Source organism: Microbacterium sp. 2216-1 (genome assembly GCF_046507855.1).
Classification (GTDB): Bacteria; Actinomycetota; Actinomycetes; order Actinomycetales; family Microbacteriaceae; genus Microbacterium; species Microbacterium esteraromaticum_C.
Map to the genome: position 1 here is coordinate 113,646 of NZ_JBKFTM010000005.1, position 55,655 is coordinate 169,300.

At 69.1% G+C, this 55,655-nt stretch carries 55 protein-coding genes and 1 riboswitch (1 of these 56 only partly in view); of the genes, 25 read left to right on the forward strand and 30 right to left on the reverse strand.

From position 1 onward, the window contains the following. From ACLD0U_RS13445 to ACLD0U_RS13465, 5 genes are all read left to right on the forward strand, one after another. Complete coding sequence (locus tag ACLD0U_RS13445; protein ID WP_242519354.1) at positions 1-981, forward strand: ribokinase; 981 nt, start codon at positions 1-3, stop codon at positions 979-981. 10 nt (positions 982-991) lie between these two features. Next, positions 992-1,402 (forward strand): D-ribose pyranase, encoded by a 411-nt coding sequence (gene rbsD, locus ACLD0U_RS13450; RefSeq protein WP_179409819.1) that lies wholly within the window; start codon positions 992-994, stop codon positions 1,400-1,402. Then, the gene (locus ACLD0U_RS13455; RefSeq protein ID WP_206821558.1) at positions 1,399-2,175 is read left to right on the forward strand and encodes a GntR family transcriptional regulator; all 777 of its coding nucleotides are present in this window, start codon (positions 1,399-1,401) and stop codon (positions 2,173-2,175) included. Before rbsD ends, ACLD0U_RS13455 begins: the two co-directional genes overlap by 4 nt. Positions 2,176-2,197: 22 nt before the next feature. Continuing rightward, positions 2,198-3,250 (forward strand): PLP-dependent cysteine synthase family protein, encoded by a 1,053-nt coding sequence (locus ACLD0U_RS13460; protein ID WP_410340914.1) that lies wholly within the window; start codon positions 2,198-2,200, stop codon positions 3,248-3,250. 149 nt (positions 3,251-3,399) lie between these two features. Further along, positions 3,400-3,909: a glycine cleavage system protein R gene (locus tag ACLD0U_RS13465; protein WP_179409816.1), complete on the forward strand. Its 510-nt coding sequence runs from the start codon at positions 3,400-3,402 to the stop codon at positions 3,907-3,909. 23 nt (positions 3,910-3,932) lie between these two features. Here ACLD0U_RS13465 and ACLD0U_RS13470 read toward each other — a convergent pair whose 3' ends face one another. Continuing rightward, positions 3,933-4,631 (reverse strand): FadR/GntR family transcriptional regulator, encoded by a 699-nt coding sequence (locus ACLD0U_RS13470; protein WP_179409815.1) that lies wholly within the window; start codon positions 4,629-4,631, stop codon positions 3,933-3,935. A 166-nt stretch (positions 4,632-4,797) separates the two neighbouring features. Between ACLD0U_RS13470 and ACLD0U_RS13475 the strand changes: the two genes are divergently transcribed. From ACLD0U_RS13475 to ACLD0U_RS13495, 5 genes are read left to right on the forward strand one after another with little or no spacing between them, the layout of a single operon-like run. Continuing rightward, positions 4,798-6,033, forward strand: a complete 1,236-nt coding sequence (locus tag ACLD0U_RS13475; RefSeq protein ID WP_410340915.1) for an aminotransferase class V-fold PLP-dependent enzyme — start codon at positions 4,798-4,800, stop codon at positions 6,031-6,033. Positions 6,034-6,077: 44 nt separating this feature from the next. Then, a complete protein-coding gene (locus ACLD0U_RS13480; protein WP_410340916.1) occupies positions 6,078-7,385 on the forward strand; it encodes an ABC transporter substrate-binding protein in 1,308 nt (435 codons plus the stop codon). A gap of 5 nt (positions 7,386-7,390) precedes the next feature. Continuing rightward, complete coding sequence (locus ACLD0U_RS13485; protein ID WP_206551350.1) at positions 7,391-8,356, forward strand: carbohydrate ABC transporter permease; 966 nt, start codon at positions 7,391-7,393, stop codon at positions 8,354-8,356. Then, positions 8,353-9,258, forward strand: coding sequence for a carbohydrate ABC transporter permease (locus tag ACLD0U_RS13490; RefSeq protein WP_224818046.1), 906 nt, complete (start codon positions 8,353-8,355; stop codon positions 9,256-9,258). Before ACLD0U_RS13485 ends, ACLD0U_RS13490 begins: the two co-directional genes overlap by 4 nt. A gap of 22 nt (positions 9,259-9,280) precedes the next feature. Next, entirely contained in the window at positions 9,281-10,669 is a 1,389-nt protein-coding gene (locus ACLD0U_RS13495) for an FAD-binding oxidoreductase (protein WP_222446806.1), read from the forward strand. Positions 10,670-10,852: 183 nt separating this feature from the next. Here the strand turns inward: ACLD0U_RS13495 and ACLD0U_RS13500 are convergent, their stop codons facing one another. Beyond that, the gene (locus ACLD0U_RS13500; protein WP_410340917.1) at positions 10,853-11,866 is read right to left on the reverse strand and encodes an aldo/keto reductase family protein; all 1,014 of its coding nucleotides are present in this window, start codon (positions 11,864-11,866) and stop codon (positions 10,853-10,855) included. A 53-nt stretch (positions 11,867-11,919) separates the two neighbouring features. Between ACLD0U_RS13500 and ACLD0U_RS13505 the strand changes: the two genes are divergently transcribed. The 6 genes from ACLD0U_RS13505 to ACLD0U_RS13530 all read left to right on the forward strand — a co-directional run bounded on the left by ACLD0U_RS13505 (position 11,920) and on the right by ACLD0U_RS13530 (position 17,130). Continuing rightward, entirely contained in the window at positions 11,920-12,591 is a 672-nt protein-coding gene (locus ACLD0U_RS13505; protein ID WP_206551076.1) for a response regulator transcription factor, read from the forward strand. Next, positions 12,588-13,583, forward strand: a complete 996-nt coding sequence (locus tag ACLD0U_RS13510; RefSeq protein WP_410340918.1) for a sensor histidine kinase — start codon at positions 12,588-12,590, stop codon at positions 13,581-13,583. The genes ACLD0U_RS13505 and ACLD0U_RS13510 overlap by 4 nt, the downstream gene beginning before the upstream one ends. Positions 13,584-13,708: 125 nt before the next feature. Continuing rightward, positions 13,709-14,314, forward strand: a complete 606-nt coding sequence (locus tag ACLD0U_RS13515; RefSeq protein ID WP_410340919.1) for a hypothetical protein — start codon at positions 13,709-13,711, stop codon at positions 14,312-14,314. Positions 14,315-14,371: 57 nt separating this feature from the next. Then, positions 14,372-15,781 carry a ferric reductase-like transmembrane domain-containing protein gene (locus tag ACLD0U_RS13520; protein WP_410340920.1) on the forward strand — a complete coding sequence of 470 codons (1,410 nt, stop codon included), beginning with the start codon at positions 14,372-14,374 and terminating at the stop codon, positions 15,779-15,781. Positions 15,782-15,796: 15 nt separating this feature from the next. Continuing rightward, complete coding sequence (locus tag ACLD0U_RS13525; protein WP_410340921.1) at positions 15,797-16,324, forward strand: FMN-binding protein; 528 nt, start codon at positions 15,797-15,799, stop codon at positions 16,322-16,324. Continuing rightward, on the forward strand, positions 16,321-17,130 hold the full coding sequence (locus ACLD0U_RS13530; RefSeq protein WP_410340922.1) for an FAD:protein FMN transferase: 810 nt from the start codon (positions 16,321-16,323) through the stop codon (positions 17,128-17,130). Before ACLD0U_RS13525 ends, ACLD0U_RS13530 begins: the two co-directional genes overlap by 4 nt. 32 nt (positions 17,131-17,162) lie before the next feature. On the opposite strand, the gene ACLD0U_RS13535 is transcribed toward ACLD0U_RS13530, so the two are convergent. From ACLD0U_RS13535 to ACLD0U_RS13545, 3 genes are all read right to left on the reverse strand, one after another. Then, positions 17,163-17,645, reverse strand: a complete 483-nt coding sequence (locus ACLD0U_RS13535; RefSeq protein WP_410340923.1) for a hypothetical protein — start codon at positions 17,643-17,645, stop codon at positions 17,163-17,165. A 12-nt stretch (positions 17,646-17,657) separates the two neighbouring features. Further along, complete coding sequence (locus ACLD0U_RS13540; RefSeq protein ID WP_410340924.1) at positions 17,658-19,316, reverse strand: DUF4407 domain-containing protein; 1,659 nt, start codon at positions 19,314-19,316, stop codon at positions 17,658-17,660. Positions 19,317-19,406: 90 nt separating this feature from the next. Further along, entirely contained in the window at positions 19,407-19,727 is a 321-nt protein-coding gene (locus ACLD0U_RS13545; RefSeq protein WP_410340925.1) for a hypothetical protein, read from the reverse strand. 19 nt (positions 19,728-19,746) lie between these two features. Here ACLD0U_RS13545 and ACLD0U_RS13550 point away from each other — a divergent pair, with 19 nt between their 5' ends. After that, complete coding sequence (locus ACLD0U_RS13550) at positions 19,747-21,195, forward strand: PLP-dependent aminotransferase family protein (RefSeq protein WP_410340926.1); 1,449 nt, start codon at positions 19,747-19,749, stop codon at positions 21,193-21,195. 15 nt (positions 21,196-21,210) lie between these two features. Here ACLD0U_RS13550 and ACLD0U_RS13555 read toward each other — a convergent pair whose 3' ends face one another. Then, a complete protein-coding gene (locus tag ACLD0U_RS13555; RefSeq protein ID WP_410340927.1) occupies positions 21,211-21,816 on the reverse strand; it encodes an NAD(P)H-dependent oxidoreductase in 606 nt (201 codons plus the stop codon). A gap of 64 nt (positions 21,817-21,880) precedes the next feature. Between ACLD0U_RS13555 and ACLD0U_RS13560 the strand changes: the two genes are divergently transcribed. Continuing rightward, positions 21,881-22,447 carry a TetR/AcrR family transcriptional regulator gene (locus tag ACLD0U_RS13560; protein WP_179409799.1) on the forward strand — a complete coding sequence of 189 codons (567 nt, stop codon included), beginning with the start codon at positions 21,881-21,883 and terminating at the stop codon, positions 22,445-22,447. Here the strand turns inward: ACLD0U_RS13560 and ACLD0U_RS13565 are convergent. Beyond that, the gene (locus tag ACLD0U_RS13565) at positions 22,436-22,924 is read right to left on the reverse strand and encodes a SixA phosphatase family protein (RefSeq protein ID WP_410340928.1); all 489 of its coding nucleotides are present in this window, start codon (positions 22,922-22,924) and stop codon (positions 22,436-22,438) included. The two genes, ACLD0U_RS13560 and ACLD0U_RS13565, sit on opposite strands and share 12 nt — an antisense overlap. An 80-nt stretch (positions 22,925-23,004) precedes the next feature. Then, positions 23,005-24,273, reverse strand: coding sequence for a 23S rRNA (adenine(2503)-C(2))-methyltransferase RlmN (rlmN, locus tag ACLD0U_RS13570; protein ID WP_218847908.1), 1,269 nt, complete (start codon positions 24,271-24,273; stop codon positions 23,005-23,007). A gap of 62 nt (positions 24,274-24,335) precedes the next feature. On the opposite strand from rlmN, the gene ACLD0U_RS13575 reads away from it, so the two are divergent. Then, on the forward strand, positions 24,336-24,998 hold the full coding sequence (locus tag ACLD0U_RS13575) for a bifunctional 4-hydroxy-2-oxoglutarate aldolase/2-dehydro-3-deoxy-phosphogluconate aldolase (protein WP_410340929.1): 663 nt from the start codon (positions 24,336-24,338) through the stop codon (positions 24,996-24,998). A 232-nt stretch (positions 24,999-25,230) separates the two neighbouring features. Here ACLD0U_RS13575 and ACLD0U_RS13580 read toward each other — a convergent pair whose 3' ends face one another. Beyond that, positions 25,231-26,061, reverse strand: a complete 831-nt coding sequence (locus ACLD0U_RS13580; RefSeq protein ID WP_410340930.1) for an SDR family oxidoreductase — start codon at positions 26,059-26,061, stop codon at positions 25,231-25,233. 32 nt (positions 26,062-26,093) lie between these two features. Continuing rightward, a complete protein-coding gene (locus ACLD0U_RS13585) occupies positions 26,094-26,855 on the reverse strand; it encodes an SDR family NAD(P)-dependent oxidoreductase (RefSeq protein ID WP_410340931.1) in 762 nt (253 codons plus the stop codon). A gap of 124 nt (positions 26,856-26,979) precedes the next feature. Between ACLD0U_RS13585 and ACLD0U_RS13590 the strand changes: the two genes are divergently transcribed. Both ACLD0U_RS13590 and ACLD0U_RS13595 read left to right on the forward strand, forming a co-directional pair. Further along, positions 26,980-27,342 (forward strand): DUF488 domain-containing protein, encoded by a 363-nt coding sequence (locus ACLD0U_RS13590; RefSeq protein WP_410340932.1) that lies wholly within the window; start codon positions 26,980-26,982, stop codon positions 27,340-27,342. 140 nt (positions 27,343-27,482) lie between these two features. After that, positions 27,483-28,220, forward strand: a complete 738-nt coding sequence (locus tag ACLD0U_RS13595) for a phosphotransferase (RefSeq protein WP_410340933.1) — start codon at positions 27,483-27,485, stop codon at positions 28,218-28,220. A gap of 42 nt (positions 28,221-28,262) precedes the next feature. Here the strand turns inward: ACLD0U_RS13595 and ACLD0U_RS13600 are convergent, their stop codons facing one another. The 3 genes from ACLD0U_RS13600 to ACLD0U_RS13610 all read right to left on the reverse strand — a co-directional run bounded on the left by ACLD0U_RS13600 (position 28,263) and on the right by ACLD0U_RS13610 (position 31,175). Next, positions 28,263-29,051, reverse strand: coding sequence for an energy-coupling factor transporter transmembrane component T family protein (locus tag ACLD0U_RS13600; RefSeq protein WP_410340934.1), 789 nt, complete (start codon positions 29,049-29,051; stop codon positions 28,263-28,265). Continuing rightward, the gene (locus ACLD0U_RS13605) at positions 29,048-30,520 is read right to left on the reverse strand and encodes an ABC transporter ATP-binding protein (RefSeq protein WP_410340935.1); all 1,473 of its coding nucleotides are present in this window, start codon (positions 30,518-30,520) and stop codon (positions 29,048-29,050) included. Before ACLD0U_RS13605 ends, ACLD0U_RS13600 begins: the two co-directional genes overlap by 4 nt. 16 nt (positions 30,521-30,536) lie before the next feature. Next, on the reverse strand, positions 30,537-31,175 hold the full coding sequence (locus ACLD0U_RS13610) for an ECF transporter S component (RefSeq protein WP_206821536.1): 639 nt from the start codon (positions 31,173-31,175) through the stop codon (positions 30,537-30,539). After that, positions 31,168-31,277, reverse strand: a riboswitch (TPP riboswitch). Its footprint overlaps the gene before it by 8 nt. 49 nt (positions 31,278-31,326) lie before the next feature. Here ACLD0U_RS13610 and ACLD0U_RS13615 point away from each other — a divergent pair. Continuing rightward, positions 31,327-33,099, forward strand: coding sequence for a D-alanyl-D-alanine carboxypeptidase family protein (locus tag ACLD0U_RS13615; protein WP_410340936.1), 1,773 nt, complete (start codon positions 31,327-31,329; stop codon positions 33,097-33,099). 94 nt (positions 33,100-33,193) lie between these two features. On the opposite strand, the gene ACLD0U_RS13620 is transcribed toward ACLD0U_RS13615, so the two are convergent. Both ACLD0U_RS13620 and ACLD0U_RS13625 read right to left on the reverse strand, forming a co-directional pair. Beyond that, entirely contained in the window at positions 33,194-35,329 is a 2,136-nt protein-coding gene (locus ACLD0U_RS13620) for an ABC transporter ATP-binding protein (RefSeq protein ID WP_224818065.1), read from the reverse strand. Next, entirely contained in the window at positions 35,326-37,053 is a 1,728-nt protein-coding gene (locus ACLD0U_RS13625; protein WP_206821534.1) for an ABC transporter transmembrane domain-containing protein, read from the reverse strand. Before ACLD0U_RS13625 ends, ACLD0U_RS13620 begins: the two co-directional genes overlap by 4 nt. Before the next feature lie 136 nt (positions 37,054-37,189). Between ACLD0U_RS13625 and ACLD0U_RS13630 the strand changes: the two genes are divergently transcribed. Further along, positions 37,190-38,407 carry a glycosyltransferase family 4 protein gene (locus tag ACLD0U_RS13630; RefSeq protein ID WP_410340937.1) on the forward strand — a complete coding sequence of 406 codons (1,218 nt, stop codon included), beginning with the start codon at positions 37,190-37,192 and terminating at the stop codon, positions 38,405-38,407. Between the two features lie 118 nt (positions 38,408-38,525). Here ACLD0U_RS13630 and ACLD0U_RS13635 read toward each other — a convergent pair whose 3' ends face one another. Further along, on the reverse strand, positions 38,526-39,584 hold the full coding sequence (locus ACLD0U_RS13635; protein WP_206551056.1) for an enoyl-CoA hydratase/isomerase family protein: 1,059 nt from the start codon (positions 39,582-39,584) through the stop codon (positions 38,526-38,528). A gap of 136 nt (positions 39,585-39,720) precedes the next feature. Here ACLD0U_RS13635 and ACLD0U_RS13640 point away from each other — a divergent pair, with 136 nt between their 5' ends. Beyond that, positions 39,721-41,988, forward strand: coding sequence for an ATP-binding cassette domain-containing protein (locus tag ACLD0U_RS13640; RefSeq protein ID WP_410340938.1), 2,268 nt, complete (start codon positions 39,721-39,723; stop codon positions 41,986-41,988). Between the two features lie 19 nt (positions 41,989-42,007). Here ACLD0U_RS13640 and ACLD0U_RS13645 read toward each other — a convergent pair whose 3' ends face one another. From ACLD0U_RS13645 to ACLD0U_RS13690, 10 genes are all read right to left on the reverse strand, one after another. Further along, positions 42,008-42,454: a hypothetical protein gene (locus tag ACLD0U_RS13645; protein WP_179409788.1), complete on the reverse strand. Its 447-nt coding sequence runs from the start codon at positions 42,452-42,454 to the stop codon at positions 42,008-42,010. A 224-nt stretch (positions 42,455-42,678) separates the two neighbouring features. Then, positions 42,679-43,995, reverse strand: coding sequence for a glutamate-1-semialdehyde 2,1-aminomutase (locus ACLD0U_RS13650; protein WP_410340939.1), 1,317 nt, complete (start codon positions 43,993-43,995; stop codon positions 42,679-42,681). 60 nt (positions 43,996-44,055) lie between these two features. Further along, entirely contained in the window at positions 44,056-45,042 is a 987-nt protein-coding gene (gene hemB, locus ACLD0U_RS13655; protein WP_410340940.1) for a porphobilinogen synthase, read from the reverse strand. Then, positions 45,039-45,836 (reverse strand): uroporphyrinogen-III synthase, encoded by a 798-nt coding sequence (locus tag ACLD0U_RS13660; protein ID WP_179409785.1) that lies wholly within the window; start codon positions 45,834-45,836, stop codon positions 45,039-45,041. Before ACLD0U_RS13660 ends, hemB begins: the two co-directional genes overlap by 4 nt. A gap of 5 nt (positions 45,837-45,841) precedes the next feature. After that, positions 45,842-46,834, reverse strand: a complete 993-nt coding sequence (gene hemC / locus ACLD0U_RS13665; protein WP_410340941.1) for a hydroxymethylbilane synthase — start codon at positions 46,832-46,834, stop codon at positions 45,842-45,844. Further along, entirely contained in the window at positions 46,831-47,508 is a 678-nt protein-coding gene (hemQ, locus tag ACLD0U_RS13670) for a hydrogen peroxide-dependent heme synthase (protein WP_206551051.1), read from the reverse strand. The genes hemC and hemQ overlap by 4 nt, the downstream gene beginning before the upstream one ends. A gap of 58 nt (positions 47,509-47,566) precedes the next feature. After that, positions 47,567-47,854, reverse strand: coding sequence for a hypothetical protein (locus tag ACLD0U_RS13675; RefSeq protein ID WP_179409782.1), 288 nt, complete (start codon positions 47,852-47,854; stop codon positions 47,567-47,569). Beyond that, positions 47,841-48,248: a phage holin family protein gene (locus ACLD0U_RS13680; protein ID WP_206821528.1), complete on the reverse strand. Its 408-nt coding sequence runs from the start codon at positions 48,246-48,248 to the stop codon at positions 47,841-47,843. Before ACLD0U_RS13680 ends, ACLD0U_RS13675 begins: the two co-directional genes overlap by 14 nt. Before the next feature lies 1 nt (position 48,249). Then, positions 48,250-48,627, reverse strand: a complete 378-nt coding sequence (locus ACLD0U_RS13685) for a hypothetical protein (protein WP_179409780.1) — start codon at positions 48,625-48,627, stop codon at positions 48,250-48,252. A 152-nt stretch (positions 48,628-48,779) separates the two neighbouring features. Beyond that, entirely contained in the window at positions 48,780-50,309 is a 1,530-nt protein-coding gene (locus ACLD0U_RS13690) for a protoporphyrinogen/coproporphyrinogen oxidase (RefSeq protein ID WP_410340942.1), read from the reverse strand. Positions 50,310-50,441: 132 nt separating this feature from the next. Here ACLD0U_RS13690 and ACLD0U_RS13695 point away from each other — a divergent pair, with 132 nt between their 5' ends. Next, positions 50,442-51,584 (forward strand): ROK family protein, encoded by a 1,143-nt coding sequence (locus ACLD0U_RS13695; protein WP_206551048.1) that lies wholly within the window; start codon positions 50,442-50,444, stop codon positions 51,582-51,584. Here ACLD0U_RS13695 and ACLD0U_RS13700 read toward each other — a convergent pair. The 4 genes from ACLD0U_RS13700 to ACLD0U_RS13715 all read right to left on the reverse strand — a co-directional run. Continuing rightward, the gene (locus ACLD0U_RS13700) at positions 51,570-53,264 is read right to left on the reverse strand and encodes a DUF4091 domain-containing protein (RefSeq protein ID WP_410340943.1); all 1,695 of its coding nucleotides are present in this window, start codon (positions 53,262-53,264) and stop codon (positions 51,570-51,572) included. The genes ACLD0U_RS13695 and ACLD0U_RS13700 overlap by 15 nt on opposite strands. 66 nt (positions 53,265-53,330) lie before the next feature. After that, the gene (locus tag ACLD0U_RS13705; protein ID WP_206551046.1) at positions 53,331-54,233 is read right to left on the reverse strand and encodes a carbohydrate ABC transporter permease; all 903 of its coding nucleotides are present in this window, start codon (positions 54,231-54,233) and stop codon (positions 53,331-53,333) included. Next, complete coding sequence (locus tag ACLD0U_RS13710) at positions 54,223-55,146, reverse strand: carbohydrate ABC transporter permease (protein ID WP_410340944.1); 924 nt, start codon at positions 55,144-55,146, stop codon at positions 54,223-54,225. The genes ACLD0U_RS13705 and ACLD0U_RS13710 overlap by 11 nt, the downstream gene beginning before the upstream one ends. Before the next feature lie 35 nt (positions 55,147-55,181). Continuing rightward, on the reverse strand, positions 55,182-55,655 hold the 3' portion of the coding sequence (locus ACLD0U_RS13715; protein ID WP_410340945.1) for an ABC transporter substrate-binding protein. Its footprint extends 780 nt past the window's final position; the window shows 474 of its 1,254 coding nt (coding positions 781-1,254); the start codon falls outside the window, past its right edge; the stop codon is at positions 55,182-55,184.

The window sequence follows — 55,655 nt, forward strand, 5'->3', positions numbered from 1 at the left end:
ATGACAGCGTTCGTCGAAGTCAAAGCCGATCGGGAGAACATGACAAGCGACCAGTCCAGCCGCACCGGTGTGGTGATCGTCGGCAGCGTCACCGCCGATGTGACCACCTTCTCCCAGCGGCTCCCCGCCCGCGGCGAGACCATCCTCGGCGACGAGTTCACCCTGCTGCTGGGCGGCAAGGGCGCGAACCAGGCCGTCGCGGCCGGTCTCGCAGGCGCCCGCACCAGCTTCGTCGGCTGCGTGGGCGATGACCTGTTTCACGATCTCGTCGTCGACGGCCTCAGCAGCGCGGGTGTCGATCTGACCCACCTGCGCACGGTGCCCGGCCCCACCGGGATCGCCCACATCCGCGTCGACGCCTCGGCGCAGAACGACATCGTCATGGTGCCGCTGGCCAACGCCCACCTCAACGCCGAGCAGATCGACGCGGCCCTCGCCGCGCTCGCGCCGACAACGTCGGTGCTGCTGACGCAGCTCGAGACCCCAGCATCCCTAACCCTGCACATCGCCTCGCGTGCCCGCGAGCACGGCATGACCGTCGTGCTCGACCCGGCTCCGGCAGCGCCACTGGATGCCGCGGTCTGGGCGCACATCGACATCGTCACCCCGAACGAGACCGAGGCGACACTGATGAGTGGCATCGAGGTCGTCGACCGCGACTCGGCCGAACGTGCGGGCCGCTGGTTCCGTGAGCAGGGCGCCGGCGCCGCGGTGATCACGATGGCCGAGAAGGGGTCGTGCGTCGTGACCGCCGAGGGCACCACGTTCATCGACCCGATCCCCGTCGAAGCCGTCGACACGACTGCCGCGGGCGACGCCTACGCCGGCTACCTGGGCGCGGCACTCGCCGAGGGCTGGACGCTGGCCGAAGCGACCGAGCTGGCCAGCGCGGCGGGCGCGATCGCCGTCACCCGCCAGGGCGCCTCACCGAGCCTGCCCCGTCGTGCCGAAGTGGATGCCCTGCGCGCGTCGCAGAGCTGAGGAGGAGCCCATGCGCAAGACCGACACCACCATCAACCCGGCGCTCTCACGCGTGATCAGCGAGACGGGTCACACCGACCTGATCGTCGTGACCGACGCCGGACTGCCGATCCCGCCCGGTGCCGAGCGCATCGATCTGGCATACCGCCCCGGCGCACCGGCGTTCCTCGATGTGCTCGACACCGTGCTCGCCGAGATGGTCGTGGAGGGTGCGACCGTGTCGGCAGAGGTCGCCGAGATCAGCCCGCACGTGCTCGACGCACTGCGTGAGCGCCTGCCGGGCATCGCGATCGAGCTGGTGCCGCACATCGAGTTCAAGAAGCGGACCGCGGATGCCCGCGCCTTCGTGCGCTCCGGCGAGTTCACACCGTACGCCAACGTGATCCTGCACGCGGGCGTCGCGTACGGAGCACCGTCATGACCGAGAGCAACGACGGGATCGACCGTCGCTCCGCCGCTCCGATGTACGACCAGCTGCGGCGGCTGATCGTCGAGCACATCGAGAACGACCGCCTGCAGCCCGGCGACCCGTTGCCGGGCGAGCACCGACTGTGCGACCAGTACGGCGTCTCGCGCACGGTGGTGCGGCAGGCACTGGGTCAGCTGGAGCACGAGGGCCTGATCGAACGGGTCAAGGGCAAGGGCACCTTCGTGGCCAGGCCGCGCACGGCCGAATCGCTCGTGCACACGCTGGTCGGACTCTACGAGGAGGTCGAGCGCCGCGGCGGGCACGTGCACAGCGACATCCTGCGCCATGAGCGGATCACCGCCGATGCCGACGTCGCGCGGGCGCTCGAGCTGGACGAGGGCGCCCCGGTGGTCGTGCTCGAACGTCTGCGTCACGTCGACGGCGACGCCTGGTCGCTGTCGACGACGTGGATGCCCGAGGACGTCGGCACGCACTCGTTCGACGTCGATCTGCGGGAGGCCTCGCTCTACCGACTGCTCGCAGAGCAGGGCATCGTCGCCACGCACGGCGTCCGCTCGGCTGAGGCGACGGTGGCCACGCACGAGCAGGCCCAACTGCTGGGGTTGACCGCGGGCGCGGCCCTGCTGCGGCTGCGCAGCGTGAGCCGCGATGAGAGCGGGCGGCCGATCGAGTTCTTCGTGGCCTACCACCGCGGCGACCGCTCCCGTTTCGAGTTCCAGCTCGATGCCGACAGCTCGCGGGGCGAGCTCATCCGCATCCCGTGACCGCGACGGCTACCCTCGAATCATGAGTGAGTGGGTCAGTTCCGCCATCCGGGTGCTCGAGGCGGATGCCAACCGCTCGGCCGATACGCATCTGCACCTGTTCCCCCTCCCGGCGGAGTGGGGCATCGACCTGTACCTGAAAGACGAGTCGGTGCATCCGACCGGGTCGCTCAAGCACCGCCTGGCACGATCGCTGATCCTGTACGGGCTGGTCAACGGCCTGATCGACGAGAACACGACGCTGGTCGAGTCGTCCAGCGGGTCGACGGCGGTATCAGAGGCGTACTTCGCCCGGATACTGGGCCTGAAGTTCATCACGGTCATCCCGCGCTCGACGAGCCAGGAGAAGATCGACCTCATCGAGTTCTACGGCGGGCACTGCCACCTGGTCGATCGGGCCGAGGACATCTCCCCCGAGGCGCGGCGGCTGGCGGCCGGATGCTACGGGCACTACCTCGACCAGTTCACGTTCGCCGAGCGGGCCACCGACTGGCGGGGCAACAACAACATCGCCGAGAGCGTGTTCAGCCAGTTGGCTCAGGAGCGGCATCCGATCCCCCGCTGGATCGTCGTCGGTGCCGGCACCGGCGGCACCAGCGCCACGTTCGGACGCTACGTGCGCTACCGGCGCCACGCCACGCAGGTCGCGGTCGTCGACCCCGAGGGGTCGGCGTTCTACGCCGCCTGGAAGGGCGACACCGAGGCGACCGGGCAGCCGAGCCGTATCGAGGGCATCGGGCGTCCGCGCGTCGAGCCCTCGTTCGTCCCGAGCGTCATCGACGAGATGATCGCGGTGCCGGATGCGGCCTCGGTCGCCGCCATCCGCCTGCTGCGTGAGCGCACGCTGCACCTGGCGGGCGGCTCGACGGGCACCAACCTGTACGGCGCTTTCGAACTCATCGGGCGCATGCGCGATGCGGGCGAGACCGGCAGTGTCGTCACACTGATCTGCGACAGCGGCATCCGCTACACGCAGACGTACTACTCCGACGAATGGGTCACGTCGCAGGGCCTCGATCTGGCCCCGCACCGGCAGCGGATGATCGATTTCCTCGCCGGAGGCGCCTGGGGGTAAGCGCGCGTCGAGTCGTTGGGCGCGCGGTTGCGTTCACAACTCCGGAGATTCTCGCCGAATCCGGTCATCTGAGCCGTTTTGCCACCAGACCGATGGAGTTCTCCGGAGTTGTGAACCGACAGCGACCAGCACCGGGCTACCCTGGGGCCATGACTACGCTCATCCTCACCGTCGCGGGAGCGGATCGCCCCGGACTCGTCTCTGCCGTCGCCGATGTCGTCGATGCCCACGGCGGCAACTGGGAGAACAGCAGCCTCGCCGAGCTTGCCGGAATGTTCGCGGGCGTGATCCAGGTCTCGGTCGCTGCGGACCGCGTCGATGACCTGCGCGCAGCCCTCGACGCGCTGGATGGCCTGCTGACGGTGACGGTACACGCCGGGGCGGGCAGCGGGGCCGATGCCTCGCCGCAACGGGTCTCGCTGACCGTTCTGGGCAACGACCGCCCCGGAATCGTGCGCGAGGTCTCAGGCGCGCTGGGGTCACACGCCCTCAGTATCGAGAGCATGACCACCGAGACGCGCGACGCGGCGATGGCCGGCGGCCGACTGTTCGAGTCGTCCGTGACCGCTGTCGTCCCGGCCTCGGCCGACATGGATGCCCTGCGCGCGGCGCTCGAGCGGATCGCCAGCGAGATCCAGGTCGACATCACCGTCGACTGAGCGGCACCCCGTCGAAGCGGGCGTCAGTCCCGCACCGGCTCCGCTTCTCCGGCGGAGTGCGTCCGCACCCACGCGGCCGTGTCGGCGACGTGCGCAGACGCCGCCGCGGACGCGGCGACCGGGTCGGCCGCGGCGAGGCCACGCAGAATGGCGCGGTGCCCGATGTCGGAGTTGCGCTTCAGCTCGGCGGCATCCGCCGGGTCGGAGAGGCGGTACGCGCGCGACCGGGAGCGCAGAACGTCGAGCAAGCTGGTGAGTGCATCCTGTCCGGCGACCTCGGCGATGGCCATGTGGAACTCGTGATCTAGGCGCGAGTGCGCCTGGAAGTCGTCGTTGGACTCGATCTCGGTGAGCAGCGCATCGAGGCGGGCGATCTCGTCCTGATCGATGCGCGCGGCGGCGAGCGCGGCGACGTGCGGTTCGAGAGCACGGCGCAGCTCGGTGAGTTCGAGCACGCCCTCCATGGGCAGCAGCCCGACGGTCAGTGACAGGCTGCTGATCAGGTCGGCGGCGCGCAGCTCGCCGACGTAGCTGCCCGATCCGTGCCTGGTCTCGAGAACGCCCAGCGCCGCCAGCATCCGAATCGCCTCGCGCAGCGAGCCTCTCGACACACCGAGTTGCTCGCACAGCTCGCCTTCGCTGGGCAGGCGGTCGCCGGGGCGCAAGGCGCCATCGGCGATCAGCGATCGCAACCCGTGCAGGGCGGTGTCGAGTGCACTCATCGGTTCTCCCCGTGTCTCCGTCGTGCTTGCAGCGAGTCTGTCGGAAGGACACCTCGGAGACTATTTGTAGAACAACTTAGTCACTAAAAGCGGATTTCACTCGACATATCCCCGGAGCCGTGGCATGGTTGTGCAACAAGTTCTCCCCCCACCGTTGCGAGGATGCATGACCACGGGCACCACCCCACCGCCGATCCGGCTGAAGTCCTTCGAGCGCGCACGCGACGCGTGGCCGCTCGATCCGAACATCATCCACCTCAACCACGGGTCGTTCGGAGCCGTGCCCACCAGCGTCGTGGCGCATCAGGACGCCCTGCGCCGCCGCGCCGACCTCAGCCCGGTCGAGTGGTTCCCGCGTATCGCCGAGCGCGTGCGCGAAGCCCGTGAGCGCACCGCCCCGTTCGTCGGAGCGCGGGCCGAAGACACCGCATTCGTGCCGAACGCCTCGGCCGCCGCGACCGTGGTGTTCAACGCACTCGTACTGTCTGCCGGCGACGAGATCCTCGTCACCGACCACGGCTACGGCGCCGTGACCATGGGCGCACAGCGCCTGGCCCGACGCTTCGGAGCAACCGTGCGCGTGGTGCACCTGCCGTTGCTCGCCGATGACGACGAGGTGGTGCAGCGCTTCGCCGACGCGATCAGCGCGCGCACCCGGCTGATCGTCATCGACCAGATCACCTCCGCCACGGCGCGCCGATTCCCCACCGCGCGGATCGCCGCCCTCGCCGCCGAGCATGGCGTACGCACGCTCGTCGACGGCGCGCACGCCCCCGGCCTCATTCCCGACGCCGCCGTCGCCGGCGGCGGTGACTGGTGGTTCGGCAACATGCACAAGTGGCCGTGCGCCCCGCGCGGCTCCGCCCTGCTGGTGACCACGGCCGAAGACCGCCAAGACCTCTGGCCGCTGATCGACTCCTGGGGCGCACCCGACCCCTACCCGGTCCGATTCGACACCCAGGGCACGGTCGACGCCACCACCTACCTGAGCACACCGGCATCCATCGACTTCGTCGAGAGCGAGATCGGCTGGGACGCCGCTCGCGAGGCGATCGCCGCGATGGCCGACCATGGGGCGCGCGTCATCGCCGATGCCCTGCAGCCCTACACCGAGGCCGAGGCGCTCGCGCCGCTGCCGACACCCGTGCCGTCGATGCGCCTGATCCGCCTGCCCGACGCCCTCGGCCGCAATCGCGAGCAGGCCGACGACCTGCGGATGCAACTGATCGACGCCGTCGGCGTCGAGACGGCGTTCACCAGCTTCGAGGGCGTCGGCTACTTCCGACTCTCGGCCCACCTGTACACCGAAGCATCCGACTTCGAGGCCTTCGTGGACCGCTGCATTCCCGAGATCCTTCAGCGCGCCGGCATCCGCACCCCCGCGCCCGCACACGTCATCTGACTCCCACCCGAGAACACCCAACCCTGAAAGAGAAGAGGCACCTCATGAAGCACAAGCTTCTGACAGCCGCGAGCATCGGCACCGTCGCCGCGCTCGCCCTGACCGGCTGCTCGGCCAGCAGCGACGGCGGCTCGGCCGACGGCGACGTCACCCTGCAGATGGTCGAGAGCCTGACCAACCCCGCACGCACCGACCTGCTGCGCGGACTGCTCGACGAGTTCGAGGCCGAGAACCCCGGTATCACCGTCAAGCTGGTCTCGCCGCCCACCGAGCAGGCCGACCAGAAGATCCAGCAGATGCTGCAGTCCGGCAAGGGCGTCGACGTGCTCGAGGTACGCGACCTCACCGTCGGCCCCTTCTCGAACAACGGCTGGCTCTACGACATGAAGAGCGACCTGGCCGACTGGGACGGCTGGAACGAGCTCACCGAGAACGCCCAGGCCGCCGCCGACACCGACGGCAAGAGCTACTTCGTGCCCTACGGCTTCTACGGCCTGTCGCTGTTCTACCGCACCGATCTGGTGGCGGATGCCGGATTCGACGGCCCGCCGCAGAGCTGGGAGGACCTGCTCGAGCAGGCATCGGCCATCCAGGACCCGTCCAGCAACGTCTACGGCTACGCCTTCCGCGGCGGCCCCAACGCGAACAGCAACGTCGTCGCGGCCATCGAGGCGTACGTCATCGACGACCTGAACGTCGAGGACGCCTTCCTGCTCAACGACGGCACCACGATGTTCGCCGCCCCCGAGGCGCAGGACGCCGTGGACACCTACTTCGAGCTGTTCACCCAGGCATCGCCGCCGTCGGCCGTCTCGTGGGGCTACCCCGAGATGGTGGCCGGCTTCACCAACGGCACCACCGCGTTCCTGCTGCAGGACCCCGAGGTCATCGCCACCGTGCAGGAATCGTCGCTGAGCGAGGACCAGTGGGACACCGCTCCCCTGCTCGTCGGCCCGACCGGCAAGGCCGCGCAGCCGCTTGCCACCGCCGGATGGGGCGTGACCGAGGCCAGCGAGCACAAGGAAGAGGCGGTCAAGCTCGTCGAGTTCCTGTCGTCGTCGGGCCCGGCCACCACCTTCGCGCAGAAGAACAGCCTGGTGCCGATCATCGCCGGCGCCGCAGAGGATGACTTCTACAAGACCGGCCCGTGGACCAGCTACGTCACGATGACCGAGAACCCCGACACCTACATCAACGTCGTGCAGCCGCGCGGCGTGAGCTGGTGGACCGAATGGATCCAGAAGTCCGACCAGGACGTGCAGAAGGTGCTGCTGGGCGACATGTCCACGCAGGAGCTGCTGGCGTCGTGGGACGAGTACTGGACGGAGAAGTACGCCACGGAGAAGGGTTGACCCCGTTGGCTGCTCGCACTGTGAAGGGAGGCCCCGTCGGCGCAGCCGGCGGGGCCTCCCCCGCCCGCACGCCGGCATCCGACTCCCGGCACCGCGTCTTCCGAGCGAAGCACGCGCTCACCCTGCTCGCCTTCATGGCGCCCGCGATCGTCTTCGTCGTCTGGTTCACCTACGTACCGATGCTGCAGGGCGCCCGCATGGCCTTCCACGACTGGAACCTCTGGGACCTCACGTCGACGCCGTTCGTCGGCTTCGACAACTTCGTCACCGTGTTCACCGATCCGGTGTTCCCCACCGTCGCCTGGAACTCGGTGCTCTGGGTGGTCGGGTCGCTCGTCCCCCAGCTGGTGATCGGCTTTCTCATCGCACTCGCGCTGCGCAAGCGGTTCCGGTTCCGCGGTGTCTACCAGGCACTGGTGTTCTTCCCCTGGGCAGTCTCGGGCTTCCTGATCGGCATGCTGTTCCGCTGGATGTTCAACGCCGAGTTCGGCGTGATCAACGACCTGCTCATGAAGGCCGGTCTGATCGCACAGCCGCTGCCGTGGCTTGCCGACCCGAAGCTGGCGATGTTCGCCGTGATCGCCGCGAACATCTGGTACGGCGTGACCTTCTTCGCGATCATGATCCTCGCGGCACTGCAGTCGGTGCCCGACGAGATGCTTGAGGCTGCGAGCATCGACGGCGCCGGCAAGGTGCGCCAGCTGTTCTCGATCATCATCCCGTACATCTCGATGACGCTGCTGCTGACCGTGCTGCTGCGCATCATCTGGATCTTCAACTTCCCCGACATCATCTGGGCGATGACCGGCGGCGGCCCCGCCAACCAGACCGACATCGTCACCACGTGGATGATCGACTTCACCCAGCAGGGCAACTACGGCATCGCCAGCGCCATCGGTCTGATCGTCGTGGCCTTCCTGCTGGTGTTCTGCGGGTTCTACCTGATGGCGATGAGGAGGATGCAACGATGAGCGCGACCATGGCCATCACGACCGCCGAGGCGACCAAGCGCTCCGGCCGCGCGCCGCAGGCACCGCGCCCGCGCCGCCGGCTCACCGTCGGCGGGGTCGTGCGCTTCACCGGGTTGGCGATCTGGCTGATCATCACCCTGTTCCCGCTGTACTGGATCGCACTGACGTCGTTCAAGTCACCGGGAACGATCAACGCGTTCCCCATCGAGTACTGGCCGAGCGAGCCGTCGCTGCAGAACTACTCGAGCCTGTTCGAGAAGAGCAGCTTCGGGGTGTTCCTGATGAACTCCGCCATCGTGGCGCTGGCAGCCGGAGCCGTGGCGACCCTGATCGCCCTGCTGAGCGCCTATGTGCTCGCACGATTCGAGTTCCGCGGCAAGGGCCCGGTGCTGGTGGCGTTCCTGCTGACGCAGATGATCCCCGCGTTCATCGCGCTCGGGCCGCTGTACTCGATGATGACCGACCTGGGGCTGGTCGACACCCGCCCCGGGCTCGTGCTGGTGTACGTCGCGGTGTGCATCCCGTTCTCGACGGTGATGCTGCGGGGCTTCTTCGAGAACGTCCCGGCCGCGCTCGAAGAAGCCGCGATGATCGACGGATGCTCGCGCCTGACCGCGCTGTTCCGTGTGCTCGTCCCGGTGATGACGCCCGGCATCATCGCCGCGTTCATCTTCAACTTCGTGAACTGCTGGAACGAGCTCTTCCTGTCGGTGGTGCTGATCAACTCCGAGGAGAAGCGGACGGTGCCGTCGGCGCTGAACGGCTTCATCTCGACGTTCAACATCGACTGGGGTTCGATGTCGGCCGCCGCGGTGCTGACGATCCTGCCGACGATGGTGCTGTTCGCTCTCGCCAGTCGCTGGATCGTGGCGGGACTCACCTCGGGTGCCGTCAAGGAGTGACCTGCGGCGATAGCCTCGGATGATGGACACCGATCGTCGCGCGAGCGTTCTCGCCGCGCTCACGGCAGCGCTCCCCGAGGGAGCGCTCATCACCCACGAGGACTCCCTGCAGGCCTACCGCCGCGACCGTGCGGACGACCCGCGAGCTGGCATGCCGCTCGCGGTCGTCCGCGCCGAGTCGACCGAGGATGTGCAGGCCGCGGTGCGCATCGCGGCCCGCGAGAATCTCGCCGTCATCCCACGCGGCGCGGGCTCGGGCCTGTCGGGCGGCACGTCGGCCGTCGACGGCGCGATCGTCATCTCGCTGGAGCGGATGCGGGCGATCACCATCGACCCGGCCGTGCAGATGGCGGTCGTGCAGCCGGGGGCGTTCAACGCCGAGGTCAAGTCCGCAGCATCCGAGCACGGCCTCTGGTACCCGCCCGACCCGTCGTCGCAGGACTTCTGCTCGATCGGCGGCAACGTCGCCACCAATGCCGGCGGGCTGTGCTGCGTGAAGTACGGCGTCACCAGCGACTACGTGCTGGGCTTGACGGTGGTGCTCGCCGATGGACGTGCGGTGAAGCTCGGCGGCCCGCGTCTGAAGGATGTGGCGGGGCTGTCGTTGACGAAGCTGTTCGTCGGCAGCGAGGGGACTCTCGGAATCGTCACCGAGGTGGTGCTGCGACTGGTGCCCGCGCAGAGCACACCGACCACGCTGGTGGCGATGTTCCCCACTCTCTCGGGCGCTGTGCAGGCCGTGGTCGACATCAAGGCCACGATGCGCCCGTCGATGCTGGAGTTCATGGACCAGGTGGCCATCAACGCCGTCGAGGACATGACGCGCATGGAGCTCGATCGCACGTCGGCGGCGATGCTGCTGGTGCAGTCCGACGAGTCAGGCGCGGTGGCAGCGGCCCAGGCCGAGGCGATCGAGCAGCTGTGCACGGCGGCCGGCGCCACCGAGGTGTACGCGACCGATGATGCCGACGAGAGCGAGGCGCTGATCGCCGCCCGCCGGATGGCCGTGCCTGCGGTGGAGCGTCGCGGAGCGCTGCTGCTGGAAGACGTCGGCGTGCCCCTGCCGCGACTGGCCGACCTGGTCGAGGGCGTGCAGGTGATCGCCGAGCGCAACGGCATCGAGATCTCGATCATCGCGCACGCCGGCGACGGCAATACGCACCCGCTGCTGGTGTTCGACCGCGAGGACGCCGATCAGAGCGCCCGTGCCGATCGCGCCTTCGGCGAGGTGATGGATCTGGCGCTCGCGCTGGACGGCACGATCACCGGTGAGCACGGAGTGGGCCGGCTCAAGCAGCCCTGGCTGGCCGCGTACCTCGGCGACGACGTGTTCGAACTGAACCAGCGCATCAAACAGGCGCTTGACCCGCAGAACATCCTCAACCCCGGCGTGATGTTCGACGCCCCGTAGCGCGCCCTCCCCTCGCGCGCCCCTTTCCGCCCGCGCGCCCCCTCACGAGGGGTCAATAATCGTCGTGTGCAGCCCTCTGAACCCGACAGATTTTGACCCCTCGTGGGCGCGGCGTGCGGGGAATGGGTGCGCGGGGGCGGGGAAAGGGATGCGGAGAGGGGCAGGCGGGGCGCGGCGGATGCCTCAGACGAGGCGCTGCGCGGGAGAGACGCCGTATGTGTGCTCCGGGTCGTCGTTGACGACGCCGGCGAGCGCGGAATCGATCGCGGCCATCGTGTCGGCATCCAACCGCACTCCGGACGCCTTCACCGTGTCGGCAAGCTGCTCGGGACGCGACGCGCCCACGAGCGCGGCGGCGACGTTCGGGTTCTGCAGCACCCAGGCGATCGCGAGCTGCGGCATCGTCAGACCCGCCTCGGCCGCGATCGGCTTCAGCCGCTGCACCGCTTCGAGGATCTCGTCGCGCAGGAAGCTCTGGATGAAGTGCGCCCCCGAGTGCGGATCGGTCGCCCGCGATCCCTCGGGCACCGGCTGACCGGGCAGGTACTTGCCGCTCAGCACGCCCTGGGCCATCGGCGACCAGACGATCTGCGAGATGCCGAGCTCTTCCGAGGTCGGCACGACCTTGCCCTCGATCACGCGGTGCAGCATCGAGTACTGCGGCTGGTTCGAGATCAACTGGAACCCCAGCTGCTTCGACAGGGCGTGGCCTGCGCGCAACTGCTCGGCGGTCCACTCGGAGACGCCGATGTACAGCGCTTTGCCCTGGCGCACGACGTCGGCGAAGGCCTGCATCGTCTCTTCCAGCGGAGTCTCGTGATCGTAGCGGTGCGCCTGGTACAGGTCGACGTAGTCGGTGCCGAGGCGCGTGAGCGATCCGTCGATCGACTCGAAGATGTGCTTGCGGCTGAGTCCGGTGTCGTTCGGTCCCTTCGGCCCGGTGGGGAAGTACACCTTGGTGAAGATCTCGAGGCTCGCGCGCCGCTGACCTTCCAGAGCCTTGCCGAGCACGACCTCGGCGGCCGTGTTGGCATAGGTGTCTGCCGTGTCGAAGGTGGTGATGGCGGCATCCAACGCCGCGTGCACGGTCGCGACGGCGGCGTCGTCGCCGACCTGCGATGCGTGCGTCACCCAGTTGCCGTACGTGATCTCCGAGACCTTGAGTCCGCTGTTGCCCAGATAGCGATAGTTGACCATGTGCCCACGCTAGTGGCGTTCCGCACCGCGTGGGGCGGTGCGACACTGGGAGCATGTCCGCCCCCGCCGATGCGCTCCCCCGACTGCTGTACGTCGAGGATGAGGTCGAGACCGCCGCGATGGTCGCCGAGGTGCTCTCCGACGAGTACGCGGTCGATCATGCGGGTACCGGTGAGGCGGGCCTCGAGCTGGCGCTCGGTCGACGCTACGACGTGATGGTGGTCGATCGGCGTCTGCCGGGCATGAGCGGCACCGATCTGCTCACCGCGGTGCGCACGGCGCACATCACCACTCCGGCGATCATGCTCACCGCGCTCGGCACGGTCGACGACCGGGTGAGCGGCCTCGACGCGGGCGCCGATGACTACCTGCTCAAACCCTTCGACTTCGATGAGCTGCGCGCCCGCCTGCGCGCTTTACGCCGAGGCCGAGGACCTGGGATGCGGCGCGAGATGGGCGATTGGCTGTTCTCGGCATCGGCGCTTGCGCTGTACGCGCCCGACGGTGGGCGCATTCCGCTGACACAGGCCGAGGGCGATCTGCTCGAACTGCTGACCTCCAGCCCGGAGCACGTCTTCTCGCGCGACGAGATCGTCGCCAGCGCTTTTCCCGGAGGGTCGGCCAGCAGTGTCGACGCGCTGGTGCACTACGTGCGGCGCAAGTCGACACCGGAACTGATCGAGACGGTACGCGCCCGCGGGTACCGCAGCGGGATGCCACGATGAGCCGCCGAGCAGATCATGCCGTCGCCGCCGATCGCGCCCGCGTGCAGCGCTCCGCGGTGCGCTCCGGTCTCTGGGTGGGCCTCGCCTCGGCGGCGGTGGTCACTGCGGTAACCGCGACGATCATCGCGACGCTTGTCACCGCCAGTCGCCCCGACGGTCGTCCGCCGCGCGACGACGATCCCGGCGGTGGACGCCCGCGCATCCTCGATCTCGACGATGTGCTGCCGGTCGTGATCGTGATGGGCGTCATCGGCGTTCTGCTGCTGGCGGTCATCGCCTGGTACGCGTCGCGTCGGGCATCCGAGCCGCTGGCCGAGGCGCTGGGCGTGCAGCGCGCGTTCGTCGCCGACGCCAGCCACGAACTGCGCACTCCGCTGACGACGCTGAACAGCCGCATCCAGCTCGCCGAGCACCGGCTGCGCGGGGGTGAGGATGTCGGCCCCGTCCTGCGCGATATGCGCCGGGATGCCGAGGTGATGGACGCCGTGCTGACCGACCTGCTGCTCGCCGCCGAGACCGCGGGTGTGCGCTCCGACGACGCCGACGCCGCGGCGCCAGTGGCGGATGCCCTCGCCGACGCCGCCGCGGTGCTGGAACCGCGAGCCGCTGAACGCGACGTGCGCATCGTCAGCGATGCGCCACCCGGACTGCACGTCGCCGCCGAACCGACGGCACTGCTGAGGGCGGTGATCGCGCTGCTCGACAATGCCGTGCGGCACAGCCGCGACGGCGGAGCAGTGCAGCTGAGCGCGCGTGCAGAAGGCCGCCATGTGCAGATCCGTGTGGCTGATGAGGGCACGGGCCTGTCTGGCATCGACCCGTCGCGGGTGTTCGAGCGGTTCACCCGCTCGAACACATCGGCTCAGCGCACGGGCTTCGGGCTCGGCCTCGCGCTCGTGCGTGATGTCGCCAACCGCTTCGGTGGCTCGATCGAGGTGGAGGACACGTCACCGCAGGGCACGACCTTCTTGTTGACGCTGCCGCGCCGGTAAGTACGGGTGAGCGCCGGCAAGTGCCGGCGAGCGCCGGCTGAGAGTCGCCGATCGGTCGGCTATGAGGTCGCCGTGAGAGTCGGATTCTTGGCGTTCTCTTGGTGCGCGCGCGGGACAGTTCCCTCATGACAGAGAACAACGACACACCCGCCACTCCCGCTTCGGACGACGCTGCGACCGCGGATGCTACGCAGACCCAGAACGACGGTGCGACGCTGCCGCTGACTCCGCCTGCGGATACGGCGCAGCAGACACCCCCGGCCGCCGGCGCGGCGGCAGCCGATGCCGCACCACAGGCATCCGCACCACAAGCATCTGCGGAGTCCCGGCCGTTCTGGAGCCGCACCGGCGTGCGCATCGCCGCGGCCGGCGTCGCCGGGGTCGCGCTCCTCGGCATCGGAGCCGGCGCGGGCTGGGCCGCCCACGGTGAGCTGCAGCCTGCCGGGCAGCAGATCCAGAGCTGGGGCCCCGGCGGCCAGCCGGGCGGCGGTCAGAACGGCGAGCAGGGCGATGGCGACGGCCCCGGCCGCGGCGCATCCGGCCCGGGTGAGAACCGCGGCCCGCACGGTGATCGTGACGGGGACGGCGACCAGCGCGGTCCTGGCGATCGCGACGCCGACGGCGACGGCGACGGCACGTCGCAGGACAACGGCACCGAGCAGGACAACGGCACCCAGCAGGACGACGACACCGAGCAAACGCCGACCCCGCAGGAGTCCTCCGCGTCCTGACCGGCGCCATCGGACGACCTCGCAGGACTCGACAGCGACCAGAACCGGAGCACGATCATGGTGGCTTCCCCTCACGCACCGGCCTTCACAGCCCCTCGTGCGCAGAACGCGCTCCGCCGTCTCGAGGCGTGGCGGCTGGGCGCCGTCATCGTCGTCTGGTCGACGAGTCTCTTCGTCGTCGCCCTCTGGGTCGGCGGCGGAGGTGTCGATGCCCTGCTCGGCGGCGGTGCCGAGACCCTCAACGCCCTCGGACGCCTCACCGGACTGGTCTCGTCCAATCTGTTGCTGCTGCTCGTGCTGCTGATGGCGCGGATCCCGCTGTTCGAGCGGGGCTTCGGCAAGGACGGCATGACCAGGATGCACCGGCTCACGGGCTTTTGGTCGTTCGCTCTCATGCTGGCGCATCTGGCTCTGCAGACGCTCGGGTACGCCGTGGCCGCAGGTGTCGACCCGATCGCGCAGTTCGTCGAGTTCGTCGTCGACTACCCCGGCATGCTGCTGGCGCTCGCCGGCACCGTGCTGGTGGTGCTCGTCACGCTGACTTCCATTCGCCGGACCCGTCGGCGCCTTCGGTACGAATCGTGGCATCTGCTGCACCTGTACGCCTACCTCGGAGCGGGGCTCGCCCTGCCCCACCAGCTCTGGACGGGTGCCGACTTCACGGCTTCCACGGCGGCGACCTGGTATTGGTGGGGCCTGTGGATCGCCGCGGCGATCGCCGTGGTCGCCTACCGCGTGATCGTTCCGCTGGCGCGGTCGTCCCGGCTCCGGCTGCGGGTGTCCGAGGTGTCTCCGGACGGCTCCAATGGTGTCACGGTCCGCATGCGCGGCGGCGCCGTGCACCGCCTGGGCGCCCGGCCGGGGCAGTTCTTCGTCTGGCGCTTCCTCGACGGCCCCGGCTGGACGCGGGGGCACCCGTTCTCGCTGTCGGCAGCGCCGACGCGCGACGAGTTGACTATTTCGGCGCGCGTGGTCGGGGACGGCACCGAGCGCCTGACGGCGCTGACCCCGGGAACCCGGGTGCTCATCGAGGGCCCGTACGGTGCGATGACCGGCGAGCGGCGAAGCGGACGGCGGATGCTGCTGATCGGCGCCGGCGCAGGAGTCGCGCCGCTGGTGTCACTGCTCGAAGGCGAACAGTACGGCCCTGGTGAGGCGACCATCATCACCCGGGATTCCACTCCGGCGGCCGCCCTGCGCACGGAGGCGCTCGCGGTGCTCGAGCGCGAGCGCGGCGTGCGGCACGTCGCGCTCTTCGGAGCTCGCGCCCGGTCGGGCGCCGCCTGGCTGCCGGAGAGCCACGCGGGATGGAACGGAGCAGACGCCCTGCGCTTCCTCGCGGCGGATCCCCTCGACTACGACGTGTACGTGTGCGGGCCCCCGCAGTGGATGGCTGCGGTCCTGCGCGACGTGCGCGCGGCCGGCTTCCCGTCATCGCAGGTGCACCACGAGTCCTTCACCGTCTGAGACCGAGGAGAGAACATGAAGACCAGCCCGCTCCTGCGGATCGGCTATGCCGCTCTCGCCACGATCAGCGGCCTGGTGCTGCTGTTCGGATACCGCACCTCGCACGTCGTGACCACCCCCGCGCAGGCGCTGCCGGCGTCGTCATCATCGTCATCGTCATCGTCATCGTCATCGTCATCATCCGTGCCATCCGACACGAGCACGACCGCCTCCGACGGCACGGGCTCTTCGTCCGAGGCGGGCGCATCATCATCCTCAGCACTTCAGGACGGCACCTATACCGGCGATGCGGCGTCGACACGCTACGGACCCGTGCAGGTGCAGATCAGCGTGAGCGGCGGCAGCATCGCATCCGTCGACGTGATCGACTATCCCGATTCCAACCACCGCGATCAGCAGATCAACAGCCGAGCCATCCCGCTGTTGGTGTCCGAGACGACCGCATCGCAGTCCTCGAGCATCGATCTGGTCTCGGGTGCCACCTACACCAGCCGCGGGTACGTGGAGTCGCTGCAGAGCGCGATCGACCAGGCACGCGCATGACCAGGCGCGCACGGCACGTCGACACGTGCGAGGTGATGGGCACGGTCGCGAGCGTGCACGTCATCGGCGCCGACCGGGCCACGGCCGCTGCGGCTGCACGCGACTGTTTCGCGGTGCTGCGCCGCGCCGACCGCGTGTTCAGCACGTACGACGACGGATCGGACGTCCGCAGGATCGCACGCGCCGACCTCGACCCCGCAGACGCGGATCCGTGGGTCGCCGATGTGCGGGCGGCGTGCCTCACGATGGCCGACGAGACCGGCGGGCTGTTCGACGCCTGGCGACACGGCTGGTTCGACCCCACCGGCCTGGTCAAGGGCTGGGCGGCCGAACGCGCCGCACGCCAGGCGCTGGGTCCGCTGGTGCGACCCGGCGGAGCGGTCGCCGCCGCCCTCGACGTGGGCGGCGACATGCAGGTGTTCAGCGCGGACGATGGGGAGCACACCTGGAACGTCGGTATCGTCGACCCCTCGGACCGCCGTCGGGTCATCGCCACCGTACCGATCCGCAACGGTGCGATCGCGACCTCGGGCAGCGCGGAACGCGGTGCACACATCATCGATCCGCGCACCGGTTCACCGGCGACCGGTATCGTCTCGGCCACCGTGCTCGCCGATGGTCTGACCCGAGCAGACGTCTGGGCCACGGCGGCCGTCGCCGCCGGGATCGATGGCTTCGCCGGTGTCCTGACGGCGCGAGAAACGTCAGGCATGACCGTGGATCGCGCCGGGCACGTGCGGCGATGGATCACCGGTACCGAAGCGGGTATCGAGGTGTGTGTCGAGACGGCCGGGAGCGGATGCTGAGATCCGCCCGGGCAGGACGCCCCGTCAGCCGATCAGGCGACCGACACGGCGACCGGGCGGCTCCGCGCCAGGCGCACGACGAGCCAGACGATGCCCGCCGAGGCCAGCAGGCTGGTGATGTACAGCGGTGCGGCCCAGGGAGACGCATCCGCGCCGGAGATGAAGAACGTGTCGGCAAGGCTCATTCCCGGAGCGAACGAGGCGACGAAGTAGGCCGGAGCACCGAGCACCAAGACGATCAGGAAGAGCAGCATCAGCACCTCGGGGTCGAGGTCGGCGCGCATGCCGAGCACCGCGATGACGATCGCGATGACGACGCCGACCGCCAGCACTCCCAGCCCGAACCCGACGGGCATCGTCTCGCCGACGGCCGCCATCTCGGCATAGACCTCATCAAGTGAGAGCCCGGGGGCAGCGGCCAGCGGGTTCAGCACGAAGATCTGCACGGCCGCCCACACGGCGTACAGCGCCACCGCCACCACACCGGCCAGAGATACCATTCCGCGTCGGTTCATGGCGACAGCCTCTCAGACGCCCGCCGGTTCGCGCAGATCGGCACGCGTCATCGGCACAGTGGGCGGACCGGGATCGATGGCAGGGTCAGAAGCCCGGGCATCCGGCTCACGGACAGCATCCGCCGCCTCAGTGAAGCCGACCGCAGGAGATGGCGAGGCGTTCTCGGCGACGATCGCGGCGCGATCGCGGAAGCCGTCAGCGGTCACGCGATCGAGATCGACCTGCTTGCGGATCGCTTTCGCCTTCTCGTACAGCGAGGGGTCTCCCCAGCTGGTGAGCACCTTCACGATCACCGGCAGCAGCTCGATCATGAAGAACAGCGCCGCGATCAGCACATGCGCCCACCAGATGGCGGGCTCCTTCGCGGCGAGGTTCTTCAGTCCGGTGATCTGGCTGAGCAGGCCGACGGCTTGCGCGTTGCCGGCGGCCACCGAATCGGCGCGGGCGTTGTACGCCGCAAGGGCCTGCTCGTAGCTCTGCTGCGCGGCGGGCAACTGGTCCTGCGCCTGCTGACGGTTGGTGGCCTCCGAGGCCGAGGTGTTCTGCTTGGCAGCGGTCTCGGCGGCGGCGAGGTCATCGTTGGCGTCGCGCAGCTGCGCGGCGAGCGCATCGTAGGTCTGCTGGGCCTGAGCGAGCTGCGCCTTGGCGGCGTCCGAGCTGGAGCCCTCTCCGTTCACGCCCGTGCAGCCGGGCACCTCGCCGGCGCCCTCTCCGGTGAGCTCGCACTGGTACAGCGCGCGGGCGTCATCGATGACCTGCTGCTGCTCGGTCATCTTCGCGGTGACGTCGTCGACGGTCGAGGCCGCCGCGGCCGTCGACGCCGAGCCCGATTCGGTGCCGGCGACGATCCCCGTCGCGGCCTGGTTCTCGAGGGCGGCGACCCGGGCGGATGCCGCGTCGAGCGCGATCTTCTCGGGTCCCTCTTCGAGGGCGGCCTGATCGGACTGCGACTGGGTGATGTTGGTGGATGCCACCTCGCGCGCGATGTCGTTGTGGAACACCTGCAGCACGAGGGGTTCTGCCACGAGGAAGCCGATCAGTGCTGCCATGGCCACGCGCGGCACAGCGAGGGCGATCAGTTTCATGACGCTGCGCGTCGACGTCATGGTCGAGGTCAGGAACCGGTCGAGGTTGAAGATGATGCCGCCCCAGACGACGGCCAATGGCACGGCCACCCAGATCGCGACCTGCACGCCCGTGGTGAGGGCGAACATCATCGAGATCGCCGAGACGAGCGCTGTTCCCAACAGCACGAAGAACATCTGCACGAACCGCGGGGTCTCGCCGGGTACCCGGTCGAGGATCTCCCCCTCGGCACCGCCGAGGATGGCCATGGTGCGCAGGCGCGAACCCTCGGCACGGGGCGCGCGCTCGGCACGGGGCGCGCGCTGGCGACGTGGGGCGCGCTCGCGGCGGGGCTTGCGCGCGTTCGCCGGCACGGAGTCCGGCTCGGTCTCGGGGAGCTCCGCGGGCGCGGGCTCGGCGCGCTCGGATGGGTCGACCGGCTCGGACGGGTCGACGGGAGTCGCCGGGGCGGGCGCACCGGTCGGCTCGTAGTGTCGCAAGAAGTCGAGGTCCTCGTCGGTCACCGAGCCGTCAGACGCGTCGGTCTCCAACGAGATCCGCCCCTGGGAATCCATCCGACCAGGGCGATGTGCGGAATAGGACATCCCTCGAGGGTAGGAAACCGTGCCTGTGGGAGTCCCGGACGATCGCTGGGACGGCTCCCAGGAACGTGCATGGGGACGCCGCCCCATCGGTCAGGCGATGACCATCGTGTGATCGACCGCGGGCGCACGGCTGTCGTCGAGGGACCCGATCAGTTGCGCCACACGTCGCGCGCCGGTCGGCGGATGCTGACGCACTCGCACCCCGAGAGAGCGGATGACGGCCACCGGATGTGGCGGCCGACGCCACGGCTGCTGCGGGCTCAGGGCATCGTCGACCCGTTGCAGAGTGTCGGCGGTGAGACCGGAGGGCAGGGCATCGTGGGCCGCATAGTGGTCGAGGATCTCGTTGACAGTCCAATCAGACGTGAAATCCGCGGGATTGGCTGAAGGGCTGGTGCGCGACGGGCTCATTGGACCAGAATGTGTCGCTATGAGCACAACGAACAGTGCCAATCAGCGGCTGGTGGACCACCGCGCGGCCACGGTCGACTCGACGGCGCTGGCCGCACGTCTGGGTCGGTGGGCGCACGGCGACGGCACTCTGTCGGCGCGGCTCGCCGCCGGCATCCGTTCCCTGATCGACACGGGGGAACTGCGCCCGGGCGATCGCTTGCCGGCCGAGCGGGCGCTGGCGGCCGCCGCGGCCGTCTCTCGCGGCACAGTCGTCGCGGCGTACGGCGAGCTCGCCGAGCACGGTGCGGTCGAACGCCGCCAGGGCAGCGGCACGCGCATTGCCGGGTCGACGCTGTCGGCTCCGGGGCGTGGCGGGCGCGGTGAGGTGCTCTTCTCGGCGCTGCCGAACTCGATCGATCTGTTGCGCACGGTGCCGCGAATCCCCGATCTGGGGGTGCAGGTGATCCGTGCGCACCACCCCGACCTCGCCACCGCCCTGCTACCCGAGACCGATCCGGCCGGCCTGCCGTCGCTGCGGGCGCTGATCGCCGACCTGTACACCTCTGAGGGCGCGGCGACATCACCCGAGCAGATCCTCGTGACCCACGGTGCGCAGCAGGCCATCAGCCTGCTGATCGACGCGCTCGTCTCTCCCGGTGATGTCGTGCTGGCCGAGGAGGTCACCTGGCCGGGCGTCACCGACAGTGTGCGCCAGCGCGGCGGCATCGTGCACGGCATCCCGATGGGAGACGACGGCCTCGACCCCGTGGCCCTCGAGGTGGCGATGGCGCGGATGCGGCCCGTGCTGGTCGCCCTGAATCCGCACCATCAGAACCCGACGGGCACGCGGCTGCCGCCGGCCGCACGACGGCGCGTCGCCGATCTGGCCGCACAGTACGGGGTGGTCGTCGTCGAGGACCGCGTGGTCGCCGGCATCGCCTTCGACGGCGTGATTCCCCCACCACTGGCGGCCGAGCGGGCGGATGCCCCCGTGGTGGTGGTCGAGTCGCTTTCGAAGTGGGCGTGGGCGGGACTTCGGATCGGCTGGCTGCGCGCCGACCCCGTGCTCGTGCGGCGCCTGCGTGGCGCCCGGCAGCTCGCCGACCAGTCCACGAGCATCCCCGGGCAGCTTCTCGCGATGGACTTGCTCGCGCACGCGGGTGAGTTGCGGCGCGAGGTGGCTCGCGAGCACTACGCCCGGCTCGGGCTGCTGCGTGAGCTCATGGCCCGCCACCTGCCCGATTGGAGCTTCGTCGAACCGCGCGGCGGGCTCTCGCTGTGGGCGCGGCTTCCGATCGGATCGGCGGATGCCCTCGCCCGGGTCGCGGCGGTGCATGGCGTCTCGGTGGCGGGCAGTGGCGAGTTCGCCGCATCGACGTCGCCGGACGACCACATCCGCATTCCGTTCACCGCGCCCGATGACGTGCTGACCGAAGGGGTGCGCCGGCTGGGTGCCGCCTGGGCCCAGTACCGCGCGACGCTCTGACGCGCGAGGTTCCCGTCAGTGCGCGACGGCGGGTACGCGCGGGGCACCGTTCCGATCGCGCACGGCGTCGCGCTCGCCGAGCGCTGCGGCGCGGTCGAGCCAGCCCTCGATACGCGCGGGAGGTGCAGTCTTCACCCCCAGCATCCGATGCGTGCGCACCGAGCGGATGCCGACCAGCTTCATCGTGTTGCGCACCACCTGGGTCTGTGCGGGCACGCCGGTGATGGGCGTGAAGAACCACGGGGTGTCGGCGAGCAGCAGCAGGCGGCCGCGGTTCGCGCCGACCAGACCGATCGGCAGACCCGCGGGGCTGTAGCGATACTCCTGCTGGGGCAGGAGGGCCCGGTCGAAGAATCCCTTCAGCACCGCAGGCACACCGCCCCACCACAGCGGGGCGGCGATGACGACGTTGCTGGCCTCGTGCAGGGCGGCCTTCGCCTCGACGAGATCGGGTTCGAGCGTCATGCGCTGCCGGTACCCGAAACGCAGGTGCGGGTCGAAGTCGAGGTCGCGCAGGGCGAGCAGGCGCGCTTCTCCGTGCGCTGCGGCGTAGCGGCGGGAGAGCTCGGCGGTGAGCGAGCGGTCGTCGGGGTGGCCGTCGATGACGAGGGTGGAGGCCATGCGGGTTCCAATCTTGACAGTGTCTATTTGGTTGACAGTGTCAAGATAAGGAACAATGTTGCGCGTGTCAAGTTCTCGAGCGGCCTACCATCACGGAGATCTCGCGCACGCGCTGGAAGCCGCGGCGATGCAGTTGCTCGCCGACAAGCCCGCCACCGAGATCAGCCTGCGCGAGGTCGCGCGCGCAGCCGATGTCAGCCACAACGCGCCGTACCACCACTTCTCCGACAGGCGCGGGCTGCTCAAGACCCTCGCCGAGCGCAGCATGGCCGAACTCGTCGACGACGTGCGGGCCACCCTCGCCGCCGCACCGGACGCGACGGCGGCACTGATCACTGGCGGACAGGCCTACATCCGCTTCGCCGTCGAACGCCCCCATGCGTTCGACGTGATCTACGACCCGACCGTGTGCATTCCCGGCGCACCCACCGAGACCATGGCACCGCTGATCGACGAGCTCGAGACGTTGCTCGGTGGCGCGGTTGTCAACGCCGGCCTGCACGAGAGTGCCCTCACCGCGTGCTGGGGGCTCGTGCACGGACTCGGCACGCTCGCCGCGGCCGGGCACTTCCCCCTCGACGTGGCGACGACCTCGTTCGAATCCGCGGTGCGGGCGATGCTAGCGCGCTGACCGCCCCGCGGGCGTGCGCAGCTGCACCAGCCGACCCGACCCCTCGATCAGTTCGGCCCACGAGTCGACGCCGACGAGGCACTCCGCGACGGCGCACGTCGGAAACTCGACGAACGCGCCCGTGAGCTCGGCGACAGCATCCTGCATGCCCGGGTTGTGCCCCACGAGCATCGCAACCTCCGCCTCATCAGGCAGGCGCGAGGCCGCCGCCAGGATCGAACGCGCCGACGCCGCGTACAACAGCGGTTCCTGCACGACCTCGACACCCTGTGCGGCGGCATACTCGGCCGCCGTGGTGCGTGCCCGCACGGCCGTGCTCGAGACGATGTGGGAGAAGCGGAGGCCCTCATCAAGCAACCTGCGGGCCATCAGCGGCGCATCGCGCCGGCCCCGGGCATTCAAGGGCCGGTCATGATCGGCCAGCGACGCATCGCCCCAGTCGGACTTCGCGTGGCGGGCCAGCAGCAGCGTCTTCACGCCACCATTGTCACACTCAGCTGCCCTGGGTTCGGCAACCCTGGGCTTGCCTTCCCGGGCGGTCGAGCGTCAGCATCCGATCAGGCCATCGCGGCCGCGGCGACCTCGTCCTCGCTGGTCGCGACCAACTGACCGCACGCACCGTCGATCTCCTTGCCGCGGGTGTCGCGCAGAGTCGTGGGGATACCCGCATCGTTCAGGCGCCGCACGAACTCGTCTTGGACGGCCTTGTCGGATGCCGTCCAGATCGACCCCGGCGTGGGGTTCAACGGGATGGGGTTCACGTGCACCCAGCCGCGACCGCGCGAGTTGAGCTTGGACGCCAGCAGGTCGGCGCGCCACGGGTGGTCGTTCATGTCCTTGATCAGCGCGTACTCGATCGACACACGGCGTCCGGTCTTGTCGAAGTACTCGCGGGCCGCGTCGAGTGCCTCGCCGACCTTCCAGCGCGAGTTCACCGGGATCAGCTCATCGCGCAGCTCGTCATCGGGCGCATGCAGCGAGAGGGCGAAGGTGACCGGGATGTCCTCATCGGCGAGCTTCTTGATCGCCGGCACCAGGCCGACGGTCGACACGGTGATGCCGCGGGCGCTCATGCCGAGGCCATCCGGCTGCGGGCCGACCATGATGCGCACGGCATCCATCACCCGCTTGTAGTTGGCGAGCGGCTCACCCATGCCCATGAAGACGATGTTGCTGACACGCTCCATGCTGTGGTCGCTGGCCTTCTTGCCGCCCAGACCGCCCTCGGCGATCAACCGGTTCGCACGCACGATCTGCTCGATGATCTCGGCGGTCGACATGTTGCGGGTCAGTCCCGCCTGTCCGGTCGCGCAGAACGGACAGTTCATGCCGCAGCCGGCCTGGCTCGACACGCACAGGGTGATCCGCCCCGGGTAGCGCATCAGCACCGACTCGACCAGGGCACCGTCGTGCAGGCGCCACAGGAACTTGATCGTGTCGCCACGGTCCGTCTCTAGGCGCTTGACCTCGGTCAGCAGCGGCGGCAGCATGCCCGCCACGAGCTCGTCGCGCTGCGCCGCGGGCAGGTCGGTCATCTGCGCGGGGTCGGACGTGTAGTGCGTGAAGTAATGCGTCGACAGCTGCTTGGCCCGGAACCCGGGCAGGCCCAGCTCCTTGACCTTCTCGACCCGCTCGGCGGGGGTCAGATCGGCCAGGTGCACGGGAGGCTTGCCGCGCTTGGGGCTGGCGAACTGCAGCAGCGGCCGACCTTCGGCATCCTTCTGCTGCGTCCATCCCTCGGTCTTGGGGCGCACCTGGGTGCGCGCAGATCCGGTGGCGCGCACCGGGGTGGAACGGGGGCGCGAGTTCTCATCGGATGCTGACATGTCTCCAGGGTACGGGAGCCACCTGCGTAAAGAACTTGTAATTACAAGTTAGGGCGGGGAGAATGGAACAGACGAACGGAGCCTTCATGACCGACCGCCTCGCCCGCACGCGCCAGACCGGCGTCCTCGCCGTCCTGCGCGCCCCCTCCCCCGAGAGCGCCCTCGACGCTGCCGAGGCGATCATCCGCGGAGGGATCACCGGCATCGAGGTGACCTACTCCACCCCCGACGCGCCCGCCGTCATCCGCGAGCTCATCGCCCGCCACGGCGAGCGCGCCCACATCGGCGCCGGCACCGTCACCACCCCCGCGCAGGCCGCGGCCGCCGCCGACGCCGGAGCAGAATTCCTCGTCAGCCCCGGCACACTGCCCGACCTCACCCGCGCGATGCTCGACACCGGCACCGTCGTCATGACCGGCGCACTGACGCCGACCGAGGTGATGACGGCGCTCGACCTGGGCGTCGACGTCGTCAAGATCTTCCCGGCATCCCTCGGCGGCCCCTCATACCTCGGGGCGCTGCGCGGTCCGTTCCCGCACGCGCCACTCATGCCCACCGGCGGCGTGAAGCCCGACAATCTCGCCGATTGGTTCGGCGCGGGGGCCGTGGCCGTGGGTGCCGGAGGCGACCTCGCCAATAGCGCGTCGATCGCAGCATCCGACTGGGCCGATCTCGAGGCCCGCTCCGCCCGCTTCGCCGAGGCCCTCGCCGCCGTCCGCGCCTGACATCCGGCGCGGCGGCGCCACGGCGGCTGACTGGCTAGCCGGCGGGCCGCTCCGGTCGCACTTTCTCCCGCATCCTCGTGCCGCCCACCCACTCCAGTCGCACTTTCTCCCGCATCCGGGCGCTCGAAGCGGGAGAAAGTGCGACGGGAATGCCAACGGCCGACGCAAACGCCAGCGGCCGACGGCGCACGAAGCGCCGCCGGCCGCTGGGGTACCCGTCCGAGACGGAGTGTCAGTCCAGGAAGATGTCCGGGAACAGCCGATCGTCCGGGGTGCCGGGGACGGCCGCGTACTTCGAGAAGTCCGTGACGCCGTCGGCCTCGAGCACGTCCTCGACGATCAGCGTCTGGCCGGTGTACTCGCGCGACGGCTTGGTCAGCACGGCGTAGGCCGCGTCGGCGTAGACCTCGGGGGTGCGGCTGGCGGCCATCACCCTGTCACCACCGAGCAGGTTCTGCACCGCGGCGGTCGCGATCGTCGTGCGCGGCCACAGCGTGTTGGCGGCGATGCCGTCGGCGGCGAACTCCGCGGCCAATCCCAGCGTCGCCATCGTCATGCCGTACTTGGCCAGCGTGTAGCCGGTGTGCGCACCGAGCCACTTCGGCGAGATGTTCAGCGGCGGCGACAGCGAGAGGATGTGCGGGTTGCTCGCCTCACGCAGCACCGGCACCGCGGCGCGCGAGAGCATGAACGTTCCGCGCACGTTGACGTCCTGCATGAGGTCGTACTTCTTGGCGGCGAGATCAGTCGAACGCGACAGGTCGATGACGCTGGCGTTGTTGATCACGATGTCGATGCCGCCGAACTCACCCTCGGCCTTGAGCACGGCGCCGGTGATGTCGTCGTCGTCTCGCACATCGCCGACGATCGGCAACGCCTGGCCGCCGGCTGCCCGGATCGCCTCGGCCGCCGTGTGTACGGTTCCCTCGAGCTTCGGATGCGGGCTGTCGGTCTTCGCGAGCATCGCGATGTTCGCCCCGTCGGCCGCTGCGCGCAGCGCGATCGCGAGGCCGATGCCGCGGCTGCCGCCCGACATGAGGATGGTCTTTCCTGCCAGTGACATGTTCACTCCTGTTCGTGTCGCGTGACGCGGGTTTACTTCGGGGCCATGCGGATGGCGCCGTCGAGACGGATGGTCTCGCCGTTGAGATAGCCGTTGGCGACGATGCTCTCGACGAGTGCGGCGTACTCGTCGGGCTTTCCGAGTCGCGCCGGGTACGGCACTTGCTGGCCCAGCGAGTCCTGCGCGGCCTGCGGAAGCCCCGCGAGCATCGGGGTCTCCATGATCCCGGGGGCGATCGTGCACACGCGGATGCCGTGGCGGGCCAGTTCGCGGGCGATCGGCAGGGTCATCGCGTGCACGCCGCCCTTCGAGGCCGAGTAGGCGGGCTGGCCGATCTGGCCGTCGAAGGCCGCGACGCTGGCGGTGTTGACGATGACGCCGCGGTCGCCGCCCTCGGTGGGCTCGTTCTGCGCGATGACGGCGGATGCCTGCGAGATGACGTTGAAGGTGCCGACGAGGTTGATGCGGACGACCCGCTCGAACGCATCGAGGTCGGTCGGGGTGCCGTCGCGATCGAGCACTTTGGCGGGCGGGGCGATGCCGGCGCAGTTGACGACGACGCGCAGCGGTGCGATCGCCTGGGCGGATGCCACGGCCGCAGCGATCTGGTCGGGGTCGGTCACATCAGCCGGGGCGAAGATACCGCCCAGTTCGGCGGCGATCTCCTCACCGTTCGAGGTGGGCAAGTCAACGATCGTGACCTGCGCTCCGGCTGCGGCGAGCCGCCGCGCAGTGGCCAGACCGAGACCGCTGGCGCCGCCTGTGATGAGGGTGCCCTGTCCGGTGATCTGCATCGTGTTCTCCTTTGAAACGGCACGGCACCTGAGCCCGGCGTCGCGTGCGACTGAGTCTCAGCATACGTGGTTCCGAGTACCGCCACTACTGGCGGATCTCTCGCGAGGGGCGGATGCTGAGTGCATGGACCTGCGTCGCAAGCGAGCCTACGACACCCCCTCGGCCGAAGACGGCTTCCGCGTGCTGGTCGACCGGCTGTGGCCGAGAGGGCTCTCGAAGCAGAACGCAGAGATCGACCTGTGGGCCAAGGACGTCACACCGACCGCCGAGTTGCGTCGGGAATGGCACGCGGCCCCGGCATCCGATTTCGAGATCTACGCAGCGCGCTATCGCGCACAGTTGGCCGCCGACGACGCGGGCGCGCTGCGCGCGCTCGCGGACGAGCTGCGCGAGCATCCGGTCGTCACGCTCGTCTACGCCGCGCGTGACACCGAGCACAACCACGTCATCGTCCTGGAGCAGGCCCTGCGCGACCTCGCCCCGTAACCCCCCTCCTCCCCCTCCCCACCCATCCCTTCCGCTGAGAAACCACTTCCCGTCTGAGAATTCACCTCAGACGTGGTTTCTCGAGCGGGAAGTGGTTTCTCAGCGGCGCAGGGGCGCGCGGGGCGGGGAGAATGAGGGGTGTGTCGATCCCTGTGATGCCCGTCGTTGTTCCGCCGCGCGTGCGCGAGCTCGCCAGGGGCGCCGCGCTCGAATGCGTCTGGCAGAACGACCTCGGCGGCCTGACGCTGCGCGCGACGCCGCAATACGGTGAGCCGTTCTTCATCAAGTGGGGACCCCGCCACGACGAGTCGACCATGCGCGACGAGGCGGAGCGGATGCAGTGGGCGGGGCGATGGGCTCGGGTTCCGCAAGTGCTCAGTCACGGGGAAAATGCCACCGAGGAGTGGCTGGTGACGGCAGCTCTCTCCGGCGACAGCGCCGTATCGCCGTACTGGAGAGAGCGCCCCGAGACGGCTGTGCGCGCCGTCGGAGAAGCGCTGCGTGCCTGGCACGACGCGTTGCCCGTCGAAGAATGCCCGTGGGGCTGGGGCGTAGCCGCCCGTATCGACGCCGCCGAGCAGCGCGGCATCCGCGTGCCCGAGAGCCTGCGCACGCCGCCGCCGGTCGACCGACTCGTCGTCGCGCACGCCGACGCCTGCTGCCCCAACACGCTTCTCGACGCAGACGGACGCTGGCTGGCACACGTCGACCTCGGCCAGATGGGCACCGCCGACCGCTGGGCAGATCTCGCCGTCGCCGCCATGAGCACCGAGTGGAACTACGGCCCCGGCTGGGACGACACGCTCATCGCCGCATACGGCATCGCCCCCGATCCGGCCCGCCAGGCCTACTACCGCGCCCTCTGGAACGCCACCTGACCCCGCACTGCCCCACCCATTCCCGCGAGCGACGCGAGCGCGCTAGGCGGGGCCAAGGATGAAGTTCCAGGCGCCGGTCGCGACGGCGGCGATGATGGCGGATGCTGAGATCGCCGCACCGGCGAGCAATAGCATCCACTCGCGGGCGCCGAAGCGCGCGGGGCGCGCCCACGTGCGCCGCACGTCCGCCCCGAACCCACGCGCTTCCATGGCCGTCGACAGCTTCGCCCCGCGTCGGATCGACAGCACCAGCAGCGCGAACGCCATGCCCAGGAACCTGCGCACGCGCCCGCGGTCGGCGACACCTCGGGCGCGACGCGCCAACTCGAGCGCACGCCAGTCATCGACGAACAGGCCGACCATGCGCAGGCCCGCCAGCGCCCCCAGCACGAAGCGCGCCGGGAGCCGCAGGGTCTGCGCCAGCCCATCAGCGAGGTCGGTCGGATCGACGGTGACGAAGAGCACCACCGAGGGCAGTGCGATCGCCAGCACCCGCAGCATGGTCGCGCCCGCCAACGCCAGCGAGCCGTCACTCACCCGCACCAGGAACCACTCGACGTAGACGGTACCGCTCGGCTCACCGTACAGCGCGATGGTCACACCGGTCAGCGGTGCGGCCAGCCACACCGGCCAGGTGCGCAGCCAGAACTGCCGCCAGCCGATTCCGGCGAACAGGAAAAGCACGCACTCCAGCGCCAGGGCGACGGCGGCCGAGACCATGTCGAGGGTGAGGATCAGCGGCAGGGCGATCAGCGCACTCGCACCCAGCTTCGCCACCGGGTTGATCTGCGCCATCGCGCCCGTGCGTGCCCGGGTCTCCAGGAGCGTCATGCGCCCACCCCCAATGCGAAGCGCTCGGCATGCAGCGCGTCGACGACATCGAGGTCATGGGTGACCGTCACCAGCGCGGCGCCATCGTCGCGCAGATCGGCGAGCATGGCCACGAGTTCTTGCCAGGTGCGGGCGTCCTGCCCGAAGGTGGGCTCGTCGAGCACGAGCACCCGGGGCCGGGTGGCCAGCGCCGCAGCAACGGTGAGCCGCCGCTTCTCACCACCGGACAGCGTGTACGGGTTGGCCTTCGCGAGCCGTTCCAGCCGCAGCCGTTGCAGCAGTTCGTCGCTGCGAGCGGCGATCTCGCTCTCCGAGAGCCCGAGCGAGCGTGGCCCGACGGCGAGCTCGTCCTGCACCGTGGAGGCCAGCAGTTGGTGCTCCGGCTCTTGGAACACGGTGCCGATGCGCGTCAGCAACTGCCGCGACGCCCACCGGATCGGATGCGGCCCGGCTCCGCCGGCGAGGGCATCCGAGGCCGTCACGGCGCCCGACGCCGGCGGGAGGAGCCCCGCCAGGGTGAGCCCGAGCGTGGATTTTCCGGCGCCGTTCGGCCCGGTGATCGCGAGGGTGGAACCTGCCCGCACGGCCACGTCGATACCGGATGCCACGGTCGTGCCGCGTACACGCGCCACCGCGAGGTGCTCGCCGCGCAGCAGCACGTCGCCGGGAGCGGATGCCGGTGGCGCGGGATGCTTCGGCGGAAAGCCCGGCACCCACACTCCGGCCCGCGCGAGCCGCTCACCATGCAGGTTCAGCACGGTGTCGGGATGCCCGTCGGCGATCACACCGGTGCCGCCCGACCCGTCGTCCCCGATGACGATGACCCGGTCGATCAGCGGCAACCAGACGTCGAGTCGGTGTTCGACGACGATCAGCGTGGTGCGCTGCGCTGCCAGCATCCGCTCCACGGCGTCGCGCACCTCAGCGATGCCGTCGGGGTCGAGGTTCGCCGTCGGCTCATCGAGCAGCAGCAGTCCCGGCCGCATCGCAAGCGACCCGGCGAGCGCGAGGCGCTGCTTCTGCCCACCCGAGAGCGCCTTCGTCGGGCGATCCCGCGGCACGTCGAGGCCCACGGCGTCGAGCGCGGCGTCGACGCGGCGCCAGATCTCGTCCCGGGGCAGGCCGAGGTTCTCGCATCCGAAGGCGACGTCGTCGCCGACGCGCGCAAGGATGACCTGCGAGTCGGGGTCCTGCAGCACAAGACCGGCCCGGCCCCGCGCAGCCGCGGCGGGCAGGCCATCGATGAGCAGCTCGCCCTCGGCCTCGCCCTCCTCATCGCCACCGAGCACACCGGCCAGGCCATGCATGAGCGTCGACTTACCGGCACCCGAGGCGCCGAGCAGCAGCACCCGCTCACCGGGATCGATGCGCAGCGTGACATCGCGCACCGCCCAGGCGAGGCGACTGGCGTGCCGCCAGCCCCATCCACGCGCCTCGACCGCGGCGGGCGCGATCCCTCCTGACACCATGGCGATCGCCGGTCGGTCAGACCCGCTTGCGCACCTCTCGGCCCGAGCCGAAGCGGTCGAGAGCACCGGTAGCCGCGAGGCCCCGGGCGAGCAGCCAGCCGAGCAGACCGGCGAGTACGGCGCCCGAGATGACGGTGCAGATCAGGTAGACGACGGTGAAGGCTGCGTCGGCACCCGCGAACCACAGGATCATGTTGTTGATCCCGCCCAGCAGGGCGGCGCCGGCGCCGGCGAGCATCGCCACGGGCAGCGACCAGACACGGTACGCGAAGAGCAGGAAGATCAGTTCGGCGCCGAGGCCCTGCACGAGTCCGGCCTCAATGGTGAGGAACCCGCCCCACTGCGCGCCGGCCAGGGCCGAGACGACGGCGGCGAGGGTCTCGACGTAGATCGCAGCGCCGGCCTTGCGGATGATGAGGCCACCCAGCACGCCGGCGATCAGCCACGGCCCGTCGAGCAGTCCCTGCACGCCGGGCAGCAGCGGGTCGAGCAGCGCCTTGGGGCCGAGGTAGCCAACGTTCCACAGCAGGAACAGAACACCGCAGGCGACGCCCAGCACGCTGGCGACGACGATGTCGACGATGCGCCAGCGCCAGATCTCGGGGCGCATACGCCCCGTGTTCGTGGACGCGGAACTGGACGTGGACGTGCTCATAGGAACTCCTCCCTGCGCCGGCATGATCCGGATCAGGTTCGACGGTCGAAGCGCTCTTCGCTTCCTCTCAGCCCGGCGGTCCGGACTCCCGTGGTGGTTCATCGATCATATCCCGCCGACCGCACACAGGGACGTTGGGTAGCGTGGACGGGTGACCACCTCCCCCGAGTCCACGCGCCCCGCCACGCGCCGTGAACTGCGCGAGCGTGCCCACCCGCAGACGACGGAGTCCTCTCGTGCTCCGTTGCCCGCATTCGGTGACACACTGCGCACTCCTGACAACACCGTCATTGATGACGTGCCCGCCCCGAACGACGACGCCGTCGACGACGCCGAACGCTTCTCAGACGCGCCACCCCTGGGCGACACGCGGGCTTCCGCCCCGTCGTGGGATACCGGTTTCGCCGCGTATGCCGTCGATACTGTCGCTGTGGACGCCGTCGAGAACGACCCGGAGCCGGCATTCCTCAGCGCCTTCGACGATGACGATGCTCCGACGCGCGAGAACCCGGTGCTCTCTCCCGACGCCAGCGAGCCCAGCGGCACGGCCGTCGGTTCGGATGCTGCGGACGGGGCCTCTGCGCCGCAAACGGCTTGGGCGGATGAAAAGCGGCCGCCGACCGCACTGACCTGGCTCGATACCGCGACGTTGAAGGCTGAGTCGCTGCCGGAACCCCGGAGCACGCCCGACCTCTTCGACGGCGCACATCTGGCGCCGAGCTGGCGACGCCCGGGAGTACTGATCCCCCTCGGGATCGTCGGAACCCTGTGCGGCGCATACGTCGCCTCGACTCTGCTGTGGCCGCTCGACGCGGTCGCTCCTGCAGCGGCCGCCGTGAAGACAGAGATCGCGCCGGCAGAAGCGGCAGCGCTCACCTGGCCGGAAACCGGCAGCGCCGCCGTCGCGGTAGAGGGAATCGGGCCCGCCTCATCGACGACCGAGCGCGACGAGATCGCCAGCATCACGAAGGTCGCCACGGTACTGATGATCCTCGACGAGCTGCCGCTGGAGCCCGGCGAGGAGGGACCGAGCTTCGCCTTCGACTACGGCGACACGCTGGAGTACTGGCAGTACCGCAACCTGAACCAGTCGGCGCTCGATGTGCCGGTGGGCGGCACGCTGACCCAGTACCAGATGCTGCAGGGCATTCTGCTCGGCTCGGCCAACAACTACACCGACCGCCTGTCGGACGAGATCTGGGGCTCGGACTGGGCGTTCTCGCAGGCATCCGAGGAATGGTTGAGCGATCACGGCCTCGGTGGGATCACTCTCGCCTCACCCTCCGGCTTCAGCGAGTTCAACACGGCTTCGCCCGCAGATCTGACCAAGCTGGGTCAGTTGGCCATGAAGAACCCGGTGGTCGCCGAGATCGTCGCGACGCGTTCGGCGGAGATCCCCGGCGCCGGCACGGTCGAGAACACCAACGGCATGCTCGAGGATGCCGGTGTGGTGGGCATCAAGACCGGCACCCTGTCGCACTGGAACCTGCTGACGGCCAAGGACGTGCCCGTCGGCGGCACGACGGTGCGCGTCTACGCCTCGGTGCTCGGCCAGGACGACGATGACACCCGCCTCGCCGTGACGCGGCAGCTGTTCGCCGAGGTCGAGAAGTCGCTCGCCGAGCAGCCCGTCGCTGTACCGGCCGGCAGCGTGGTCGGACACGTCACCACCGAGTGGGGCGGTCGCGTCGAGATCGTGACGGATGCTGACGCCCAGGTCGTGCTGTGGAATGGCGCGACGGCCACCGCCGACACCGAACTCGATCTCGGGGATGCCACGCAGACCGGCACCGTGGTGGGCACGCTCACCGTCGATGGCCCGACCGGAACCGCCGAAACGTCGGTCTCGCTCGCCGATGAGGTCGCGCCGCCGAGCATCTGGTGGCGTCTGACGCACCCGATGGCGCTGTTCGGTATCGACTGACGCATGCGCTGGGACTGGAACTGAGCCCAGCACTGAGACGAGAGCGCCCGCCCCGATTCCCGGGGCGGGCGCTCTCGCGTTGAGGCTCGACGAGTCAGTCCTGGCGGGCCTCGGCTGCGCCGACTTCGACGTCCTCCGCGGCATCGCCGGTGACGATCACGGGGATCGATCCGGTCATGGCCTCTTCGGCGTCGATATCGGTCGCGGCCTGCTCGAACTGCGACTGGTACAGGCGCCAGTAGGCGCCCTGCTGCGCGATCAGCTGCTCATGGTCGCCCTGCTCGACGATGTCGCCGTGCTCCATCACCAGGATCAAGTCGGCATCGCGGATCGTCGACAGACGGTGCGCGATCACGAACGAGGTGCGTCCCTCGCGCAGTGCCGCCATGGCGTGCTGCAGCAGCACCTCGGTACGGGTGTCGACCGCGCTGGTCGCCTCGTCGAGGATGAGGATCGACGGCTGTGCGACGAAGGCCCGTGCGATCGTGATCAGCTGCCGCTCACCGGCCGACACATTCGAGGCGTCCTCATCGAGCACGGTCTCGTAACCCTCGGGGAGCGAGTGCACGAAGCGGTCGACGTACGTCGCCTCGGCGGCCGCGACGATCTCGTCATCGGACGCCGACGCGTTGCCGTAGCGGATGTTCTCACGGATGCTGCCGCCGAACAGCCACGGATCCTGCAGCACCATGCCCGTGCGGCCGCGCAGGTCGTCACGCGTCATCTGCGCGATGTCCTGCCCGTCGAGCAGGATGCGCCCGGAGTCGAGCTCGTAGAACCGCATGATGAGGTTCACCAGCGTCGTCTTCCCGGCGCCGGTCGGGCCGACGATGGCGACGGTCTGCCCGGGTTCGACCCGGAACGACAGGTCGGTGATCAGCGGTCGGTCGGGGGTGTACGAGAACGCGACGTGCTCGAACTCGATCACGCCGTGCCCGTCGGTCACCGTCGGGGCGTCCTCGTCGTCGGGATCCTGCTCGTCCGCGTCGAGGAAGTTGAACACGCGCTCGGCAGAGGCGGTTCCCGACTGCACGACCGCGGCCATGCCGCCCAGTTCGCTCAGCGGCTGGCTGAACTGCTGCGAGTACTGGATGAACGCCTGCACGTCGCCCAGCCGCAGGTTTCCACTGGCGACCATCAGTCCGCCGAGCACTGCGATGCCGACGTAGGTGAGGTTTCCGACGAAGGTCATCGCGGGCATGATGATGCCCGACAGGAACTGCGCCTTGAAGCTCGCCTGGAACAGCTCTTCGTTCTCGGCTTGGAACTTGTCGAGGGCGTCCTGCTCGCGGCCGAACACCTTGACCAGTGCGTGGCCCGAGAACGACTCCTCGACCCGGGCGTTGAGCCTGCCGACCTTGCGCCACTGCATGCCGAAGGCCTTCTGCGAGCGCGGCCCGATGACACCGAAGATGATGCCCATCAGCGGCAGCGAGATCAGCGCGACCAGCGCCAGCTGCCACGAGATCGAGAACATCATGATCAGCACACCGATCACGGTCAGCACCGAGGTGAGCGCCCCCGACAGCGACTGCTGCATCGTCTGGGTGATGTTGTCGATGTCGTTGGTGACGCGCGAGATCAGCTCGCCGCGTTGCACCTTGTCGAAGTACGACAGCGGCAGGCGGTTGATCTTCGCCTCGACGCTCTCACGCAGGCGCCACATGGTGCGCACCATGATCACGTTGATCACGTAGCCCTGGATCCAGCTCAGCAGCGCGGCGACGATGTAGATCGCCATCACCGCGATGATGATCCAGCGCAGGCGCTCGAAGTCGACGCCGTCGCCGACCTGGAAGTCGGCCATCGCTCCGACCATGTTGGCGAAGTCGTCCTGGCCGGCGGCGCGCAGCGCCTCGACGACCTGATCCTTGCTGGTGCCCGGTGGGAAGCCGGGTGCGCCGCCCATTCCGGCGGCGAGCATGTTCGAGACGAAGCCCTCGTAGACGATGTTGGTCGCCTCGCCGAGCACCTTCGGGGCGATCACGGCGAGCACGACGCCGATCGCACCGAGGAATGAGACGAAGACGAACCAGACTGCCGACGGCTTGAGCAATCCGATCATGCGGGCGAAGCTCTTGCCGAAGTTGTCGGCCTTGCCCGCGGCCGGGCCGTCCCATCCGCCGCCGTCGAGGCGCGCCTGCTCGGCGAGTTCGGCCTCGTAGGCCTCGTCGCCGGTCGCGTCGGTTGCTTCGGTGGACGTCATCGCGGTGTCTTTCGCGTCGCTCATGCGTCCACCCCCAGCTGCGAATCGACGATCTCTCGATATGTCTCGCTGCTGGCGAGCAACTCGTCGTGGGTGCCGACGCCGGCGAGTGCGCCGTCTTCGATCACGACGATGCGGTCGGCATCGGTGATGGTCGACACGCGCTGCGCGACGACGATCTTGGTCACGTCCGGCAGCTCGCGCCACAGCGCCTGACGCAGCCGGGCATCCGTGGTCAGGTCGAGCGCCGAGAACGAGTCGTCGAACACGAGCACCTTCGGCTGATGCACGATCGCCCTGGCGATCGCGAGGCGCTGCCGCTGACCACCTGAGACGTTTGTGCCGCCCTGGGCGATGCGCGATTCGAGCCCCTCGGGCATCTCTTCGACGAAGTCACGCCCCTGAGCGATCTCGAGAGCCTTCCAGAGTTCCTCGTCGGTCGCGTCCTCACGGCCGTAGCGCAGGTTGGATGCCACCGTGCCGGTGAACAGGAACGGACGCTGCGGCACCAGACCGATGTCCTGCCAGAGCGCGTCGACGTCAGCCTCTCTCACGTCGACACCGCCGACGCGCACGGCACCGCCGGTGACGTCGAACAGTCGAGGGATGAGCGAGACCAGGGTGGTCTTGCCCGAGCCGGTCGACCCGATGATCGCCACGGTCTCGCCGGGCGCCGCGCCGAAGCTGATGCCGCTGAGCACGGGCGCCTCGGCGCCGGGGTAGGTGAACTCGACGTCGTCGAAGACGACGGCCCCGGGCTCGGGGAACTCGGTGGTGCCGTTCTCGGGGCGGGTCATCGACGCCTCGGCGTCGAGCACCTCACCGACGCGCTCGGCCGAGACCGCAGCGCGCGGGATCATCATCGCCATGAAGCTCGACATGATCACGCCCATCATGATCTGGCCGATGTACTGCATGAACGCGAACAGGGTGCCGACCTCGACACCGCCCTGGTTGATCTCGATGCCGCCGAACCAGATCACCGCGACCACGGTGACGTTGAGGATCAGCATGAACAGCGGGAACAGCAGCACGAACAGCGAGCCGATCTTGCGGCCCAGCACCATCAGGTCGGTGTTCGCGAGACGGAACCGCTGCTCTTCGATGCGCTCGCGCACGAAGGCACGCACGACGCGCACACCCGTGAGTTGCTCGCGCATGATGCGGTTGACGGTGTCGAGCTTGCTCTGGTTCGCGCGGAACAGCGGCACCATGCGGCTGATGATCAGCACGGCGACGACGAGCAGCACGGGAACCGACACGGCGATCAGCCAGCTCAGGCCGACATCGGTCTGCACCGCCATGATGATGCCGCCGATGGCCAGCAGCGGCGCGGTCACGAACATCGTCGCGCCCATCATCGCCAGCATCTGCACCTGCTGCACGTCGTTGGTGTTGCGGGTGATCAGCGAGCCGGCGCCGAACTGCGAGACCTCACGCTCGGAGAACCCGCTCACACGCGAGAAGACGTCGGCGCGAATGTCACGGCCGACCGACATGGCGGCCTTCGCGGCGAAGTACGTCGCGATGATCGAGGCGAGGATCTGACCGAGCGAGACGGTCAGCATGAAGGCGCCGTGCGACCAGATGTAGCCGATGTCGGCACGGGCCACGCCCTTGTCGATGATGTCGGCGTTCAGGCGCGGCAGGTACAGCGATGCCATGGCGCTGGCGAACTGGAACACCAGCACGCCCAAGAGCAGCCATCGGTATCTGGAGAGATAGCGGACGAGGATTTTTCCCAGCACAGGCGGACTTCCTTGCGAGATTCAGTGGGGCCGAGAAGGGGCCACAGGTTAGCGTGCCACGATCCACCGACATTCGTATCCCCCTGGAGGATGACCTTCGCTGACAGCGAAACGCACGAATAGACTCGCTGAAGCGATGCGAAGGGAACACATGCGCGACGACGAGACGGCCGCACCCGCGGTTCTGATGGTGTGCGACTACTCGCTGCAGTACCTCGGCGGCGCGCAGACCGCGTTCCTGCGACAGGCCGAGGCGCTGGCAGATGAGGGCGTCCGCGTGGTGGTGCTCGCGCCCGATGCCGACTCCCTCGCCCTGCGCAGGGCGGACGCCGCGATGTCGGATGCCGTCCGGCATCCGATCGTCACGATCGCACCACCCCGCCGCGGGACCATCCCGGTGCTCGATCTGCCGCTGCTCGGCCGCGCCGGTGAACTCGAGCCGCTCGTGGCCGCCACCATCCGTCGACACGGCGTCGGCGCCGTCGTCGTGCATTCGGAGTTCGCGCTGGCCGCCGCCGCGATCGCCGTCGCCGCGCGCACGGGCATCCCCTCACTGCACACGGTGCACACGTTCTTCTGGCGCGCGCCTGCCGTTCTCGCGCCGTTCGCGCCGATCGTGACGAAGGTGCATGCGACACTCACCGGCATCCGCGAGGGCAAGCGCTTCACCGGCAGCCACCCGCTCAACAACGCGCTGCGCACAATGACCCTGCGCGTCGCCGAGCGCGCCGACATCGTTCTCTCCCCCTCCAAGCATCAGGCCGAAGCACTGCGCGAGGCCGGCGCCGGACGCGTTGAGGCGTTCTCGAACGTGGCGCAGCCGCTGCGCCTGGCATCCGCCCCGTCCGCAGACGGTCCGCTCCGGTTGCTGTGGGTCGCGCGGTTCGCGCCCGAGAAGCGCCTCGACGTCGCCCTCGACGCGATGCGTCTCGTGGTCGACCGGCTCGGCCCCGGCCGTGTGCGGCTCGATGTGGCCGGCGGCACACAGCGAGCCGTGCCCGGCGTCGAGTTCCACGGCCCCGTCCCCGGTGAGCGCGTGGGCGAGCTGATGGATGCCGCCGACGCCGCACTGATCACCTCGCACGGGTTCGACAACCAGCCCATGGTCGCTCTGGAGGCCTTCGCGCATGGGCGCCCCGTCATCGTCAGCGATCCGGTGCTGGCGACGGAGTTCGGCGACGCCGCGCTGGGCACGCCAACCCCGGATGCCGCCGGGCTGGCCGATCTGATCCTGCGCCTGGAAGCGGACCGCGGTGTGCTCGCCGCGCACCGCGAGGCCGCCGTGGCCTACGCCGACGAGCGCCAGCCGGCCGCGCACGTCGCGCGTCTGCAGCAGCTCATCGCCTCGGTCTGACGCGACTCTCGCCCCGCCGGCAGGTACGGATGGCGGGAGATTGAACGGTGGGCGGTGGATTCATCGGCGTTTCGCCCGCCAGTTGTGCATTCCTCCCGCCAACCGTACGCGGCTCAGCTCAGAACAGCGGTGTCTCCGGAACGAACTCGCGCGCCCCCGCGCCCGCGGCATCCGCCAGCTCAGCGATCGTCGCGGGCTGCCACTTCGGCTGACGATCCTTGTCGACGAGCTGCGCGCGGATGCCCTCGACCAGGTCGGGGTGGTGGTGGGCGAACCACATCACTCGGCGGTACTCGCCGACCAGTGCCTCACGCACGCCGCTCATCGTGCGTGCTTCGCGCACCGCGTCGAGCGTGACGGCGAGTCCGGTGGGCGAGAGCTCTTCGAGCGTCGCGAGGGCGGATGCTGCCCCCGGGGCATCCGATGCGCGCAGGCGCTCGACGATCTCACCGACAGTGTCGGCCGAGAATGCCTCGTCGACCCACGCCCGGTCATCGGGCAGCGACGACGGCTCGGGGGTCTCATCGAACAGCAGCACCAGTTCATTCGGTGTGCCAGGGTCGGCGCGGTGCGCAAGCGCGTCGCGCACGGCGTCGAGGTTCTCGGACGGCACGAAGTGATCCGCGAACCCGAGGTGGATGGCATCCGCCCCGTTCATGCTGCGCCCGGTGAGCCCGAAGTACTCACCCATGCGTCCCGGAGCGCGGCCCAGCAGCCACGTGCCGCCGACGTCGGGGGTGAAGCCGATGCGCGTCTCGGGCATCGCGAGGCGCGACCGTTCGGTGACGACCCGCACGGCGGCGTGGCCGGCCAAGCCGATACCGCCGCCCATCGTGATGCCGTCGGCGAAGACGACGACCGGCTTCGGGTACTCGGCGATGAGCGCGTTCATGGCGTACTCGGCACGGAAGAAGTCGGCCACCCGGTCGGCGTGACCCGACACGATCTGATCGTACAGCGCACGCACATCGCCGCCGGCGCACAGACCGCGATCACCCGAGCCGTCGATGAGAACGGTCTGCACATCGCTGTCGTCGATCCAGGCGGTCAGGGCCGCCGTAATCTGCTCGATCATGCCCAGGTCGAGGGCGTTGATCGCCCGCGGACGGTTCAGGGTGATGCGCCCCAGGGAGTTCTCGGTGCGCACGAGGACGGTGGCTTCTTCGACGTCTGTCACGATCGTCAGGCTACTCGGCTTCGCGTTCCGCACGCATTTTCCGGTGCGGGATGGGCGTTTCCCGGCAGGTGAGCCGTCGATTCTGCAGGATTTCCGCGAAGATGGGATGAACTGGCAGACAACAGGGGGAATCACCATGCCTGAAGGACAGGTGCTTGAGTTCACCGGCGTCACCAAGCGTTTCAACACGGTGACCGCGGTCTCAGAGCTCTCCGTGCGCGTCGAACCGGGAGTTGTGACCGGGTTCCTCGGACCGAACGGTGCCGGCAAGACCACCTCGCTGCGGATCATGCTGGGCCAGATCAAACCGACCTCCGGCACGGCCACGATCGGCGGCGTCCCCTATTCCGACCTGCGCCAGCCGCTGCGCACCGTCGGCGCGGTCCTCGAAGAGTCCGCGTACCGTCCGCGCCGCTCGGCGATGCGCCACCTGCTGATCGCGGCCAAGGCCAACGGAATCCCCGTCGAACGCGTCGAAGAGGTGCTGCGCCTCGTCGGACTGCAGGATGACGCCGACACACGTCTGGGCAGCTACTCCCTGGGAATGCGCCAGCGCCTGGCCGTCGCGACCGCGCTGCTCGGCGACCCCGGCGTGCTGGTGCTCGACGAGCCCGCGAACGGACTCGACCCCGAGGGCATCCGCTGGATGCGCCTGCTGATGCGCCGCCTCGCCGACGAGGGACGCACCGTGCTCGTGTCTTCGCACGTGCTCAGCGAGATCGAACAGGTCGCCGACAACGTCGTGGTGCTCTCGCGCGGACGCGCGGTCTTCTCGGGCAGCATGGATGAGCTCGCCGATCCTTCCGGCGGCGCCGTGGTCGTGGATGCCACCGACCGCGCCGCGCTGGTGACGGCGCTGACCACGGCCGGACTGAGCTTCGATCTGTTGCGCTCGGGCGTCACGGTGCGCGATTCGGATGCCGCCCGCGTCGGCGCCCTCGCCGCCGAGGCCGGCATCGCCTTGAGCACGCTCCAGCAGCGCGGCCCGAGCCTGGAAGAGGTCTTCCTCGACCTCGTCTACGGGCGCCGCGCCGACAGCCCGCGCCTGGATCAGGTCGCGAACCCCGTCGCGCACGCCCCCGAGAACTCCGCTGACCCGGTCGGCGACGCCGCACTGGTCGCGGGTGGGGTACCGCTCGCCGGAGCGGCCGCCGTGATCGCCGACGGCGGCGTCGTCGCCGCGGCCGGCGTCGGGTACGGCACCGCGCCGATCGACATCGTGCGCCCGGAGGACTCCGAATCGGATGCTGCTGAAGCGGCGGATGCTGCGGATGAGGCACCCGCCGAGGAGACCGAGACCGTCGGTGACGATGCCGCACCGATCGAGGGCACAGCCGCCGACGCTGGTGTGGCCGAGGACGCGTCCGAGGCCGAGGCCGAGGCAACCGGCACCGACGCCGCCGTAGGCGAGGATGCCGCGACGCACAGCGACGACACAGAGGCGACCGGGCTCGAAACTCCTGTGATCGATGAGCAGCCGGTCACGGGCGAGACCACGGCCGTCGACGACGCAGCGCCGGCTTCAGCCGACGAATCGTCCCCTGCCGAAGACATCTCTGCGACGGTCAGCGCGCTGTTCGGCGACGCGGCACCCGTTGCCGACGCTGCGCACCACGAGCCGCTGCCGGCCGAGGGCTCTACCGCAGAAGACGCCGCTCCGAGCGACGACGCCACGTCTGACGAGACCGCGCCCGAACCGCACGACGAGCATGATCCGGTCGCAGAGACCGCCGCTGCCGATGAGAGCGACACCACCGATGACGAGGCGCCGGCTGACGAGGCGCCGGCTGACGAAGCAGAGCGCACCGACGAGCACGTGCAGGCAGACGGTGAGCCGAACGCCGACGCCGCACCGGTGGTCACCGAGATCATCGACGAGATCGACATCACGGTGGCGTGGGCTCCGCGCACGGCCGATGCGACAGCATCCGATGAGACCGACGCTGAGGTTCCCGGCGTTCTGCCCCTGGCGACCGAAGCGGTCTCGCTGCCGCCGTCGCCCACGGTGACGTCGTTCACCGAGCTGATCACGGGAATCCCGGCCGACTCGGCCGACGAAGCCGCACCCGCGACCGAAGCGATCTCGGTCGAGGCTCTGTCGGTGCTGCACGACGACGATGACGACTCGACCGTCGATGACGACGAGGACGACCCGCGTCTCGCCGCGATGCGCACCTCACTGTCGTCAGCGGCCAGCCGGTTCTTCGATGGCCCGGCGCCGGATTACCCCTACACGCGGGCCGATATCCGCGCCAGTGCCCACGCGGCCGAGCAGGCCGGGGCCGCTGCTGAAGCCGAGCAGCCGGAACAGACCGACTCCGAGCAGACCGACTCCGAGCAGACCGACTCCGCACAGGACGACCAGGCCGCAGACACGGACCGCGACGAGAACGCTCGCGACTGACAGCCGCCGCGTGCCCTGCTCAGGCGGGGCGCGGGCGGATGACCGGACGCTGAGGCTTCAGCGTGGGGATCGGCGCCGTCGAGGCGATGTCGACGACGTCCTCGGGATGCTCGGTGACATCCAGGCGCAGTGCCTGGGTGAGCGCCAGCCCGTGTCGGGTGGTGAGGATCAGCCGCTGGTACTGCGGGTCACCGTCGAGATCGATCACGACACTCGGACGCCGGCGGCGGATCAGCACGAAATCGGTCGTACCCGCGCCCTTCCAGGTGCCCGCGGCCAGGATGCCGGGAATGTACGTGCCCGGTCCCGGCACTCCGCGCATCCAGGTCCAGGCGTCCTCCGTCAGCTGCACCTTCGTGATGTGCTCGCGCTCGACGCGCACATTGTCGCGGTGGAACGTCGACGCCCGCTCGATCGGGGACAGCACGACTTCCAGTCGTGTCTGATCCAACAGCAACGTCACCATGTCTCCAGTGTGCCAGCGCAGTCCGGTCGGATGCTGGCGACTTGCTCACAGGACCGCAACGATACTTCTGTGGCCATCCACAACGTCGGAAATCCCAGACGATGTGATCGCCCGTCGGCGCGTCGCGCCATGACACGCCGAGTCACCGGCATCCGCTCTGGGATTTCCGACACCACCCGAACGACGACACCACCCGCGCGAGACCCGCGCGGGCTGGACGACACTCAGGCCGAAGCGGCAGCGGCCGCGGCGGCCGGCAGCGCAGCCTCGATCGCGGCGAGTTCCTGCTCGCCGTGCGCCGCGGTGAGGAACCACGCCTCGAACACGCTCGGCGGCAGCGCCACGCCCTGCTCGCGCATCGCGTGGAAGAACGGGGCATAACGGAACGACTCCTGCGCCTGAGCCTGCGCGTAGTCGCGCGGCACGTCGGCGGCGAAGGCGACACCGAACAGGTTTCCGGCGCGCGGCACGCTGTGCACGACGCCGGCGTCCGTCAGCGCGGCATCGAGAGCGGATGCCAGACGCTCGGCTGCCCGGTCGATACCGGCGTACACCTCGGGCGTCGCCAGTCGCAATGTGGTGAGCCCTGCGGCGACCGACAGCGGGTTCCCCGACAGCGTGCCCGCCTGATAGACGGGTCCCACCGGAGCGAGCAGATCCATCACCTCGGTGCGACCACCGAGCGCGGCGAGCGGCATACCCCCGCCGACGACCTTGCCGAAGGTGATGATGTCGGGCTGGTAGGTCTCGCCGGCCTCCTGCTGCAGACCCCAGAACCCGGCGGGGTGCACCCGGAAACCGGTGAGCACCTCATCGAGGATCATCAGGGCACCGTGCGCATGCGCGGTCTCGGCGATCAGACGGTTGAAGCCCGGCAGCGGGGGCACGACGCCCATGTTGGCCGAGGCGGCCTCGACGATCACCGCGGCGATGCGGTCGCCGTGCTCGGCGAAGACCGCCGCCAGCGCGTCAGGGTCGTTGTAGTCGATGACGAGGGTCTGCGCGGCGATCGGGGCCGGCACACCCGCGGACCCGGGCAGCGCGAGCGTCGCGACGCCCGAACCGGCGGCGGCCAGCAGGCCGTCGGAGTGACCGTGGTAGTGGCCGGCGAACTTCACCAGCAGATCGCGGCCGGTGGCTCCGCGGGCGAGGCGGATGGCCGTCATCGTCGCCTCGGTGCCCGTTGACACCAGGCGCACGCGCTCGACCGGACGCGCGTCACCGTGACGCACGCGCTCGGAGATCAGCTGGGCGAGTTCGACCTCACCTTCGGTGGGTGCGCCGAACGACAGCCCCCGCGTCGCGGCCTGCTGCACCGCGTCGACGACCTCGGGGTGCGCGTGGCCGAGCAGCGCGGGCCCCCATGAGGCGACGAGGTCGAGGTAGGTGCGGCCGGCGGCGTCGGTCACCGTCGCGCCGGAGGCGGATGCCAGGAATCGCGGCGTCCCGCCGACAGAGCCGTATGCGCGTACCGGCGAGTTCACGCCCCCGGGAATCACGGCACGGGCGGCGTCGAACAGGGAGTCATTGCGGTCGCTCATGATCTCCAGCGTAGGACCTGCCCCTATGCGCCCCGTCAAGGAAGCGCGGCGTGACTCGGCCTAGCGGGTACGCAGCCAGTGAGCCGCTTCGGCGGCCCAGTACGTGAGCACCGCGTCGGCTCCGGCACGGCGGATCGACGTCAGCGACTCCAGGATCGCGGCGCGGCGGTCGATCCAGCCGTTCGCGGCCGCGGCCTCGATCATCGCGTACTCACCGGACACCTGATACGCCCACACGGGCACGTCGACCGTGTCGCGCACCTCGCGCAGCACATCGAGGAACCCCATCGCGGGCTTGACCATCACGATGTCGGCGCCCTCGGCCTGATCGAACAGCGCTTCACGCACGCCCTCACGACGGTTGCCCGGGTCCATCTGGTAGGTGCGCCGGTCGCCCTGCAACTGCGAATCGACGGCCTCGCGGAACGGCCCGTAGAACGCGCTGGCGTACTTGGCCGAGTAGGCGAGCAGCAGCACGTCGGTGAAGTCTTCTTCGTCCAGCGCCTGACGCACAGCAGCAACCTGGCCGTCCATCATGCCGCTCAGACCGAGCAGTTGAGACCCCGCCCTGGCCTGTGCGAGCGCCATGGCGGTGTAGCGCTCGAGTGTGGCGTCGTTGTCTACGACCGTGCCCGATGCGCTCAGGACCCCGCAGTGCCCGTGATCGGTGAACTCATCCAGGCACAGGTCGGTCTGCACGACCAGCGCATCGCCCACCTCAGCGGCGAGGGCCTCCGTCGCGACGTTCAGGATGCCCTTCGGGTCGTCGGCGCCCGAGCCAGTGGCATCACGTCGGGCGGGCACACCGAACAGCATCACTCCGCCGAGGCCGAGAGCGGCAGCATCCGCCGCCGCCGCCTTCAGCGAGTCGAGCGTGTGCTGCACGACGCCGGGCATCGAACCGATCGCGGCGGGCTCGGTGAGCCCCTCTCGCACGAACATCGGCAGCACGAGCTGACGCGCCTCCAGCGAGGTCTCACGCACGAGCTCGCGCACGGGCGCGGACTGACGCAACCGGCGCAACCGCGCCTCGGGAAAACGGCTCACGGCGCGAACTCATCGGCGGCGTGCGGAAGCGTGAAGTGCGACACCGTCTCGATCAACGCGTCGACGGTCTGCTTGTCGGCGATGGCGGCGATGGTCAGGCCCGCACGGCGGGCGTCGTTCGCGGTGCGGGGGCCGATAGCCGCCAGCAACGTGCTGTCGGGGATCTCGGGGAACTGCTCGCGCACCTGCCCGGCGACCGAGCCACTGGTGATGAGGATCGCGTTGATCCGCCCGTTCTCGACGTCACGGCGGATGCGGTCGGTGACCGGCACGCCCACCGTGCGGTAGGCAACCACGCTGTCGACGTCGTGCCCGGCGTCCTTGAGCATCACCGACAGCACCGGCTTGGCGATTTCACTGCGCAACGACAGCACACGCCGGGGGTCGGGCTCCAGGGCGATCATCTGCTCGGCCATACCGGCCGCCGAATTGTCGAGATCGGGCACGAGCGCCACCTCGTAGCCGACGGCCTGCAGAGCGGCCGCGGTGGTCTCGCCGACGGCCGCGATCCTGGTGCTGCGCGGCACCTCCACGCGGTGTGCAAAGAGCACGTCGACGGTGGTGGCGCTGGTGATGGTGAGCCAGTCGTACTCCCCCGCGGCCAGTCGCGCCAGGGCGGCGTCCAGCGCGTCCTGGTCGGTCGTGGGGGCGAAGTTGATCAGCGGTGCCACCACCGGCACGGCGCCCTGCGAGCGCAGGCTCGCAGCGACACTGTCACCCCACGGGCCACCACGGGGTACGAGAACTCGCCAGCCGTCCAGCGGCCGGGCCGTCTTTGTTTCGGAAGCAGTCATCAGGTTCACTCTCGCGGGAGAAGGTCGGCCGCTCCCTGTTCGAGCAGCCGATGGGCCGCAGATTCGCCGATGCTACGGGCTACGCGCATCGGGTCTGCACCATCGGCAGCATCCGCACCGTTGCCGCTGCCGTTTCGTCGAATATACCCCCGGTTCAGGGACTCGGTGACATCAAGTCCGATCCGGCGGCCACCGCCGGGTTCGTAGACCACAGCGCGCACACGGATGCTGTCGCCGGTCACCACCGCGTGGGCGGCCATCGGCGCCTGGCATCCGACGTCGAGTCCCGCGAGGATCGCCCGCTCGACCGTGACGGCGAGGCGGGTGTCTTCGTCATCGAGCTGTGCGAGCGCCGCCAGCAGCTCCTGCGGGGCGTCGACTGTCGTCTCGACAGCGAGTGATCCTTGTCCGGGCGCGGTCGGCCACTCACTCAATCCGAGCTCTTCGCGGTGCAGCCGCATCTCGGGCCGCAGGCGGGAGAGCCCCGCGGCGGCGAGGATGACAGCATCCAGCTCGCCCGAAGACACCCGCTCGAGGCGGGAGTCGACATTGCCGCGGATGTCGACGACCTCGGCGTGCAGTGCACGGCGACGCACCTGCGCGATGCGCCGTGGTGCGCCGGTGCCGACCTTGGCGCCGCGGCCGAGCTCGTGCAACGGGGTGCCGTCGCGGGTGATGACGACGTCGCGGGCATCCGCCCTGGACGGGGTCGCCGCGATTGTCAGCTCGGGCGGCATGGCGGTCGGCAGGTCTTTGAGGGAGTGCACAAGGATGTCGCACTCCCCGGCGACGAGCGCCTCACGCAGCCGGTTGGCGAAGATCCCGGTGCCGCCGATCAGTGACAGGGAAGCCCGGTTCGTGTCACCCTCCGACACGATCGGCACGAGCTCGACAGGGCGTCCCGCGACCTCGGCCAACGCGTCGGCGACATGACCGGACTGCGCCTGCGCGAGCGGGCTGCGGCGCGTGCCGAGACGGATCGGGGCCGCGGTGCTCACTGCAGCACGTCAGCGATCTCGTCGAGGCGCAGGCGACGCCCGGTGTAGAAGGGCACCTCTTCCTTCACATACTCCCGAGCCTCGGTGTAGCGCAGGTCGCGCATCAGGTCGACGAGCTCGGTGGGGTCATCGGCTTCGAGAGGCAGCAGCCATTCGTAGTCGCCCAGTGCGAAGGCAGCGACAGTGTTGGCGATCACGCCGGTGAAGGCGGCGCCGCGTCGACCGTGGTCTGCCAGCATGCGCCGGCGGTCGTCCTCGTCGATCAGGTACCACTCGGGCGTGCGCACGAAGGGGTACAGGCACAGCCAGCCCTTCGGCTCGATGCCCCGCAGGAAGCCGGGCACGTGTGCGCGGTTGAACTCGGCGTCACGGTGCACGCCCATCACGTTCCACACCGGCAGCAGCGTGCGCAGCAACTCGGTGCGACGCAGGCGCCGCAGCGCCTGCTGCAGCTCTTCGGCGGTGTCGCCGTGCAGCCACACCATCAGATCGGCGTCTGCCTTCAGCCCGCTGACGTCGTAGAACCCGCGCACGGCGACGCCGGAGTCCTCGATGTGGCCGACGATCGTCTCGAGCTCGGTCGCATCGGTCTCACGGACCGGTGCATCGGGGTTGCGGCGCCACACGGCCCACAGGGTGAATCCGGACGGGGAGTCAACACGAGGTTCCGACATGACTCCAGTGTGCCTCGTGAACGCCAGGACAGCGAACCGGGGCGGGCATCTCGGGGTTTCAGCGCGACGCGGCGCGGGCGATCAGCCAGACGATACCGCCGACGACGGCCGCGACACCGGCGACGGCCGCCGCTGCGCCCACCGGGTTGCGCTGCGCGAACGCGCGCGCCTGCACGATGCCGCGCTGCGAGGCCTTCTCGATGCGGCGTGGGAAGTTGCCGCGCACCTCGATCGCGGCGAGGGCCGCTTTGAGTTCCGCGCGAGCGGACTCCACCGGGTCGGTGATGCCGTCCGGCACTGCGGTGCGGGGAAGAGGCGTCGGATGCTGGGATTCAGAGTTCGTCATAGCCTGCCTCCTTCACCAGACGGACGTCGGTGGCGACGGCCTGCCCGGGGTTCTGTCGTTTCATGATCTTGCGGAAGCGCAGGACGCCGAGCAGCGCGAAGACGACCATCGCGAGCAGCAGGAACCCGAACACCGACAATGCGGCGACCCATGCGGGCCACCACGACGAGAGCCCGATGATCGCGAACGCGAGCAACACGGGGATCGCCCAGAACAGCAGGAACAGCGTGATGATGAACCACAGGCTGCCGAACATGCCGTCCTTGGCGGTGCGGCGCACCCAGGCCTTGGCGGCTTCGACCTCGGCGATGACGAGGTTGCGCACCAGTTCGGGCAGATCGCCGAGCAGCGTCAGCAGGCTGTCGTCGGCGCGGTCGCGGTATCCGCGGCGCATGTCAGGACCCGTTCTTCTTGGAGGTGCTCTTCTTCGCAGCGGACTTCTTCGCGTCCTCGACCGCGTCTTCGGCAGCGTCAGCGACCTCTTCGACGGCGTCCTTGGTCGCGTCGATCGCGCCGTCGAGCTTCTCACCGGGCGTGCCCGCCGACGAGACCGCCTTCACGACCTTGACGGCGCCGTTCCAGACGGCGCCGGGTACGGCCGCGGCCTGCGACTTGGCGAACTGCTGTACACGCTCGACCTGGTGCTGCACCGGATCGGTGTGCCACAGCTTCAGCCACTGCGTCTTGATCTGCTCGTAGCGCTCGCGTCCCGCGCGCGTGCCGAGCACGTATCCGACGCCGAGCCCGACGACGAGTCCGATCTTCCCCTTCATGGGAGCCTCCTGACTTCCTGTTACGGCGTCTCCACCGGGCCGGAACTCGCCGGACCCCGCGCGATCGGTCTCCAGCGTAGTCGCATATTCCTGATTCGGCATCTACGGTTGTGCGATGCCGCCCGGGGGTGTAATGCCGCGGGGTGCGGCGCTCATTCCTCCCAGAGCAGCGCGCTGCGCAACCGGTCGGTCTCGGCGATGGCATCCGGGATCACCTGCGCAAGCCCCGTTCCGGCCATCCACGCGCCGACCACGGCGAGACCCGGAATCTGCTGCACAGCCTCGCGCGCGGCGGCGCGGCGCTCGCCCGCCCCGATGAGCGAAACGGGCTGCGCCTGCACGAAGCGTGCCCGGTGCGCGGCCAACAACTGCTCGGGCGCGAGATCGACCCCGAGCAGCGCGGATGCCTCAGACATCGCCAGCTCCGCTGCCGCGTCGTCATCCAGACCGGCGGTCGGCGCGGCCTCGCCCTGGGTGCCGAACGAGACGCGGACGACGTGGTGACCATCCGCGGCGTCGCGCAGCCAGCCCCACTTGGCAGTGGAGTGGGTCAGCGCCTTGGCGACGTGGCTTCCGGGTACGGTGAGCACTCCGCTCCCCCGCGGGACGTCGTCGAGGGCGGGCGCCTGCAGCAGGAGCGTGACGAGTTCGATCTCGGGGGCGTCGCCCGAGTCGCCGAGCTCGGGCGCGTGAGCGCCGAGCAGGGAGCGCGCCGCGGGCTCGGGGGTGGCGATGATCACGCCCGTGGCGGCCAGCGACTTCTGCTCTGGCTCTGCGGTCCCGAGCGCCGATTCTTCGTCAGCGGCGGCATCCGCAGCATCCTCGTCGGGGGCATCCGGCGTCGTCTCGTACGCGACCACCCACGCCGCGCCTTCGCGCACTACGCCGGTCACCCGCGCGCCGGTGCGCACCTCGACGCCGTAGGTCACGAGGTCGTCGCGCAGCGCCTCGACCAGCCTGCCCATCCCCCCGATCAGGCCGAGCACCGCCGATCCCGGCGCCTTTCCGGGATCGCGGGCATCGCGCTGCGCAAGCAGCGTGCCGACAGCACCGCTGAGCGACCCCGTGCGGGTGAGTGCGGCGTTGAGTCCCGGAGCGGCGACCTCGGTGTCGATGTCGCCGGGTAGCGCCGAATACACACCGGCGGTCACGGGCGCGACCAGTCGGTCGTGCACGCGATCGCCCATGCGGGTGCGCACCAGTTTGCCGAGACTGTGCTCGTGACCGATCGTCAGCGGGGGGCGCAGGCGATCCACGTAAGCGCGCCAGGCGCCGCGCCAGCCGATGATGCGGCGCACGTCGTCCTGGAACGGATTGGCCGGGATGCCGAGCAGACCGCCGACCGGGAGCGGGGCATCCGGGGCATCCGGAATCCCGCTCAGCCAGGCTCCGCCGCCCTCGGGCGCAACCACCAGGTCGCCGAGCCCGAGCTCATCGACCAGCGCGCGCACGTGCCCGCCGCGGGTTGCGAAGCTCTCGGCTCCCGCGTCGACGACAAGGCCGTCGAGTTCAGCAGTGCGGATGCTGCCGCCGAGAGCCTCCGTGGCCTCGAGCACCGTCACACGCATGCCCACCTTGGCGCACTCGCGCGCCGCGACAAGACCACCGATGCCACCGCCGACGACGACGACGTGCTGTTCAGCGGCGCGAGCGGCCAGTGCGGGGGCGGCGTGTTCGGTCATGCTCTGATTCTTCCACCGCCGTCTATGCGAATTCCGCAGTGCGGGCCGGGCGAAAGCCCCTGGCGGGCGAACGCCTGCGAAGATGGAGGGATCAACGAGAACTCGCGCCTGGAGCTGCCAATGGACTCTCGGATGCTCACCACCGAGAAGCTGCGTGCGCTGCGGCGTCCCCCGGAAGAGCTCAAGAAGTCCGACCAGCAGGACCAGCGCGTGCACAACAGGACGCTGCTGTTGCGCTTGCTGCGGGCCGAAGGCCCGTGCACGCGACCGCAGCTGTCACGCCTCTCGGGCCTCTCGGTACCCGCCGTCACGACGTTGATCGGGGAATTGTCCGATGCCGGGGTGGTGTGCGATATCGGCATCGACGGCGCTGCGCGCGTGGGAAAGCCTGCCAGCTACGTGCAGATCAACGATGACGGCGCGTTCGTCGTCGCCGTCGACACCACCGCACGTGGCGGCTTCGTCGGAGCGGTATTCAACCTCGCCGGCGAGGAGAAGCTTCGCCTCACGCACCCCCACGAGGCCGGCCCGGACACCGCACTTGATGTGCTGATGGAACTGCTCGACAGCCTGATCGACGCGGCGCCACTGCCGCTTGTCGGTATCGGGATCGCCTCGCACGGCCTCGTCGACGACGCGGGCATCGTGCACCTGGCGAACAGGTTCGACTGGCGTGAACTTCCGCTCGGCTCACTCATCACCGAGAAGACCGGGTTGCCGACCATCGTCGGCAATGACGTGGACCTGATGGCGCTCGGCATTCGCCGGTTCCGCCGGCCCTCCGACAGAGATCTCATTGCGATCGCGATCGACCACGGTGCGGCTGGGGCGGCCTTCATCGACGGGCGGATCCTGCTCGGCGAGCAGTTCGCCGCGGGCGAGCTCGGTCACCTGAAGATGCGCGATCACGGTCACCTGTGCCCCTCTTGCGGCGGGCGTGGATGCCTGGACACGATCGTCAGCGGCGACGCGCTCCGCCAGGCTCTGGCGCAGGCCCCGCAAGACCGGGAGGCGCTGTTGGCGGATGCTGGTCAGGTGCTCGGCGACGCTCTCGCCCCTGTCGTCAACTTCCTCAATGTCAGTGAGGTCGCCGTCATCGGGGACCCCGAACTCGTACCGGGCACGTTCCTGCACGCCGTCGATGAGACGGTTCGCTCCCGGATCATGCCGGCGATGGCCGGAGACGTGCTCATCGACGCGTACACGGATGGCACCTCGCTCGCGCTGATCGGAGCGGCGAGCGAGGTGTTCTCCCGCGAACTAGGCCTGGTCTGAGGATTGGCTACCGGCTGCGTCAACGAGCCCGTCAGCCAGCGCGACCGCAACCCGGCGATAGTGATCAGGATCCGCGGGGAAAGACGTGAGCGTCAGATCGGCCGACGGATCGACGATGGCGCGCACGTTCTCATCCGAAGTGCATCGTGCCAGCATCGCCATCGCCCGATGGTCCACGAACGCTTCTGCGACGACACGATGCCGGATCGACTCCCATGGCCTGCCCTCGGGTCCCGGGTACACAAGGAACGCGTCGCCCCCGAGGAAGGCGCTCCCCGCCGTGGTATCGCGGAACGGGTCGATTCGTCGTCGCGACAGGAAGGAGTTGTAGAAGTTGAACCCCCAGTGCAGGAATCCCTCCGCACCCGTCAGATACAACTGCGCGCCCAGCACCCGACTGCGGGACGAGGGCAGGGCCATGAACCTATTCGCCACCCGCCGGCTCTGCGCAACGCAGTAGTACAGCCACATCGATGGGACCCCGGCGTCGAGGAACGCATCGGCATGATCGTTCGACACGATCGGAAGGGCCACGAGGCCCTTCGAGTGCAGCTCGAGCTCGGCGAGCGCGTCGATGACCGTGCACCCTTCCAGCAGATCGGCCACGATTCCCCACGCCGTAGCGAAGGACTCGAGATGCGCAAGCGTGGGTTCGTCGGAGACGTGGAAGAAGACCCGGTCCAGCCCCCACTCCTCGTCGAGCACCCGACGCAGTGCCGGCAGCATCTGTTCGAGCAGTCGCCGGTATCGGGGGTCATCGGCAGGTACATGCCACCCGAACCGCTGCTCTGGCCCTTCCGGCGTGTCGACGATCATCGGCGGTGTCGCCCGCGCACCCCACTGCGTGAACAGGTGCACGATCTCGAGATTGCGGATGCCGACCTTGCGGCAGACCGTCATCCATCTGCGCACCCCGCTGAAGTCGAACTCGTACTGTTCCTCGCCGCGATCGATGATCCGCAGCAGCTGCGTAGGTGTTCGCCGCTCTGTGACGCCGGTGTCCAGCGCGGCAGTCCACACCGGGGTGAGGATCGTGTTGACCCCGGCGCGTACGGCCGACTCGAGGAAGTTCTCGATCGCCGCCCAGTGCGGCTCCGAGAAGACCCCGAAGCCGTAGTAATCGGCGAGTCCGTCGCAGTGGAACCACTCGGTGTGTGCGATCTCGAGCGGCGCGAGGTCCACGGAAGGCACGCGCACCGGCACCTGGAACTCGCCGATGACGCATTCATCGGCGAGGCTGTGCACTCGCACGAGCACGGTCTGGTCACCGTTTGCCGCCTCAGCGTCGGCAATGACATCGACCCACAGAGCTCGCCACTGACCGACGACCGGCTGGAGCCTGGCGTGAGGCGCAGGGCGCAGCAGATCGGGGAACAACCCTGGGCCGGTGCGCAGGTACCCCTCATCCGCGTCCTCGAAGGCGGCGAGGTCGTTGGGAACCAAGTCGACCACGCTGACGTCGGCGCGCAGGCCCGGCGGTGCGACGATCTCGAGTTCGACGTCACCGAGCCGCGTCGACTCCCGCAGGCGCGGCGGTCGCACAGCGATCTGGAATGACGCGAGCTGCCCGCGGTAAGCCACCAATGGGACGGACTCGGTGAACGGCCTGGGCGCCTGATCTGGGAACACCTTCTCAAGCGAGTCGCAGAGAACGGTCTGCCAGGTGCTGTGTGGGGTCAACAAAGGGCTCCTTCAACGGGATGGGGTGGGGGGAGAGAGGAAAGAAGAGGAAGAGATAAGAACGCGTCAGCCCTTGACGCTGCTGGAGGTCACGCCCTCGACGAACTGCTTCTGCAGCACGAAATAGACGATCAACGGCACGAGGAACGACACCGTCGCGCCCGCCATGATGATCCCGTAGTCGGTGAGCAGACGCCCCTGCAGCTTGGCGACCGCGAGGGTGACGGTCTGCATCCGGTCGTTCGTGATGGAGACGAGCGGCCAGAGAAAGTCGTTCCAGGTGGTCAAGAACGTGAAGATGGTCAGCGCGACGATCACCGGCTTCATAGAGGGCAGCACGATCCGGAAGAACAGCTGCACCTCGCTGGCGCCGTCGATACGCGCCGCCTCGAGCATCTCGTCCGGAATGGACGACATGAACTGGCGGATGAGGAAGACCCCGAAGGCGTTGATCACCGGAAGGAACAGTGACACCCAGGTGTTGAGCAGACCCAGATCACGCATGATCGTGAACAGCGGGATGAGCGTGACCTGTGCGGGGACCATCATCGTGGCCACGTACAACCAGAACAGCGCCTCCGACCCCGGGAAGGGACGCTTTGCGAAGGCATAGGCGGCGAACGAGCACACGATCGCGTTGACGACACAGGCAAGCACGACCACTCCGATGCTGGTGACCAACGCAGCACCGAACCCGTTCTCGGTGAACAACCGCACGTAGTTCGACAGCTCGAGCTTGGCGGGGTCGAGAAAGATGGTGATGACGTTCGTACGCTGCAGCGATGTCACCACCATGAAGGCGAACGGCAGCAACGCCATCAGGCAGAACACGATCAGCACGGTGGCAGCGATGCTGTCTCCGAGCCGGGGCCATCCGCGCCCCTGCGGTCGGCGCGATTCTCGTCGCAGCGCCGCCTTGTCAACGACGACCGATGAGCGGGTCGTGACCTCGACGATGTCAGTCTTCATTGCTCTTGAGCACCTTCCGCTGGACGACCGCGATGATCAGGATCAGGGCGAACAGCACCGCCGCCATGGCGCTCGCGTATCCCATCTGGAAGTTCTGGAACCCCGCGCGGAAGATCATCATGACGATGGTCGTCGTGGCACCGCCGGGGCCACCACCGGTCATCACGTAGACGAGGTCGAACACCTGGAACGACCAGATCGTGCCGAGGATGACCACCAGCAGGGTCACCGGGCGCAGGGACGGGATCGTCACGTGCCACAGCTGCCCGAAGCGCCCCGCGCCGTCGAGGCCGGATGCCTCGTACAGTTCGGCCGGAACGTCCATCATCCCGGCGTAGTAGATGACCAGGAAGTAGCCGATGTTCTTCCAGACCGTAACCAGGCCGACAACCCAGATCGCCAGGGTGGGGTCGCCGAGGAAGTTCACGCGCTCGAGCCCGAACGCCTCGAGGAACACGTTCACCGCGCCGTCGTTGGTGCCGAGGATCGTCCGCCAGACCACACCGACGACGACCAGGGAGCTCATCACCGGGATGAACAGGGTCGAGCGCACGATCGCGCCGAATCGGTTGCGGAAGCGTCTGGCCAGCACATCGGCGAGCAGCAGGGCGATCACGGTCTGCAGCGGCACCGAGATCAGCGTGTAGACGACGGTATTGCCCAGCGCCGCGGCGAACGCACCATCGTTGAGCAGTTTCGTGTAGTTGTCCGTGCCGACCCAGGTCGGTGATCCGAGCACGCTGTACTGCGTCATGCTGAAGTACAGCGACATCACGATGGGGATGATCACGACGACCATCAGGATCACCAGGCTGGGCAGTACGAAGGGCACTCCGACGTACTGCCCAGCCCGTTTTCCGGGGCGACGCCGTCGCTGGCGTGGTCTGACGGCGAACGCTGCGTCGTCCTTCACGACCGGCTCGCTCGCTCCGGCGCCTGCCCCGGTTCTCATCGTGCCTGCGCCAGTGCGGCGTCGCCCGCCTCGGCGGCGTCGGCGAGCGCCTGCTGCGGGGACTTCTGGCCGAGAACCATCTGCTGCAGGTTCTCGTACAGGGCGTTGTACACGCCGGCGCCACCGGCCGCGATCGGCAGCGAATGCAGAGACTCCGCCGATTCGGCATACGTCTCGGTGAACTTCGTCGGTTCGCTCTGCTCATCGGTCGCCACCGGCGGGTAGGCGACGATCTGCTGGTGGAACTCGGCCATCTGGTCACCACCGAGCAGGAACGCGACGAGATCAGCGCACAGCTGCTTGTCGGCGCAGGACTCGAACATCACAAGCGCGTCACTGGCCACGAACGTGCCCGCCTGCTTGCCTACGAGCCCCGGGACGAACTCAGCGTTCATCTCGGTCTGCTCCAGGTCGGCCCACGTTCCGTCACTGCCGAAGAAGAATGCGGTCTCCCCCTCGTAGAAGGCGCT

Bases quoted from the DNA above. Each gene is read 5' to 3' on its own strand.
- ACLD0U_RS13445 (WP_242519354.1), top strand. From the start codon at position 1: ATGACAGCGTTCGTCGAAGTCAAAGCCGATCGGGAGAACATGACAAGC.
- rbsD (WP_179409819.1), top strand. From the start codon at position 992: ATGCGCAAGACCGACACCACCATCAACCCGGCGCTCTCACGCGTGATC.
- ACLD0U_RS13455 (WP_206821558.1), top strand. From the start codon at position 1,399: ATGACCGAGAGCAACGACGGGATCGACCGTCGCTCCGCCGCTCCGATG.
- ACLD0U_RS13460 (WP_410340914.1), top strand. From the start codon at position 2,198: ATGAGTGAGTGGGTCAGTTCCGCCATCCGGGTGCTCGAGGCGGATGCC.
- ACLD0U_RS13465 (WP_179409816.1), top strand. From the start codon at position 3,400: ATGACTACGCTCATCCTCACCGTCGCGGGAGCGGATCGCCCCGGACTC.
- ACLD0U_RS13470 (WP_179409815.1), bottom strand. From the start codon at position 4,631: ATGAGTGCACTCGACACCGCCCTGCACGGGTTGCGATCGCTGATCGCC.
- ACLD0U_RS13475 (WP_410340915.1), top strand. From the start codon at position 4,798: ATGACCACGGGCACCACCCCACCGCCGATCCGGCTGAAGTCCTTCGAG.
- ACLD0U_RS13480 (WP_410340916.1), top strand. From the start codon at position 6,078: ATGAAGCACAAGCTTCTGACAGCCGCGAGCATCGGCACCGTCGCCGCG.
- ACLD0U_RS13490 (WP_224818046.1), top strand. From the start codon at position 8,353: ATGAGCGCGACCATGGCCATCACGACCGCCGAGGCGACCAAGCGCTCC.
- ACLD0U_RS13495 (WP_222446806.1), top strand. From the start codon at position 9,281: ATGGACACCGATCGTCGCGCGAGCGTTCTCGCCGCGCTCACGGCAGCG.
- ACLD0U_RS13500 (WP_410340917.1), bottom strand. From the start codon at position 11,866: ATGGTCAACTATCGCTATCTGGGCAACAGCGGACTCAAGGTCTCGGAG.
- ACLD0U_RS13505 (WP_206551076.1), top strand. From the start codon at position 11,920: ATGTCCGCCCCCGCCGATGCGCTCCCCCGACTGCTGTACGTCGAGGAT.
- ACLD0U_RS13510 (WP_410340918.1), top strand. From the start codon at position 12,588: ATGAGCCGCCGAGCAGATCATGCCGTCGCCGCCGATCGCGCCCGCGTG.
- ACLD0U_RS13515 (WP_410340919.1), top strand. From the start codon at position 13,709: ATGACAGAGAACAACGACACACCCGCCACTCCCGCTTCGGACGACGCT.
- ACLD0U_RS13520 (WP_410340920.1), top strand. From the start codon at position 14,372: ATGGTGGCTTCCCCTCACGCACCGGCCTTCACAGCCCCTCGTGCGCAG.
- ACLD0U_RS13525 (WP_410340921.1), top strand. From the start codon at position 15,797: ATGAAGACCAGCCCGCTCCTGCGGATCGGCTATGCCGCTCTCGCCACG.
- ACLD0U_RS13530 (WP_410340922.1), top strand. From the start codon at position 16,321: ATGACCAGGCGCGCACGGCACGTCGACACGTGCGAGGTGATGGGCACG.
- ACLD0U_RS13535 (WP_410340923.1), bottom strand. From the start codon at position 17,645: ATGAACCGACGCGGAATGGTATCTCTGGCCGGTGTGGTGGCGGTGGCG.
- ACLD0U_RS13540 (WP_410340924.1), bottom strand. From the start codon at position 19,316: ATGTCCTATTCCGCACATCGCCCTGGTCGGATGGATTCCCAGGGGCGG.
- ACLD0U_RS13545 (WP_410340925.1), bottom strand. From the start codon at position 19,727: ATGAGCCCGTCGCGCACCAGCCCTTCAGCCAATCCCGCGGATTTCACG.
- ACLD0U_RS13550 (WP_410340926.1), top strand. From the start codon at position 19,747: ATGAGCACAACGAACAGTGCCAATCAGCGGCTGGTGGACCACCGCGCG.
- ACLD0U_RS13555 (WP_410340927.1), bottom strand. From the start codon at position 21,816: ATGGCCTCCACCCTCGTCATCGACGGCCACCCCGACGACCGCTCGCTC.
- rlmN (WP_218847908.1), bottom strand. From the start codon at position 24,273: ATGTCAGCATCCGATGAGAACTCGCGCCCCCGTTCCACCCCGGTGCGC.
- ACLD0U_RS13575 (WP_410340929.1), top strand. From the start codon at position 24,336: ATGGAACAGACGAACGGAGCCTTCATGACCGACCGCCTCGCCCGCACG.
- ACLD0U_RS13580 (WP_410340930.1), bottom strand. From the start codon at position 26,061: ATGTCACTGGCAGGAAAGACCATCCTCATGTCGGGCGGCAGCCGCGGC.
- ACLD0U_RS13585 (WP_410340931.1), bottom strand. From the start codon at position 26,855: ATGCAGATCACCGGACAGGGCACCCTCATCACAGGCGGCGCCAGCGGT.
- ACLD0U_RS13590 (WP_410340932.1), top strand. From the start codon at position 26,980: ATGGACCTGCGTCGCAAGCGAGCCTACGACACCCCCTCGGCCGAAGAC.
- ACLD0U_RS13600 (WP_410340934.1), bottom strand. From the start codon at position 29,051: ATGACGCTCCTGGAGACCCGGGCACGCACGGGCGCGATGGCGCAGATC.
- ACLD0U_RS13605 (WP_410340935.1), bottom strand. From the start codon at position 30,520: ATGGTGTCAGGAGGGATCGCGCCCGCCGCGGTCGAGGCGCGTGGATGG.
- ACLD0U_RS13610 (WP_206821536.1), bottom strand. From the start codon at position 31,175: ATGAGCACGTCCACGTCCAGTTCCGCGTCCACGAACACGGGGCGTATG.
- ACLD0U_RS13620 (WP_224818065.1), bottom strand. From the start codon at position 35,329: ATGAGCGACGCGAAAGACACCGCGATGACGTCCACCGAAGCAACCGAC.
- ACLD0U_RS13630 (WP_410340937.1), top strand. From the start codon at position 37,190: ATGCGAAGGGAACACATGCGCGACGACGAGACGGCCGCACCCGCGGTT.
- ACLD0U_RS13640 (WP_410340938.1), top strand. From the start codon at position 39,721: ATGCCTGAAGGACAGGTGCTTGAGTTCACCGGCGTCACCAAGCGTTTC.
- ACLD0U_RS13645 (WP_179409788.1), bottom strand. From the start codon at position 42,454: ATGGTGACGTTGCTGTTGGATCAGACACGACTGGAAGTCGTGCTGTCC.
- ACLD0U_RS13650 (WP_410340939.1), bottom strand. From the start codon at position 43,995: ATGAGCGACCGCAATGACTCCCTGTTCGACGCCGCCCGTGCCGTGATT.
- ACLD0U_RS13660 (WP_179409785.1), bottom strand. From the start codon at position 45,836: ATGACTGCTTCCGAAACAAAGACGGCCCGGCCGCTGGACGGCTGGCGA.
- hemQ (WP_206551051.1), bottom strand. From the start codon at position 47,508: ATGTCGGAACCTCGTGTTGACTCCCCGTCCGGATTCACCCTGTGGGCC.
- ACLD0U_RS13675 (WP_179409782.1), bottom strand. From the start codon at position 47,854: ATGACGAACTCTGAATCCCAGCATCCGACGCCTCTTCCCCGCACCGCA.
- ACLD0U_RS13680 (WP_206821528.1), bottom strand. From the start codon at position 48,248: ATGCGCCGCGGATACCGCGACCGCGCCGACGACAGCCTGCTGACGCTG.
- ACLD0U_RS13685 (WP_179409780.1), bottom strand. From the start codon at position 48,627: ATGAAGGGGAAGATCGGACTCGTCGTCGGGCTCGGCGTCGGATACGTG.
- ACLD0U_RS13690 (WP_410340942.1), bottom strand. From the start codon at position 50,309: ATGACCGAACACGCCGCCCCCGCACTGGCCGCTCGCGCCGCTGAACAG.
- ACLD0U_RS13695 (WP_206551048.1), top strand. From the start codon at position 50,442: ATGCTCACCACCGAGAAGCTGCGTGCGCTGCGGCGTCCCCCGGAAGAG.
- ACLD0U_RS13705 (WP_206551046.1), bottom strand. From the start codon at position 54,233: ATGAAGACTGACATCGTCGAGGTCACGACCCGCTCATCGGTCGTCGTT.